The 57,671-nt window shown below is 61.0% G+C and carries 45 protein-coding genes and 1 pseudogene (1 of these 46 running past the window's edge); 16 read left to right on the top strand and 30 right to left on the bottom strand.

Annotated features, from left to right (window positions below):
• Positions 1–1,184 carry the 3' portion of an S-methyl thiohydantoin desulfurase domain-containing protein gene (locus ACTJLB_RS16195; RefSeq protein ID WP_440783844.1) on the top strand. Its footprint begins 34 nt before the window's first position, so only the last 1,184 of its 1,218 coding nucleotides appear in the window; its start codon lies off the left edge, out of view; its stop codon occupies positions 1,182–1,184.
• Entirely contained in the window at positions 1,181–1,906 is a 726-nt protein-coding gene (locus tag ACTJLB_RS16190; RefSeq protein WP_088174053.1) for an aspartate/glutamate racemase family protein, read from the top strand. The genes ACTJLB_RS16195 and ACTJLB_RS16190 overlap by 4 nt, the downstream gene beginning before the upstream one ends.
• A gap of 1,069 nt (positions 1,907–2,975) precedes the next feature.
• Here ACTJLB_RS16190 and ACTJLB_RS16185 read toward each other — a convergent pair.
• Positions 2,976–4,184 carry an MFS transporter gene (locus tag ACTJLB_RS16185; RefSeq protein ID WP_440783843.1) on the bottom strand — a complete coding sequence of 403 codons (1,209 nt, stop codon included), beginning with the start codon at positions 4,182–4,184 and terminating at the stop codon, positions 2,976–2,978.
• Between the two features lie 61 nt (positions 4,185–4,245).
• Positions 4,246–4,641, bottom strand: coding sequence for a hypothetical protein (locus tag ACTJLB_RS16180; protein WP_087752055.1), 396 nt, complete (start codon positions 4,639–4,641; stop codon positions 4,246–4,248).
• Positions 4,642–4,861: 220 nt separating this feature from the next.
• On the opposite strand from ACTJLB_RS16180, the gene ACTJLB_RS16175 reads away from it, so the two are divergent.
• From ACTJLB_RS16175 to ACTJLB_RS16160, 4 genes are all read left to right on the top strand, one after another.
• Entirely contained in the window at positions 4,862–5,038 is a 177-nt protein-coding gene (locus tag ACTJLB_RS16175) for a hypothetical protein (protein WP_164701842.1), read from the top strand.
• A gap of 5 nt (positions 5,039–5,043) precedes the next feature.
• Positions 5,044–5,280: a hypothetical protein gene (locus tag ACTJLB_RS16170; RefSeq protein ID WP_440783842.1), complete on the top strand. Its 237-nt coding sequence runs from the start codon at positions 5,044–5,046 to the stop codon at positions 5,278–5,280.
• A gap of 83 nt (positions 5,281–5,363) precedes the next feature.
• Entirely contained in the window at positions 5,364–5,567 is a 204-nt protein-coding gene (locus ACTJLB_RS16165) for a CsbD family protein (RefSeq protein ID WP_020066882.1), read from the top strand.
• A 156-nt stretch (positions 5,568–5,723) separates the two neighbouring features.
• Positions 5,724–6,047, top strand: coding sequence for a hypothetical protein (locus tag ACTJLB_RS16160; RefSeq protein ID WP_088174049.1), 324 nt, complete (start codon positions 5,724–5,726; stop codon positions 6,045–6,047).
• A gap of 83 nt (positions 6,048–6,130) precedes the next feature.
• Here the strand turns inward: ACTJLB_RS16160 and ACTJLB_RS16155 are convergent, their stop codons facing one another.
• The 3 genes from ACTJLB_RS16155 to ACTJLB_RS16145 form a co-directional block, all read right to left on the bottom strand.
• Positions 6,131–7,066: a DUF2950 domain-containing protein gene (locus tag ACTJLB_RS16155; protein ID WP_440783841.1), complete on the bottom strand. Its 936-nt coding sequence runs from the start codon at positions 7,064–7,066 to the stop codon at positions 6,131–6,133.
• Between the two features lie 144 nt (positions 7,067–7,210).
• Positions 7,211–8,206, bottom strand: coding sequence for a 2-hydroxyacid dehydrogenase (locus ACTJLB_RS16150; RefSeq protein ID WP_020066885.1), 996 nt, complete (start codon positions 8,204–8,206; stop codon positions 7,211–7,213).
• Between the two features lie 63 nt (positions 8,207–8,269).
• A complete protein-coding gene (locus tag ACTJLB_RS16145; protein WP_204522025.1) occupies positions 8,270–9,862 on the bottom strand; it encodes an aspartate:alanine exchanger family transporter in 1,593 nt (530 codons plus the stop codon).
• Between the two features lie 433 nt (positions 9,863–10,295).
• Between ACTJLB_RS16145 and ptsP the strand changes: the two genes are divergently transcribed.
• Together ptsP and ptsG are read left to right on the top strand one after the other, a co-directional pair.
• Positions 10,296–12,851: a phosphoenolpyruvate--protein phosphotransferase gene (ptsP, locus tag ACTJLB_RS16140; protein ID WP_440783840.1), complete on the top strand. Its 2,556-nt coding sequence runs from the start codon at positions 10,296–10,298 to the stop codon at positions 12,849–12,851.
• Between the two features lie 22 nt (positions 12,852–12,873).
• Entirely contained in the window at positions 12,874–14,664 is a 1,791-nt protein-coding gene (gene ptsG, locus ACTJLB_RS16135; protein WP_440783839.1) for a PTS glucose transporter subunit IIBC, read from the top strand.
• 102 nt (positions 14,665–14,766) lie between these two features.
• On the opposite strand, the gene glgX is transcribed toward ptsG, so the two are convergent.
• The 3 genes from glgX to ACTJLB_RS16120 form a co-directional block, all read right to left on the bottom strand.
• Entirely contained in the window at positions 14,767–16,857 is a 2,091-nt protein-coding gene (gene glgX / locus ACTJLB_RS16130) for a glycogen debranching protein GlgX (protein ID WP_440783838.1), read from the bottom strand.
• Positions 16,844–19,285 carry a glycogen/starch/alpha-glucan phosphorylase gene (locus ACTJLB_RS16125; protein ID WP_440784010.1) on the bottom strand — a complete coding sequence of 814 codons (2,442 nt, stop codon included), beginning with the start codon at positions 19,283–19,285 and terminating at the stop codon, positions 16,844–16,846. Before ACTJLB_RS16125 ends, glgX begins: the two co-directional genes overlap by 14 nt.
• A gap of 189 nt (positions 19,286–19,474) precedes the next feature.
• Positions 19,475–21,871, bottom strand: coding sequence for a phosphoketolase family protein (locus tag ACTJLB_RS16120; RefSeq protein WP_440783837.1), 2,397 nt, complete (start codon positions 21,869–21,871; stop codon positions 19,475–19,477).
• A 719-nt stretch (positions 21,872–22,590) separates the two neighbouring features.
• On the opposite strand from ACTJLB_RS16120, the gene ACTJLB_RS16115 reads away from it, so the two are divergent.
• The 4 genes from ACTJLB_RS16115 to ACTJLB_RS16100 all read left to right on the top strand — a co-directional run bounded on the left by ACTJLB_RS16115 (position 22,591) and on the right by ACTJLB_RS16100 (position 25,446).
• Positions 22,591–22,806, top strand: coding sequence for a hypothetical protein (locus ACTJLB_RS16115; protein WP_374710001.1), 216 nt, complete (start codon positions 22,591–22,593; stop codon positions 22,804–22,806).
• A 286-nt stretch (positions 22,807–23,092) separates the two neighbouring features.
• Positions 23,093–23,401: a hypothetical protein gene (locus ACTJLB_RS16110; RefSeq protein WP_087752064.1), complete on the top strand. Its 309-nt coding sequence runs from the start codon at positions 23,093–23,095 to the stop codon at positions 23,399–23,401.
• 128 nt (positions 23,402–23,529) lie between these two features.
• Complete coding sequence (locus tag ACTJLB_RS16105) at positions 23,530–24,891, top strand: DUF3300 domain-containing protein (RefSeq protein WP_440783836.1); 1,362 nt, start codon at positions 23,530–23,532, stop codon at positions 24,889–24,891.
• A gap of 297 nt (positions 24,892–25,188) precedes the next feature.
• Positions 25,189–25,446, top strand: coding sequence for an RNA recognition motif domain-containing protein (locus ACTJLB_RS16100; protein ID WP_027804449.1), 258 nt, complete (start codon positions 25,189–25,191; stop codon positions 25,444–25,446).
• 123 nt (positions 25,447–25,569) lie between these two features.
• Here ACTJLB_RS16100 and ACTJLB_RS16095 read toward each other — a convergent pair whose 3' ends face one another.
• From ACTJLB_RS16095 to ACTJLB_RS16060, 8 genes are all read right to left on the bottom strand, one after another.
• Positions 25,570–25,947: a BON domain-containing protein gene (locus ACTJLB_RS16095; protein ID WP_020066896.1), complete on the bottom strand. Its 378-nt coding sequence runs from the start codon at positions 25,945–25,947 to the stop codon at positions 25,570–25,572.
• A 30-nt stretch (positions 25,948–25,977) separates the two neighbouring features.
• A complete protein-coding gene (locus ACTJLB_RS16090) occupies positions 25,978–27,123 on the bottom strand; it encodes a porin (protein ID WP_020066897.1) in 1,146 nt (381 codons plus the stop codon).
• A gap of 83 nt (positions 27,124–27,206) precedes the next feature.
• Positions 27,207–28,835 (bottom strand): 3-(methylthio)propionyl-CoA ligase, encoded by a 1,629-nt coding sequence (locus tag ACTJLB_RS16085; protein ID WP_440783835.1) that lies wholly within the window; start codon positions 28,833–28,835, stop codon positions 27,207–27,209.
• A gap of 86 nt (positions 28,836–28,921) precedes the next feature.
• Entirely contained in the window at positions 28,922–29,656 is a 735-nt protein-coding gene (locus tag ACTJLB_RS16080; RefSeq protein ID WP_440783834.1) for a DsbA family oxidoreductase, read from the bottom strand.
• Complete coding sequence (locus ACTJLB_RS16075; RefSeq protein WP_440783833.1) at positions 29,643–30,203, bottom strand: RBBP9/YdeN family alpha/beta hydrolase; 561 nt, start codon at positions 30,201–30,203, stop codon at positions 29,643–29,645. Before ACTJLB_RS16075 ends, ACTJLB_RS16080 begins: the two co-directional genes overlap by 14 nt.
• A 19-nt stretch (positions 30,204–30,222) precedes the next feature.
• Complete coding sequence (locus ACTJLB_RS16070) at positions 30,223–31,071, bottom strand: TauD/TfdA dioxygenase family protein (protein ID WP_088174036.1); 849 nt, start codon at positions 31,069–31,071, stop codon at positions 30,223–30,225.
• Between the two features lie 10 nt (positions 31,072–31,081).
• The gene (locus ACTJLB_RS16065; RefSeq protein WP_408172899.1) at positions 31,082–32,062 is read right to left on the bottom strand and encodes a quinone oxidoreductase family protein; all 981 of its coding nucleotides are present in this window, start codon (positions 32,060–32,062) and stop codon (positions 31,082–31,084) included.
• Positions 32,063–32,129: 67 nt separating this feature from the next.
• Positions 32,130–33,452 carry an MFS transporter gene (locus tag ACTJLB_RS16060; RefSeq protein ID WP_020066903.1) on the bottom strand — a complete coding sequence of 441 codons (1,323 nt, stop codon included), beginning with the start codon at positions 33,450–33,452 and terminating at the stop codon, positions 32,130–32,132.
• A 386-nt stretch (positions 33,453–33,838) separates the two neighbouring features.
• Between ACTJLB_RS16060 and ACTJLB_RS16055 the strand changes: the two genes are divergently transcribed.
• Positions 33,839–34,840, top strand: coding sequence for an AraC family transcriptional regulator (locus ACTJLB_RS16055; RefSeq protein ID WP_020066904.1), 1,002 nt, complete (start codon positions 33,839–33,841; stop codon positions 34,838–34,840).
• 114 nt (positions 34,841–34,954) lie between these two features.
• Here ACTJLB_RS16055 and ACTJLB_RS16050 read toward each other — a convergent pair whose 3' ends face one another.
• From ACTJLB_RS16050 to ACTJLB_RS15990, 13 genes are all read right to left on the bottom strand, one after another.
• The gene (locus tag ACTJLB_RS16050) at positions 34,955–36,013 is read right to left on the bottom strand and encodes a 3-keto-5-aminohexanoate cleavage protein (protein WP_310351945.1); all 1,059 of its coding nucleotides are present in this window, start codon (positions 36,011–36,013) and stop codon (positions 34,955–34,957) included.
• 244 nt (positions 36,014–36,257) lie between these two features.
• Positions 36,258–37,361, bottom strand: coding sequence for an AI-2E family transporter (locus tag ACTJLB_RS16045; RefSeq protein WP_440783832.1), 1,104 nt, complete (start codon positions 37,359–37,361; stop codon positions 36,258–36,260).
• 111 nt (positions 37,362–37,472) lie between these two features.
• A complete protein-coding gene (locus ACTJLB_RS16040; protein ID WP_440783831.1) occupies positions 37,473–37,616 on the bottom strand; it encodes a hypothetical protein in 144 nt (47 codons plus the stop codon).
• Between the two features lie 488 nt (positions 37,617–38,104).
• The gene (locus ACTJLB_RS16035; RefSeq protein ID WP_020066908.1) at positions 38,105–38,692 is read right to left on the bottom strand and encodes a PqiC family protein; all 588 of its coding nucleotides are present in this window, start codon (positions 38,690–38,692) and stop codon (positions 38,105–38,107) included.
• Positions 38,689–40,308, bottom strand: coding sequence for a PqiB family protein (locus ACTJLB_RS16030; RefSeq protein ID WP_440783830.1), 1,620 nt, complete (start codon positions 40,306–40,308; stop codon positions 38,689–38,691). The genes ACTJLB_RS16035 and ACTJLB_RS16030 overlap by 4 nt, the downstream gene beginning before the upstream one ends.
• Positions 40,283–41,572 carry a paraquat-inducible protein A gene (locus tag ACTJLB_RS16025; RefSeq protein WP_440783829.1) on the bottom strand — a complete coding sequence of 430 codons (1,290 nt, stop codon included), beginning with the start codon at positions 41,570–41,572 and terminating at the stop codon, positions 40,283–40,285. The genes ACTJLB_RS16030 and ACTJLB_RS16025 overlap by 26 nt, the downstream gene beginning before the upstream one ends.
• Positions 41,569–43,053: an efflux transporter outer membrane subunit gene (locus ACTJLB_RS16020; RefSeq protein ID WP_131320996.1), complete on the bottom strand. Its 1,485-nt coding sequence runs from the start codon at positions 43,051–43,053 to the stop codon at positions 41,569–41,571. The genes ACTJLB_RS16025 and ACTJLB_RS16020 overlap by 4 nt, the downstream gene beginning before the upstream one ends.
• A gap of 1 nt (position 43,054) precedes the next feature.
• On the bottom strand, positions 43,055–46,282 hold the full coding sequence (locus ACTJLB_RS16015; protein WP_020066912.1) for an efflux RND transporter permease subunit: 3,228 nt from the start codon (positions 46,280–46,282) through the stop codon (positions 43,055–43,057).
• 12 nt (positions 46,283–46,294) lie between these two features.
• Positions 46,295–47,728, bottom strand: a complete 1,434-nt coding sequence (locus tag ACTJLB_RS16010; RefSeq protein ID WP_440783828.1) for an efflux RND transporter periplasmic adaptor subunit — start codon at positions 47,726–47,728, stop codon at positions 46,295–46,297.
• 142 nt (positions 47,729–47,870) lie between these two features.
• Complete coding sequence (locus ACTJLB_RS16005) at positions 47,871–48,257, bottom strand: response regulator transcription factor (RefSeq protein WP_087752077.1); 387 nt, start codon at positions 48,255–48,257, stop codon at positions 47,871–47,873.
• A gap of 263 nt (positions 48,258–48,520) precedes the next feature.
• Positions 48,521–49,159 (bottom strand): response regulator transcription factor, encoded by a 639-nt coding sequence (locus ACTJLB_RS16000; protein WP_440783827.1) that lies wholly within the window; start codon positions 49,157–49,159, stop codon positions 48,521–48,523.
• A 17-nt stretch (positions 49,160–49,176) separates the two neighbouring features.
• On the bottom strand, positions 49,177–50,637 hold the full coding sequence (locus ACTJLB_RS15995) for a sensor histidine kinase (protein WP_440783826.1): 1,461 nt from the start codon (positions 50,635–50,637) through the stop codon (positions 49,177–49,179).
• A gap of 960 nt (positions 50,638–51,597) precedes the next feature.
• Entirely contained in the window at positions 51,598–52,185 is a 588-nt protein-coding gene (locus ACTJLB_RS15990; RefSeq protein WP_027804453.1) for a BPSL1445 family SYLF domain-containing lipoprotein, read from the bottom strand.
• 800 nt (positions 52,186–52,985) lie between these two features.
• Here ACTJLB_RS15990 and ACTJLB_RS15985 point away from each other — a divergent pair.
• Positions 52,986–53,219, top strand: coding sequence for a ribbon-helix-helix domain-containing protein (locus ACTJLB_RS15985; RefSeq protein ID WP_440783825.1), 234 nt, complete (start codon positions 52,986–52,988; stop codon positions 53,217–53,219).
• Positions 53,216–56,392, top strand: coding sequence for a CheR family methyltransferase (locus tag ACTJLB_RS15980; protein ID WP_440783824.1), 3,177 nt, complete (start codon positions 53,216–53,218; stop codon positions 56,390–56,392). Before ACTJLB_RS15985 ends, ACTJLB_RS15980 begins: the two co-directional genes overlap by 4 nt.
• A gap of 33 nt (positions 56,393–56,425) precedes the next feature.
• On the opposite strand, the gene ACTJLB_RS15975 is transcribed toward ACTJLB_RS15980, so the two are convergent.
• Complete coding sequence (locus tag ACTJLB_RS15975; RefSeq protein ID WP_087752083.1) at positions 56,426–57,322, bottom strand: LysR family transcriptional regulator; 897 nt, start codon at positions 57,320–57,322, stop codon at positions 56,426–56,428.
• A 217-nt stretch (positions 57,323–57,539) separates the two neighbouring features.
• Here ACTJLB_RS15975 and ACTJLB_RS15970 point away from each other — a divergent pair.
• A pseudogene (locus ACTJLB_RS15970) lies at positions 57,540–57,671 on the top strand (succinate dehydrogenase, cytochrome b556 subunit); the annotation flags it as partial.

Genomic DNA, 57,671 nt, shown 5'->3' with positions numbered 1-57,671 from the left:
CGCTGCTACTGGGCGCAGCTTTCTTCGGCAGCGGCGGAGGCGGCACCATCGAATCCGCACGGCATCTGGCCGCGCACTTCGTAGCCGGCGACTACTATCCCACCGACACCGTCAAGGTCGCTTCCGTCGATGAAGCGACCGAGGGCGCGGCCGTCATGGTCGCCTATCTCGGCGCGCCCGAAGCGATCAACTCGGCGACCTACCCGCTCGGCCCCGTGACGGCGGTGCAGAACGTTCAGGCTCGGCTCGCCTCGCAATCCAAGAAACTCGCCTATGTGATGCCGCCAGAAAGCGGTGCGCTGGGCTTCACGGTGGCAGCACTCGTGGCGGCGAAACTGGGCCTTGCGGTCATCGACGCCGACGGCGCCGGGCGCGCGGTGCCCTCGTTGCCGATGCTGACGTTCGCCGCTGCGGAAATCGATCCGCGGCCCGCGTTCCTCGTAAGCCAGGGTGGCCTTTGCGTCGAACTGAACGTGACGCCGCGCGGCGGCAGCGAAGGCGCGCCGACTCATCAGCGGGACGTGTCGGCGATCGTCGAACAGATGATGCGCCCGGTCGTGGCCGATCCGGAGTTCGGCCAGTTCGGCGGACTCGCGATGTGGGTGATGACGCCGGCCGATATCGGCCGCGCGACACCGATTCGCGGCACACTGACACGCGCACTGAAACTCGGGCGTGCGTTGCAGAGCGGAGAGATCGGCAGCGACCGGCAGATGACCGCTTATCTCGTCGAACGTTGCGGACTTGCGGCACGCGCAGTTTCCGAACCGGGCGAACTGGTGTCGGCCGAAGTCGATACGAGCGGCGGCTTCGACGTCGGCAAGATTCGCATTCAGGCTGGGCAGCATACCTATACGGTGATGTATCAGAACGAGTCGCTACTCGCATGGGACAGCACGTGTGCACAGCCGATCGTGCTCGCGCCCGACAGCGTCGCCTACTTCGTCGGCGGCGAGGGCCAGGCAGTCTTTAGCAATGGCGACCTTGTCAACGGCGACGGTTCGCTGAATCCGGCAATCGGCAAACGCCCCGTGACGCTAATTGCCTGGCGCGCCGAACCCGAGTTGCGCAAACCGGGCCTCATTCTCGACAACTTCATGCAGTTGCTGAACTCGCTCGGCTACCTCGGCCCTTACGTGCCGCTCGAATCGCTGCAGGCCGCACGCAAGGGAGATGCATCTTGAACTCGCCCATTCGTATCTGCGTGCTCGTGCCCGTTGCCACGTCTCAATACAACGACCGCATCATGAAGGCGATTGCGCCTGTCGTGCCGCCCGACGTCCAGGTGGAGATTCGCAACATCACCGAGGGTCATCCCGACATCGAGAACCGCACGAACTGGCTGCAGAACGGCATGCCGGTGGTCGAGCTCGCGCAGTCCATCGCCAACGACGGCTTCGACGGCATCTGGCTGACCGACTTCGACATGTGCGGCGTCGAAGCCGCGCGCGAAGTGATCGACATTCCGATCATCGGCGGCTTTCCGGCGTCGGCGTTTACGGCCCTCGCGCTCAGCCAGCGCTTCTCAATCATCACGATCCTGCAAAGCACGCTCGCGATGCAGCGCGGTCATCCGCAAACTTACGGCATAGAAGACACCTTCGCGTCGATTCGCGCGATCGACTGCCCTGTCGCGCAGCTCGAGAACATCGACGTCGTGGTTGTCCGCACCTTCGAAGCGGCGTTGAAGGCGATCAAGGACGACGGCGCGCAGGCGATTCTGCTCGGCTGTACGGGATTCGTGGACGTGGCGAGCCGGGTTTCGACGCTGCTCGGCGAGGCGCTCGGCGCTTACGTGCCCGTAATCGATCCCAATCAGGCGGGGTTCAGCTTCCTCGTGTCGCTGGTGCGTATGCGCGTGCGCCCGAGCAGGCTCACGTACAGCAAGGTCAGCTTGCAGGCGTAAGCAAGGCCGCTTCTGTCCGCCTCATCCCAGTCCGCTCTCATCTGTTTTTATCTGCTTTCGTCCGGCTGCGGCATGCATCGCCGCGCCGGACTTTCCTCTGCGCCGTTCATGACGCCCGCAATCCTCCCTCACGCCGTCGAGTGCCGCCCGCTGCGGACGAAATCGCCCTATTACGCGCGTCGCATGCCCATGTGGACGAAAACGACCAACTTTGACCACCAACCTGGACGAGATCGGCCAACACCGGCAGACCAGATTCGCCGACGCGCCCGAGCCTAAGCCATCTCAACATATGGCACGACCATTGCTTATACAAAGGCAGGTGGCCGGAAAGCTTCGACGAAATTGTCCGAATGACCGGGGAGCCGGAGAGACCAAAACAAGATCGCGCGCTGCAATGCGTTCGACGTTCTGTTGCCGCGTTGTTGCGTCCGTTGCGGGACGGCTGACACCGCGGATCGAGTAATCTCGATTCATTATGGCAAGCAGTCGTTTAGTTAAACGAACTAATACGTGCAACGCCGATCAATGCCAACGGTAGCCAGCCGTTGGTAGCAGACTGAGAGAGGGCTGTGCTGTTGTAGCGGTGACGCGTAGAAAGATGGCGACCATGCTTCCGCAGAGAAGCAGTTCGCATTGCGCGGCACTAAAGAGCGGAAAATCTTGGGCTATGCACCGAAGATCCGCCGCGGGATGGGTCCGGCCGTCGTTGCCTTCCCTTCGGGAAAGGGCCGCGACGGCTAACCTTGTTGTAACGAGTCGCGGAAAACAAGCTGCTTGAGCAGCCTTACGCAGCGCCAGATTTCAACGGCGCCGTGACGAGAGAAGACTGGCCATCCACGGGGGTTCAAAGATGCACCACCACATTTTCGAAAGCGAGCTTGTTCATCTCGAGCGCGTGATCGCATGGGCGTCCCAGGAGCCTTTTTCACCGACCTATTGGCGCGACCGCGTCGAGCATTTGAAGACGAGTCCGCAAGCACCCATGTACCGGAACCGCATCGCCCGCCTGGCGCGCCTCCTCGCGGAACTCAAAGGATAGCTGCGGTCTTTGCAAACTGTTTGTTTGTCAGTGCGACGTTGCGCGGGTGTCGGGCGCCTTGCCGGCAACCAGGAGCGCGATTGTCGCCACGCAGAAAACAGCGCCTGCATAAAAGGTAGCCGTAGCCCCGATCTTGTCCCACAGCTCACCGGCAATGACGCTCGAAAGCAGCGTGACGACACCGCCCAGCAGGTTGAAAAAGCCAAACGCAGTGCCGCGTAATTGCGCCGGCGCGGTGTGAGAAACCATGGTCGCGAGCAGCCCCTGCGTCATGCCCATGTGCAAGCCCCACAATGCGACACCGAGCAGCACGATGCTCCAGTGGCTGCCGTGTGCAAGCACGAGGTCCGAGGCGATCAGCACGACGACGCCCGCGATCAGCAGCTGCTTGTGACTCATCGTGTCCGCAAGTTTGCCGAACGGATACGCCGACAGCGAATACACGATATTCATGGTCACCATGACGAGCGGAACCAGAGCGATGGGTACGCCACTGCCCATTGCACGCAAAACGAGGAATGCTTCGCTGAAGCGGGCGAGCGCAAACACAGCGCCAATGGCGACGACCCACCAGTAGCGCGCGCCCAGCTTCTTCAGATTCTCCAGCCGCACAGGATTGACGCGCTTCGCGCCCGCTTCACGCGCCGGCTCGTGGATGCCGACCATCAACAGTGCGACCGCCAGCACACCAGGAATGACGGCAAGCCAGAAGGCTAGCCGGAAGTTATCGGCCCACACCGACATGATGATCACCGCGAACAACGGGCCCAGCACCGCGCCAATGGTATCGAGCGACTGACGCAAGCCGAACGCGGCGCCTCTGAGGTGGACAGGTGTGACGTCCGCCACGAGCGCGTCGCGCGGCGCGCCGCGAATCCCCTTGCCGACTCTGTCGATGACGCGCGCGCTCACCACCACGCCGACGGTCGGCGCGATCGCAAAGAGCGGCTTGCTCAACGCGCCCAATGCATAACCGGCCACCGCGAGCCACTTACGGTTCCCGAGGTAGTCGCTCAGCGCGCCCGAAAACACCTTCACTATCGGCGCGGTCGCTTCGGCAATGCCTTCTATCAAGCCGATGGTCGCGGCGCTCGCACCGAGGCTCACTGTCAGGAACATCGGCAAAAGGCTATGGACGATCTCCGACGAGATATCCATGCAAAGGCTCACACAGCCGAGTACCCAGACGCTTCGTGGAATGCTCGAGAGGACGCTGATCCGGATTCTGGCTTGCATGGACGGGTTACCTTTGCAATTGCTCTCAGGACAGCGCACGAAGCCGGCCGGGCCAGAACATTTACTCCTGACACTGCACGTCTTTTCTCGGCACGGCGATAAGTACCGGATACGTGCCGTGATCCAGCTCGACGCGCGCGACCACGGTGATCATCGTGCTGTCGATCTGATCGTACACGCTGACCTGTTCGCGCTTAAGCGTGGTGATGCCGGTACATGCGGACGCCCGGCCCTCGTCGGAAATGCGGCATTGAATCGGGTTGTCGGCAATGTAGCGATATTTGTCCCGATCGGGCGTCGCGAGATATTCACGAACGCTCTGTTCCGACCCGCCCACGCCGGTCACTTTTCCGATCGCACATTGCAGTGCGCCCGTCTCGCCGTTCGCGGCTGTTTGAGCGTTCACGGCAGTACTCGCAACGGCCGCAGCAAGGATCAATGCAAAGTGGTATCTCATCGCGCATTCACGTTTGTCGGATCGAAGTGTTGAATTGTAAAGGTACCTGGGGCCGGACTGCCGGGAAGCCTGCGGCTGTGCATTCAGCGTGCAGCAATGCGGGAAGCTGCTCGGCCACACGATGCTGGACGGGCGTGCGCAACGCTCGCGACTCGTTGGCACACAGGATGCTGCGAACACGATACTCGATCCACCGAAAGCAACGCAGAAGGAGCCGCCCATGACCGAAACACCCACGCCCCAAAAACCCGATCCGCAACAGTCCGAAATTGGCCGCGGCACGCCGCCCGCGCGCACACCGGAGGCGCTTCCCGAAACCGACGTCCAGCCGGATCAGCAGCCCGTGCGAGACATACCGGGCGTCGGTGTGCCCGGTAGCCAGTCACCTGCTCCGTGAACCCGGTGTACATGGTCTATTGGTCGGAAGCGATAGACGACGCCATCGTGCCGCGCGCCGTATCCTTTGCCGCCGGCGCGATGGCTGAGGCGCTGTCATTTACCGAGACGTTGCGGCGCCGTCAGTCCTGCGGCGAGCCGGTGTGTTTCGTTACCCTTTGCTCGGAAAACCCGAACTCGGTGGGTCGGCCGGGCGTCGCCGATCCGCCCGCCGACTATGCGTGGAAGAAGCGCCGTCCGTAAGCGCCTCGGCATGCGATTGCGCAGTCGCAACACGCACGCGATGGCGGCATCGCGCGAAAACCCGCTTAACTCTGGAGGCACTCATGGCAAACGACAAGACCGAAGGCATCAAGGAAGAACTGAAAGGCATGATCAACAAGGGCATCGGCTCTATCACCGGCAACGAAGACAGGAAGCTCAAAGGTGAAGCGCAAATCACCGAAGGCGAAAACCGCAAGGATCTCGGCGATCAGCGTGAAAACGCCGAAAAAGGCAAGACGGATCCGGGCAACCCGTCGAATCTCTGACTGCATTGACGCGCTTCGGCGGCGGGCGATCCGAACCGGCCTGCGAGCGTAACCGGGGAACGTACATACCAGCATAATCGCTTGCCTAGTTGCGCTCGTGCGCAATCGCTACGATGGGCGGACCGTCAAAACGGATAACCATCGCGGGAGCCCATCATGAAGCGTTTTCACATCGCACTCGCTGTTGCGAGCCTCGACGAATCGATTGTCGACTACAGCCGCCGGCTCGGACAATCGCCCGATGCCGTCGTGCCCGGCAAATACGCGATGTGGCGAACCGATCTGCTCAACTTCTCGATCAACGAGAAACCGGAGCAAGCGGGTCAACTGCGGCACGTCGGATTCGAAGACGATACCGCCAACGCGTATTCAAGCAGCGTCGATGTGAACGGATTGGAGTGGGAGCTGTTTTCCGCCGCTGAGCAGGATGCGCGGATCGTCAGCACATATGGGGTGGCTGTGCGCTCAACGCAAGCGTAGGCGAACCTGGCATCAGCCTATAAAAAGCGCGCGGCAGTCATCGACTACTTAACCATGGTGCCGCTACGCGCACAGCACCATGGTCAAGGTAGGCCGCTATCCCGAGCGCTCACCTTCTTCCAGCCTGGACCCGGATCGAACGACTTCGTTGCCTCGGCTTTCGCGGCGGTCTGCGGGCCAAGATCACGCTCATAGATCTGCCCGGCATGACTCACCATGAAAGTCTTGATACCCGTATCTCCGTAACGCACCGGCCAGGCGATGATGGCGAAACCGCCGAACAGCTTGCCGTCGACAACGTAGTCATAGGCGCCGCCAGGCGCATGCGGTCCCTGTGAATAGAGCAGCTTGTAGTGATACCCGTGATAACCGGCGTTCTGGGTGTTGCGCGCGCTTGCATTAACGAACGCATCGCCGAGTGGACTTGGTGGGTCGTCCGGTCCCGTCGGCCAGTACAGACCGTCGTGTTTGCCTGGCGAGCTCACCATCTTCGACGCGTAGGCGAGCACGCCCTCGCCGTCGTGATTAGTCTGCGCGTATTCGCGTTGTGCATCGTAGATTGCGAGCATCGTCTGAATGACTGCCAGTTCGTTGCGGCCGATGCGTCGTTCCCGCATCTCTTCGGCGCCAGCGCGCGTGTCGAAGTGCCATCCCCGGTCGGTCTTCACGAGTGGGATCGGGAGCGTCCAGCCATCGTCGCCTACCGCGATCTCGGCGTGCCGCTTATCGATCGGCTTGATCGCATGCGACTTCGACCACATCGTGAGAAACGCATCCCGCACCTGCGCGCCAACGGGCGGAATCAGATTACGAAAGTCCTTGCCCAAGATGGTGCGCAATGCGTCCTCGCGGTCTTTAACAATTGCGTCACCAAAGGCATTCATTGCGGCCTCCGGAGTAGCGAAGTTCTGCTGCGCATGAGCCGCAGGCGAGATTGCCAACGCAAAAATCGCCGTGATTGCAAGGTTGGTAAAGATGGCAGTCAGCCACTTCCGGAGAACGTGTGAATAGAGTTTCATGGTTCCTGCTCCTCAGCGCCGCCCGCCGCGCATGCCTGATGTCGAAACTACTTTGGCCACATCTATGGCGAAACGATGAAAGTACCGGCTAACAGAACACGCTTACGAACTCGCACGGACTGACCGCTGCGCAGCGCGCTGCGTTCAACTCGCGCTGATTTCGTTTGAAAGCGGCTTGCCCGTCTCGAACTCCGTGACGCTTTGCAGGGTCGTCTCGCAGATGGTTGTCACCGCTTCGCGCGTGAGAAACGCCTGATGGCCCGTGACGATCACGTTCGGGAAGGTGACGAGCCGCTGGAGCACGTCGTCGGTGATGATGGTGCCCGACAGGTCACGGAAGAAAAGGTCCGCCTCCTGCTCGTACACGTCGATCGCGAGACCGCCCAGTTGCCCGCTCTTCAGCGCATCGATGACCGCTTCGGTGTCGATAAGCGCGCCTCGGCTCGTGTTGATCAGAAGCGCGCCTCGCTTCGCGCGCGCGAGCGTGCTGGCGTCGATGATGTGGTACGTCTCCGGAGTGAGCGGACAATGCAGCGAAATGATGTCCGCACTCTCGCCGATTTCCTTTGGCCGCGCATAGCGCGCGCCCAGCGCCTCGAATTCCGCCGATGGGAACTTGTCGTAGCCGATCACGCTGCAGCCGAAGCCCAGCATGATCTTCGTGAACACGCGCCCGATCTTGCCGGTACCGATCACGGCCACCACCTTGCCGTTCAGGTCGAAGCCCATCAGGCCGTCGAGAGAAAAGTTGAAGTCGCGCGTGCGGTTATAGGCACGCTGGATCTTGCGGTTGATCGCCATCAGCAACGCGACCGCATGCTCAGCGACCGCGTTCGGCGAATAGTTCACTACTCGCACTACCTTGATCCCGAGGTCCTGCGCTGCTTTCAGGTCGACGTTGTTAAAGCCGGTGCAGCGCAGCGCGACGAGCTTCGTGCCGCCGTGCACGAGCGCCTGCAGCACGGCGGCATCCGCATGATCGTTGACGAAGATACACACGGCGCCATGGTTCGCGGCGAGGCTGACCGTCTCGATGTCGAGCGGGACATCGAAATACTGGAGACGATGATGATGCCCCGCGTTCGCGGCATTCAGATACTCGCGGTCGTAAGGCTTGGCGCTGAAGACGGCTATGTCCATGATGATCTCCGTGGCAAATTGAATCAGGAGTGCCGGGTGCGATCGTTACGGCTGGTGATCGCGCTATCCACTGGCGAGCGCCGCGGCAACCTGCACGAACAGAATCTTTGCGATGGTCATCGACGGGAAAATCATCGCGTAGCCGACGTCCGGGCGGTCGGTCGGCGCAATGCGATTCGCAAAGGCGAGGATCGCGGGATTGCCCGTCGCGCCGCATAAGACGCCCACCGTCATGTCGAATGGCAGCCTGAAGATCCACAGGCAGACCGCCGCCGTCACGACGACGAGCGCGAGCAGGATGGTCACGCCATAGAGCAGAAACGACACGCCGGTTACGCCGATGGTCGCGAAGAATTTCGGCCCCGAAGCGATGCCTACCTGCGCGAGAAAGATGGTCAGGCCAAGGTTGCGCAGCACGAGATTGGCCGAGAGCGGCATCGTCCAGACGAAAGGTCCGAAGCGCCGCACCCTGCCGAGCACGAGTGCCACCAGCAGCACTGCCGCCAGCCCGAGCGCGAGCTTGCCGATGCCTGGAATGGATAGTGGAATCGCACCCGCCAGCAGGCCGAGCGCCGCACCGGCACCGATCGAGATGAAGCTCAGTTCGGCAGTACCCTTGATGGAGTCGCCGAAGAACGCACGAACCGCCTTGATCTGGGCGCGATCGAGCAGCAGACCGACGCGGTCGCCATATTCGAGGATGAGGTCCGGGTTCGGCATCAGGTCGGCGTCGCCCCGGCGCACGTGCGCAATAGTGCAGACGACGCCCTCGGGAAAGCGGATGTCGCGCAGCATGCGCCCGACCACGAGCCGGCTCGACGCGAACACACGCGCGTAGTCTAGGTCTTCGCGGTGACTCGTCATACGGCCCGGCTGCAGTTCGCCGAAAAGTGTCGTGGCCTCATGCAGCACGGCCGGGTCGGTGGAGGTCGCGAGCAGCACGTCGTCGGCACGCAGAACGAGGTCGTCGGCGGCCGGGCGGTTGCGGTGCTCGCGACGCACGGCCGCGATCGCCAGCCCGGTCGGCATACGCGCCACCAGCTGCGCCATGTTCAACCCGATAAATGCAGGATTGCGCAGAGCGATCTCGGCAGTTTCGATGAGCGGGGGCGGCGGGCGCACGATGTTCGGTTTAAGCAATGCACTAAGGGCATACAGGAAGAGAATCGGCCCGGCAACACCGAACGGATACGCGACGCTGTAGCCCACTGCCGGCCCGTCGCTTTTCACAGCGGCGATCGCGGCCTGCAGGCTCGCCGTGCTGGTGCCGGCACCGGCGAACATGCCGAGCGATTCGTCGAGTTTCACGCCGAAGAGCGGTACGAACGCTACCGCGACCAGTCCCGAGACGATCACGCCGAGCGCGGCGGCGGCGTTGGCCTTGAGGCCGTCCGGACTCGTCAGTCCCTTGAAGAACTGATCGCCATACTGGATACCAATACCGTAGAGGAACAGCAGAAGCCCGAATGTGCCGAGCAACGCGGGCGGTGCGGACTTCGGTGCGAAGCCGCCGATCGCCAGGCCGACGAACAGCACTGCGCCCGAGCCGAGCGACACTCCTTTAATGCTGATCTCACCGACCACGTATCCCAAAGCGACCGTGAGAAACAGCACGAAGAGCGGCTGCGTTTCGAGCAACGTCCTGACCGTATCCATGGCGTTTCCTTTTTGCCTTGGAGCGAAGACGCAGCAGCGAATGAGCCCCGCGCCTCCGGGACACGATCCCGCCACCAGCCTCGCGCTCGTCGGGGCATTCCGGCTGCGATCGAAGGCTTTTCGATTGTTGGAATGTGCAGCCCGAAGGCGCATCTACAAATTTATGTTCAATCCAATCGTGAAGACAATAGGACCATCGACCGATGTCGCGCACGCAGCGGCACCTGTAGGCTAGCTGTGGCAGTGTCACAATCCTGATATCGCTCACGGCTTGACGTCAGCGCCGCTGGACGCCGCAACGGCGCCCGGTACGCAGGTCCGCGGCGGAATACCCTACGGCCCAGGTCATCGGGGCAGTTCACGGCGCTCTCCAGACGAGTTCGCGCCGCTCGAAGCAGCACGTTTCAGCCGGGCGTCAAACGGAGTCGCGCCGATGAAAGCTCTTCAGCGTCCACTACGCATCGAGTTGGTCGCGCCTCTTTCGGGCGTCATGGTGCCGCTCGAAACCGTGCCCGATCCGGTCTTCGCACAGAAGATGGTCGGCGACGGCATATCGATCGATCCGACGTCGCAGGAATTGCTATCGCCGCTTCCCGGCAAGGTCACGCAACTGCATAGTTCCAGCCATGCCGTCACGATTACGGGCGCGAGCGGACTTGAAGTGCTGCTTCACATCGGGCTCGACACTGTATTGCTGCGCGGCGAAGGTTTCACCCCGCTCGTCAAGGAAGGCGACACGGTCGCGACGGGCCAGCCGCTGATCCGGTTCGATCCGGTCTACGTCGGCGCCAAAGCGGCCAGCCTGCTGACCCAGATGGTGATCGCAAACGGCGACCGCGTGACGCGCTACGTGCCCGCGAAAGGCCTCGTTACCGCAGCCGGCGACGTCGCACTGACAGTAGAGCTCGCCGACGATACAGCCAAAGATCAGACCGCCCGCACGACCGGCGCGATCGTCTCCGACGAGGTCACGCTGCCGAATCCCGCGGGCATGCACGCGAGACCCGCCGCGGTCTTCGTCGGCGCGGCGAAGAAGTACGAGTCCGAGATCCGCCTGCTGCACGGTAGCAACAGCGCGAACGCCAAGTCGATCGTGTCCGTCATGGGGCTCGCGACAAAGTTCGGCGACAGGGTACGCATCCAGGCCACCGGTCCTGACGCGGGAGAAGCCGCTAGCGTGCTTGCGCGTCTGCTCGCCGAAGGTTCGGGCGAAAAACCCGCCGACGCACCCGCCTTTCCTCCAACGAGTCTCGCGCCCACGAGTGGATCGTCTGGCGAGCCGGCTGTCGTCAAACGCGCGCAGCCTGCCGATGTCAACGAACTCACTGGCGTATCGGCTTCCCCCGGCCTCGCAGTCGGCAAAATCGTGCAGTTCCGCCAGCAGGTCATCGACGTCAAGGAAACCGGCGAATCGCCGCAGCGCGAACGCGTGCGGCTCGAAGCAGCCCACCACGAAGCGCGTCAGAACATCGAGGCGCTTAAAGCGAAACTCACCGATCCGTCGAAGGCGCAGATTCTCGACGCGCACCTGGAATTACTCGAAGACCCCGATCTCAACGGCATGGCGATCGGCAGCATCAGCGAAGGCAAAAGCGCGGGCTTCGCGTGGCGCGCCGCCTTCGAGCAGCAGGCAGCGACACTCGAAAAGCTCGACAATCCGCTGCTACGCGAGCGCGCGGGCGACGTCCGCGATGTCGGCCGGCGTGTGCTTGCGCTGCTGGCAGGCATGCAGCAGGCGCAGATCGACGTACCCGCCGACTCGATCCTGATCGCCGAGGAACTCTCACCGTCCGACACCGCTTCACTCGATCGAACCAAAGTACTCGGTTTCTGCACGACGACGGGCGGCGCCACGAGCCACGTCGCGATTCTCGCGCGCTCGCTCGGCATTCCAGCGATCTGCGGCATCGACGAAGATGCGCTGCAACTCGCCGACGGTACGCTCGTGGTGCTGGACGGTTCGCATGGCAGCTTGAGGCGCAACCCGAGCGCCGGCGAAGTCGAAAAGGCACGTGAGCGCATTAGCCGTCAGGCCGAAAAACGCGAAGAAGAGAAGCTCGCTGCGAGCAAGCTCGCCATGACGGCCGACGGTCACCGCGTCGAAGTCGTCGCGAACATCCGCAACGCAAAGGAAGCGCGCGATGCGGTTGCGGCCGGTGCCGAAGGTGTGGGCCTGTTGCGCTCGGAATTCCTGTTCGACGATCGCGACACCGCACCGTCCGAAGATGAACAGGCCAGCGAGTACTGCGCCGTTGCCGAAGCGCTCGGCCGCGAACGTCCGCTCGTGATTCGCACGCTCGACGCGGGTGGAGACAAGCCGCTCTCCTACATGCCGCTGCCGAAGGAGGACAACCCGTTCCTCGGCCTGCGTGGCGTGCGTGTGAGCCTCGATCGCCCAGACATTTTTCGCACGCAGTTGCGAGCGATTCTGCGCGCCTCTCCAATCGGCAATCTGCATGTGATGTTCCCGATGGTTGCCGCGATCGAGGAAGTGCTCGCAGCAAAAAAGATCCTGCTGGAAGAAGCCGGCGACCGCGCGAACAGCATCAAGGTCGGCGTGATGATCGAAGTGCCGGCCGCCGCGTTGATCGCCGAGCCGCTCGCGCGCGAAGTCGACTTCTTCTCGATCGGCACGAACGATCTGACGCAATACACGCTCGCGATGGACCGCGGGCATCCAAAGCTCGCCAGGCAGGCCGATGCGCTTCACCCGGCGGTATTGCGCCTGATCGGCATGACGGTCGAAGGCGCGCATAAGCACGGCAAATGGGTCGGCGTGTGCGGCGGCATCGCATCGGATGCGATCGCTGTGCCGGTGCTCGTAGGTCTCGGTGTCGACGAGCTTTCGGTCAGCGTTCCCGCCGTCGGTTCAATCAAGGCACAGCTCGCCCGGCTGACGATGGCCCAGGCGCGTCAGCTCGCCGCAGAAGTAGTGCGACTCGGCACCGCCGCGGAGGTCCGCGCCCTCCTCGCTCCGTTCGCCGAATAAGCAGTTCAACAGGAGACCGGCCGTGTTCAAACATGCGTTCGGAGTGTTGCAGAAAGTCGGCAAGTCATTGATGCTGCCGGTCGCCGTGCTCCCCGTGGCCGGCCTGTTGCTCGGCCTCGGCGCGACCGATTTCCACGGTTACGTGCCGGCCATCGTGCTCGCTCTGATGAAGAACGCGGGCGACGTGATTTTTGCCAATCTGCCGCTGATCTTCGCAATCGGCGTGGCGCTAGGCTTTACCGAAAACGACGGCGTCTCGGGCATCGCCGCAACGATCGGGTATCTCGTCATGACGGCTACGCTCGGCGTGATCGCCAAGGTGGAAGGCATCGAGCCCGACATGATCATGGGCATTCCGTCGATTCAGACCGGTGTGTTCGGCGGCATCCTCGCAGGCGGCCTCGCGGCCTGGATGTTCAACCGCTACTACAGAATCGCGCTCCCGGCCTACCTGGGATTTTTCGCCGGCAAGCGCTTCGTGCCTATCGTGACCGCAATCGGTTCGATCGTGCTCGGTGCAATCCTGTCCGTCGTGTGGCCGCCTATCGGCAGCGCGATCAAGGCCTTTTCACAATGGGCGGCGGTGTCCGACCCGCGCACTGCGGCAACCGTCTACGGCTTTGTCGAGCGTCTGCTGATTCCGTTCGGCCTGCATCACATCTGGAACGTGCCGTTCTTCTTCGAGGCAGGCAGCTTCCTCGATCCCACGACCGGCAAGGTGGTTCACGGAGACATCACCCGGTTCTTTGCGGGCGATCGCACTGCGGGCATCCTGGCGGGCGCGTTCCTGTTCAAGATGTTCGGCCTGCCGGCCGCGGCGATCGCAATCTGGCACTGCGCCAAGCCGGAGAATAAGGTCGCCGTTGGCGGCATGATGGTCTCGGCCGCATTGACCTCGTTCCTCACCGGCATCACCGAGCCAATCGAGTTCGCGTTTTTGTTCGTCGCCCCGGTGCTCTACCTTATCCATGCATGTCTCGCGGCCTCGGCGCAGTTCGTGGCCAACACGCTCGGCATGCGCATGGGCTTCACCTTTTCGCAGGGCGGCATCGACTTTCTGATGTTCAACCTGATCGGCAACAAGTCGACTCACGCGTGGTACGTCTTTATTCTCGGGCCGATCTACGCGGTGATCTACTACGGCGTTTTTCGTTTCGTGATTACCCGCTTCGATCTCAAGACGCCAGGCCGCGAGGACGACACCGTCGAAACCGCGAAGGTAAGCACCGCTGGCGTCGGCGGGCGTTCGCGCGAGCTGGTGCTCGCCTTCGGCGGCCGTTCCAACATCGACAGCCTGGACGCCTGCATCACGCGTCTGCGCATCTCGGTGAAGAACCCCGCGCTCGTCAATGAAGGCAAACTCAAGGCGCTCGGCGCCGCGGGCGTCGTGCGGGTCGGCAACGGGGTTCAGGCGATCTTCGGGCCATTGTCCGAAAACATGAAGACCGACATGCACGAATACCTGAAGACAGCCGGCAGCGAGGCCGATCTCGCAGCAGACGGAACGGCTGTCGCGGAGGCCGCCGCGCCGACTGCGACCGCGATCGGGAGCGCCCAGGCTTCGGCGCACAGCACGACGCAACAGGCGGAGCGTGTTGAAAAAATCCGCGCAGCGTTGGGTGGCGTCGCCAATATCCGGAAACTCGACGCGCTGGCGGCAACGCGGCTGCGTGTCGGGTTGCGCGACGCCTCACAACTCGACACCGCCGCACTGAAAGCGGCCGGCGTTCCCGCGACGCAAACGCTGACCAACGGCGAGTTCGATCTGATTGTCGGCCTCGACGCGCCAAACCTGGCAGGCGCGATGCGATAAAGCTCGCGAGCAACGGATAGCATGTGGTCGCCCGCATCGGTTTTATGCCGTCTCGGAGAGATCAGCCTTCGCGGGTCGACACAGTGGCGACATTAAATCCGCTCAGATCGCTTCGAGCACCACGACGCTGCGTGCGTCGACGCAACACGTTTCCGACTCGATAGCGGCGTGTTGCAGGGTGGAGACGATGTCGTTCGGACTCTCCTGTGCCGTATCGATGATCCGGCACCAGCGTCGCCCGTCAAGCACAGGAAGGTCAAACCGGCGCGCGCAGTCGCCCATGTTCAGCATGACGTGCAACGCGGACTCCCCGGACGCTTCGCCGCCCAGAGTGAAGGCCAGCAACCGGACTCCCGGATCATGCCAGTGTGGCTCGTTAAGGCGTTCGCCGTGCCAGGCAACGTCAGGGTCGGCGTGGCCGGACGACGGTCTGCCAGTGATAAAGCGCCGGCGGCGCAGACTCGCGTGGCGCTTGCGCAGCGCAATCAGTTCACGCACGAAGCGCAGCATGCCCGACTCGGCTTCTATCGAGCGCCAGTCGATCCAGGAAAGCACATTGTTCTGGCTATAGCCGTTGTTGTTGCCGCGCTGGCTGCGCAGAAGTTCGTCGCCTGCGAGGATCATGGGCACGCCCTGGCTCAGAAACAGAATGGCCATCAGGTTACGCGCCTGCTGGCTACGCAGGCGACGAACGCCAGCGTCGTCCGTCTCGCCTTCAGCACCGCAGTTCCACGACAGATTGTCATTGCTACCGTCGCGGTTTTCCTCGCCGTTGACCTCGTTGTGCTTCGCGTTGTAGCTCACGAGATCGTTGAGCGTGAAGCCGTCGTGGCAAGTAATGAAATTGATGCTGTTCGCGGGCAGTCTGCCATCGTCGGCATACAGATCGGCACTTCCTGCGATGCACGTGGCAACCTCGCCGCACATGCCAGGATCGCCGCGCACGAAACGGCGGATCACATCCCGATAACGCCCGTTCCATTCCGCCCACGCCATGCCGGGGAATGCGCCGACCTGATAGAGACCGCCGGCGTCCCACGCTTCGGCGATCAGCGGCACGCGCGAAAGTATCCGGGAAGACTCGATCGCCCAGGGCAATGGCGGGTCGCTAAGGAGATCGCCATGCTGATCACGTGCGAACACGCTCGCCAGATCGAACCGGAAGCCGTCCACGCCGAGCTCCTGCACCCAGTATTCGAGGCATCGAACAATGAACGCAGTTACCAAAGGATGGTTGCAATTGACGGTGTTCCCGCAGCCGGTGTAGTCCCGGTAGCGGCGCCGGTCGCCGGCGTCCAGGTGATAGAAAATGTCGTTGGCAAGGCCTTTGAAATTGATGACGGGCCCGGATGCGCCCGCCTCCGCCGTATGGTTGAAGACCACGTCGAGCAACACGCCAATACCGGCGGCGTGCATCGCGTCCGTGAGCGCGCGGAACTCCTGCGGAGCGCTTGCGGGATCGACGCAATAGCGCGGATGCGGGCTGTAGAAGCTATGCGTACTGTAGCCCCAGTAGTTGCAGAGCCCTCTGGCTGCGGCCGCCGGCGGAACGTCCTGCGCGTCGAAGGCCATGACCGGGAGAAGCTCGACATGGGTCACGCCCAGCTGCGTAAGGTAAGGTATTTTTTCGATCAACCCGGCAAAGGTTCCGGGATGCGTCACATTGCTCGACGGATGGCTGGTGAAGCCACCAACGTGCAACTCATAAATGACAGCGCCGTCCAGCCCGGAGGCGACTGGCGTAGCGTCAGCGGGTACAGGCTGGGTCACGATGGCGCGGTACGAAGCGTGGCCTGTCTCGAGTATCGCCGAGGCGCTCGTTCGCTTCCACAAGTCATCGCTTACGGCACGGGCGTGAGGATCGAGAAGTTCCGTGTGTGGGTAGAAAGCCCTGCCCGTGTGTTCCGTGTCCTGCACCCCGTCAACACGCCATGTGTAGCAGGTGCGTATCGGCAGGTCCAACACCAGAACGTGCCAGTAGAAAAAAGTGCGATTGCGCTCGGACGAGAGCGTGATGACCTGAAAGGGTTCAGGGCTGTCCGGGGCCGCGTACAGCAGAAGTTCGACTTGCGTGGCATGACGGCCGAAAATACAAAAGTTGACGCCTTCGGGCACCACTGTCGCCCCTGGCGGGAATCGCGATCCTGGTCCTACCGGATAGCCCGGCGCCGGGCCACGCTCAGCGTTGCTCAAGGTCGATTCTCACCGGACGGATGTTCCAGATCTGACTACAGTACTCACTGATCGCACGATCCGACGAGAACTTGCCGGCGCGTGCGGTGTTGAGGATCGACATGTGGGTCCAGTGCCGCACGTCCTGCCAGGCGGCGCTCACGCGCTCCTGGCACGCAACGTAGTCGGCGTAGTCGGCTAGCACGAGGAACGGATCGAATTGCAGCAGACTCTCGACCAGCGGCCGGAACATCTCGCGATCACCGCGCGAGAATTGCCCGTCGGCGATCAGCTTCAGCACTTCCCGCAGTTCGGCGTTGCCGTTCGCATAGTCGCCAGGGCGATAGCCGTCGCGCTTGACCTGCTCGACCTGATCCGCGCTCAAACCGAAAAGAAAAAAGTTTTCCTCGCCGACCTGTTCGCGGATCTCGACGTTGGCGCCATCCAGCGTTCCAATTGTCAACGCGCCGTTCATCATGAACTTCATGTTGCCGGTGCCCGACGCCTCCTTGCCGGCCGTCGAAATCTGCTCGGACAGGTCCGCTGCCGGGTAGATGAAATGTGCGTTCTTCACGTTGAAGTCGGGAAAGAACACGACTTTCAATCGATCGTTCACGAGCGGGTCGTTGTTGACCACTTCTGCCACGCCATTGATCAGGCGGATGATCAGCTTGGCCATCGCATAGCCCGGCGCAGCCTTTCCGCCAAACACAAAGCAGCGTGGTGCAAGCGTCAATTGAGGATTGTTACGAAGGCGTTGATAAAGCCCGATGATGAATAGCGCATTCAGATGCTGGCGCTTGTATTCATGGATCCGCTTGACCTGAATGTCGAACAACGCGCCTGGGTCGACCACGATGCCCGTCGCGCTGTGGATTCGCGCGGTGAGAGCTTCTTTGTTCGATAGTTTGACGCGGCGCCACCGCTCCTGGAACGCAGCATCGTCGGCATGCGCTTCGAGGCCGCGAAGTTGAGTGGGGTCGGTGATCCAGTCCTTCCCCACTGTTTCATCCAGCAGCCGCGCAAGCTGCGGATTGCACAGCAGCATGAAGCGGCGTGGCGTGACGCCGTTCGTGACATTGAAAAAACGTTCGGGCCACATCTCGGCAAAACCCCGCATCACGGTCTGCTTCAGGAGCGCGGAATGCAGCGCGGCGACTCCGTTCACGGCATGACTGCCCACAGTCGCCAGGTGCGCCATGCGCACCCGCTTGTCGCCCCGCTCGTCGATCAGCGACATGCGCGCCACGCGCGCCTCGTCGCCGCCATAGCGTTGCCGGACTTCGTCGATAAAACGGCGGTTGATTTCGTAGATGATTTCCAGCAGCCGCGGCAACAGGTTTCGAAACAGCGGCAGGCCCCAGGTCTCGAGTGCCTCCGGCAGCAGCGTATGGTTGGTATAGGCCAGCGAGCGCCGGGTGATGTCCCAGGCCTCGTCCCAAGGCACTTGCCGTTCGTCGACCAGCAGACGCATCAACTCGGCAACAGCAATGGACGGATGCGTGTCGTTGAGTTGCGCCACGAACATGTCGGCGAAGCGCTCTGTCGGCTCGCCCTTGAGATCGAGCAGCCGCAGCATGTCCTGTAGCGAGCACGAAACGAAGAAATACTGTTGTGCGAGGCGCAACCGCTTGCCGGCTTCCGGCTCGTCGTTTGGATAAAGCACCTTCGAGAGCGTCTCGGAGATCACCTTGTCCTGCACGGCCTGGTAATAGTCTCCGGCGTTGAAGTCCTGAAGATCGAACGACTCCACCGCCTCGCTTTTCCAAAGCCTCAACGTGTTGCATGTGTTGACGTGGAAGCCTGCCACCGGAATATCGTAGGCCACGCCCTTGACCTTGTTCGCCGCGACCCAGCGAACTTGAAGCCGGCCCTGCGCGTCAGTCGTGCTCTCGGTGTGGCCGCCGAAGGCCACATAAAATGCCACGTCCGGACGCACGACCTCCCACGGATTGCCCATTTGCAGCCACTTGTCGGTCACTTCCACCTGCCAGGCATCGCGGATCTCCTGATCGAAGATGCCGAACTCATAGCGGATGCCGTACCCGATCGCGGGGATTTCAAGCGCGGCGAGCGAGTCCAGGTAACAGGCTGCGAGCCGGCCGAGTCCGCCGTTGCCGAGCCCCGGTTCTTCCTCCTGCGCGAGTATCGAGTCGAAGTCCTGACCAAGCGCCTGCATGGCGGCGCGCGCGTTGGCCTCGATGCCGAGGCTGACCAGGTTATTGCCGAGTTGCGGCCCGATCAGAAATTCGGCGGACAGATAGCAGGCGAGCCTTACCTCACGCGCGGCATGAGTTTGCACAGTCGCCACCCAGCGTTCCAGCATACGGTCTCGCACGCTGTACGCCAGTGCCATGTACCAGTCGTGCGGGGTCGCAATGGCCGGATAACGTGCCTGCAGACAGATGAGGTTGTCGACGATGTCGCGTTGCAGCGCGTTGGCATCCATTCCTGATCGTGCCGGTCCGGCACTGTGGAACGTGCTGGCGGTCGCGTTGGTGCCCGAGTCGGTGCTCGGGGCGGCGGTCGAGTCGGCGGTCATGGTCTTTCCCTTTTCCAATGCCCATTTCTGTGTGGCACGCTCGTATCGCGAAGTCGAACGGCACGGCTTTGCGCGGCGCTCGCGCTGCGGGGACACTCAGTCAGGCCAGACCCAGTCGGTAATCTCGGGGCGGTCGATGCCATGCGTGTGCGCATAGTTCAGGTTGCTGATAATCGCGTTCTTCATGTCTTCCCTGAGATGCGCCGTCCTACCCTGCAATCGCGGCACGCGGTCGAGAACATCGATGACAAGATTGAACCGGTCCACCTGATTGAGGATCGCGAGTTCGAGAGGCGTGTTGATGTTGCCCTTCTCCTTGTAACCGCGAACGTGCAGATTCTCGTGGTTGCGGAAACGATAGGCGAGCTTGTGGATCAGCCACGGGTAGCCGTGAAAGTTGAAGATGACGGGCCTGTTCACCGTAAACAGGCTGTCGAACTCGCGCGCGGTCGAGCCATGCGGGTGTTCGCTCGCCGGCTGCATCCTGAACAGGTCCACCACGTTCACAAAGCGCAGCTTGAGCTCGGGCAATCGCTCACGCAAAATTGCCGTTGCCGCCAGCGATTCCTGAGTGGCGACATCGCCACACGAGGCCATGACGACGTCCGGCTCCTCGCCCTCGTCATTGCTTGCGCGCCGCCAGACACCCAGGCCCTTCGCGCAATGCACTATCGCTTCGTCGATCGTGGTGAACTGCAAGTGCTTCTGCTTGTCCGCCACGATGACGTTGATGCAGTCGGTCGAGCGCAAACATCGGTCGGCTACCACGAGCAGCGTATTCGCGTCCGGAGGCAGGTAAACCCGTGTGACGGAAGGCGCCTTGTTGGTCACGAGGTCGATGAAACCGGGGTCCTGATGCGAGAAACCGTTGTGGTCCTGCCGCCAAACAGTCGACGACAACAGAATGTTCTGCGACGACACCGACGCTCGCCACGGCACATGGTTCTTGCAGATGTCCAGCCATTTGGCATGCTGGTTGAACATCGAATCGATCACATGCGCGAATGCCTCGTACGTATGGAAGAAACCGTGCCGCCCTGAAAGCAGGTAACCCTCGAGCCATCCCACCAGCGTGTGCTCCGAGAGCATTTCCATCACGCGGCCGTCTCGCGTCAATTCGCCGCCGTCCTCGTCCTCCGGGAGCAGATCGGCCATCCAGATCTTCTTGCTGGCTTCGTAGATGGATTGGAGCCGGTTAGAAGCCGTCTCGTCAGGGCCGAACACGCGGAAGGTGGTCATGTTCTTGCGCATCGTGTCGCGCAGGAATTCTCCGAGCGGCCGGGTGTTCTCATACAGCACCTTGCCTGCGCGGCTGACGTCCACCGCATAGGCACGGAAGTCGGGCAGCTTCAGCTCCCTGCGCAATACTCCGCCGTTCGCATGCGGATTCGCGCTGATGCGCCGTGGTCCCACGGGCGCGAGGTCTCGCAGTTGAGGAATCAGCCGGCCGTCGGAATCGAACAGTTCCTCGGCCTTATAACTGCGCAGCCAGTTTTCCAGAAGCGCAAGATTCGCGGGATTGCTACGTACCTCGGAGAATGGCACCTGATGCGATCGCCACGAGCCCTCCGCTTTGTGCCCGTTGACCTCTTTGGGTCCGGTCCACCCTTTCGGCGAACGCAGCACGATCATCGGCCAGCGGGGCCGCTCGACCTGCGAGCCTGAGCGCGCCCTGTCATGGATAGCGCGAATCTCCGCAACCACGGCGTCGAGCGTGCTGGCCATCTTCTGATGCATCTCTGCATGGTCCGAGCCTTCGACAAAAAACGGCTTGTAGCCATAGCCTACGAACAGCGCCTCGAGTTCCTCGTGGCTGACGCGCGCGAGGACAGTCGGATTGGCAATCTTGTAGCCATTCAGATTGAGAATCGGCAAGACGGTGCCGTCGCGAGCGGGATTGACGAACTTGTTGGAATGCCAGGCCGTTGCTAACGGGCCGGTTTCCGCTTCGCCATCGCCGACCACGCAGGCAACGATGAGATCCGGGTTATCGAATGCGGCGCCGTATGCATGCGACAGGCTGTAGCCCAGTTCGCCGCCTTCATGGATCGAGCCGGGCGTTTCGGGTGTGACATGAGAGCCGATGTGGCCCGGAAACGAGAATTGCTTGAAGAACTTCTGCATACCCTCCGCGTCTTCGCTCTTGTCCGGATACACCTCGGAATAGGTGCCCTCCAGATAGGCGGGGCCGAGCACGCCAGGCGCACCATGCCCGGGGCCGGCCATGAAGATCACGTCGAGGTCATCGCGCTTGATCACCCGGTTCAAATGCGCCCAGACAAACGAAAGCGCCGGACTCGCGCCCCAATGCCCCAGTAGCCGCTGCTTCACGTGTTCGGCCTTCAACGGCTCTCTCAGCAACGGGTTGTCTATCAGATAGATCATTCCGACCGAGAGGTAATTGCATGCCCGCCACCAGGCATTGATCAGTCGAAGTTCATCGGCATTGAGGGCAGCCGTTTGCGAAGCGCCCGCGGCGTATTGCTCGCTCATAACGTAGTCTCCTGAACAGCAGGTCTCATCCAGACGCGTGCAAATGCGAATGGGGCACAGCATCTACGCGTCTTGTTGATTTTTCGCGCCGCCCTGCACCGATAGCAGTCTCTAGCGCTATCTTTTGTGAAGTACTTAACGTCTTCACAGTGCTTTATGACGTCCTGTTGAGAGTGCGGAAGGGAATGCGGCGAACCAGTTCCGATCGTGTGACAAAGCGCTACGCAACGGTGCGGCGCACAACCGGCGCATAGCATACGAAGCCTGCACCTGTGCGACGCTTCGCATCTCAGGGAGATGACGCAGCGACGATCTCAAAACGAGCCTACTAGCCTCGCGTGGCAACTTAAATAGGCCTTTGGTCCAACAAGCGCGTGGGAGACGTGCAGTGCTCGCGCTGCACGCATCGGTAGGACCAAGGTCCGATGTTCGCGGCCCATCGCACTGATAAGCTGCACATACTGCGTATGCACGCCTCGCGCATATCGGGAAGCGGTCGACCGTTGTTGCGCGATACGGCGGATAGCCCAGGCAATGTCGCCTGAAGCTGGCGAGGACTCGATGTTAGCCGTGCAATGACGTCAAGCCTCGGGTGACCAGATACGCTGATTGAATCGCCGCCAAAATAGTTGTGAACAGATGCAGGCTTCAGGATATCGCCCATTGGAGATGACACCATGCCCGCATGGAACCGCCTGCCGATCACTGCACTAGCGGCGATGATTCTGGTGACCTTGCCGGCGTCGTCGGGGGCCACGGAGCAAGCGCAACAGCGTCGCGCGGGGCGGGACGTCCGTCAGGACACTCGCCAGGGTTCGCGACATACCAAGCAGGAGTGCCGTGCCACAGATCAAAAGAGCAATTCCCAATGCCGGCAGGATAAGCGGCAAACCAAGCAGCACGGACGTCAGACCGCGCGCGATATTAAGTATTGAGTAGCGAAGACCCTCCGTGAAAACCCCGCTATTGTTTGCCAGCAGATCCATGCAGTAACTGCTTGCCGGAACGACGCCGCAAAGGATGAGGGCGCCGCCATCCGCCGCAGGCCTCTTGAAGGGATAACAAGTTATGCGTTCCGGGGCATCGTGATTAACCGGGGGAACAACGATGATTTCATCGTGTGAGGGTCGCTCTCACGAGCGCGGAGACGAGGCCAGTCGAGTCGGTTCCGTGAAAAGCACCGCTGTGTACTTCAGGCGCTTTGTACTCTTCAGCGTCTGCATGTTGGTGCTGCCGTTGACCGGCTGCCCGTATTACGCGCCGCCGCCCGGCACCGTTGTCACCGTCCCGGCCAGCTTCGACCGCTCGTTCTCTGCGGCAGCGGGCGCAATGCGCGACGAAGGTCTGGTAATCAGCGTCCAGGACCCCGGCACCGGCACCGTCGTCGGCGAACTGGACGGCAGCACGGTGACGGCGAGCGTGCGCCAGCAACCCGATGGCAGCGTCGTCGTGCAGTTCAATTCGCCCACGCGCAACCCTACGCTGCTCGATCGCATTTCGCGCGGCTACGACCGGCGAATGGGGCGGTGATCGCGCTCAAATGAAGTGTCCCGCCGATGAATGTCGCCGGGAAGGGAAGCAAAGTAACCGTTGTACATTTCGCAAGTTGTCGGTTCGTCGTCGTTTTCAGTAGGCCTTACCAGTTTCAAGGAGCAGCCATGTCTTCGTGGAACCATCGATGGGCCACAGCGCCGTGGCTGTGGCTGCTCGTCGCGCTGACCCTGGCAGCGGGGGTCGCACATGCCCAGACCGACCAGGCGCCGCCGCGCGAGCCCTTCAAGCCGGAAGAGATCGAAGCGCTGGTCGCGCCGATCGCCCTTTACCCGGACTCCGTTTTGTCGCAAGTACTGATGGCGTCGACCTACCCGCTGGAAATCGTGCATGCGGCGCGCTGGGTCAAGAGCAATCCGAAAATCACGGGCGACGCCGCCGTGAAGGCAGTCGCGAACGAGCCGTGGGACGTCAGCGTGAAATCGATGGTGGCCTTCCCACAGATTCTCGAACCCATGAACGACAAGCTGGACTGGACCCAGAAGCTCGGCGACGCGTTCCTCGCGCAGCAGAAAGACGTGCTCGCCGCTGTGCAGCGTCTGCGCGCCCGCGCGAAGGAGTCGGGCAACCTCAAGTCGAACGAACAGCAGAACGTGATAGTCGAAGCGGCGCCCGCTGGCGGGCAGACCATCGTGAAGATCGAGCCTGCCAATCCGCAGGTCATCTACGTGCCCGCCTACAACCCGACGGCCGTGTATGGTTCGTGGAGTTACCCGGCCTACCCGCCCACCTACTGGCCGCCTTACCCGGCCTACTATCCGGGTGCGGCGCTGGCAACGGGTTTTGCCTGGGGCGTCGGGCTCGCCGCCGCCGGTGCCATCTTCGGCAATGCCAACTGGGGCGGCGGCGACGTCAATATCAATGTCAACAAGGCGGCGAACATCGATCGCAACTTCGACCGCACGAAGGTCGAAGGCGGACGCTGGCAACACGACGGCAGCCATCGTCAAGGCGTCGCCTATCGCGACAACGCGACCCGTGACAAGTACTCGCGCAACGTCGGCGGCGCGGAGGGCCGCAATGATTTCCGTGGACGCGATACGACGGGCGGCGGCCGCGCCAACACGGCGGACCGAGGCCAGCGCACCGACCGTTCGGGCGCAGGCGATAGTGCTGGAACGGCAGATCGGTCGAATGCGAATAACCGAGGGCCAGCGGACCGATCGAACGCAAACGCGGGAAATCGCGCGGGAAGCGCGGACCGGTCCGCGGCCGGCGAGCGCGGCGGCGTCTCGAACCGCGCTGGCGCGGGCGACCTGTCACGCACCAGCGACCGTGCGGGCGGCGCCGGTGGCGGCTTCAGCGGCGGGGGTCGCGACAACGCCTTTCAGGGCGTCGGCGCAGGCGGCGCGACGCAGCGCAGCGCCGACCGTGGACGCTCCAGCATGCAAGGCTCGGGCTTCAGCCGACCTAGCGGCGGCGGCGGCGGTATGCGGGCCGGCGGCGGCGGACGCGGTGGCAGACGCTAGAGAGCGTCGAACCGTGACATCACCACGGCGATTTCGTCGGCATGTAGTCATGGGTGCACCACCTACCGTCGCGCTCGCGTGCGAGCTGAGCGCCTGATCATCGCGCGGATAGTCGCACTACCGGCGACATCATTCCGACGGCCTTGGATGTGTAGGACTTTGGTCCAATTGCCGCGGTATGCGGCGGCCTTCACGATTCAAGCGACGACGTAAAGCCGGATGGCAAGTCGCGCGCCTTCAAATATCGACGTCCATCGTGGCCTGAGCGGTAAATTCGGGAAATTGGAGCGAGGCATCATGGCAGACATATGGATAGGCAATGTGCAAGACGACACATCGGACGACGAAATAAGGGAATTTCTGATCAAGTACGGATTCCCGTCATTCGACGAAATCAAGCGTGTCGAGGGAACCGGCACGCGGCCCGCCGTTGTGGTGACTTTTCACGACACGTCTCCGGACGCTTTACGGAATTTGCAATCGCGGATCCACAACATGTTCTGGAAGAACCGGACCATCGTCGTGCAGGTCATGCCAGAGCGCGACGACAGCTAAGCGAAAAAATATCTCAGTGCGTGGCTCAGGCCGCCGTGCGGCTTGCCCGCATGCCAAAACGGCATTTGAGTCGCGCCTGCTTCGGCCTGCTCCAATGCATCATTGCGTGCGGGCTATCGTCGCCTACATGCCGCCAAATGGCTTCTTCACAGCCAGCTTGTTAGTCACGGACGTGACCCCGTCAACCGCTTTTGCGATATCTGCGACCTGGCCGATCTGCGCCGCATCCGTGACCGTGCCGTTCAATGTCACCGCACCGTCTTTTGCGATGACGCTGATATCTCCGGCGCGGATCTCCTTGTGCTTGACGATCGCGGCATAGACCTTCCTGCGTAGCGCGCGATCCGCTTTTCTGCCCGTGACCGGTGCTGCGCTGCCCGAGGCTGCACTCGCCGATCCCCCAGGTGCGCTAGCCATCTCGCTTGCCTGTGACCATGCGTTGGTGGAAAGCGGAACGATCAACGTGGCCACGGCCATTACGAGAACGCGAATAGATTTCATGGATTACTCCGGTCGATAAGAATAAAGCAATCAGAACGTATGGCGGATGCCGACCATCGCCGCCGTTGTAGACACCCCCGGTGCGACCGGAGCTCCATAGATGATCGTCTGGTTCATGGTCCCTTTGTTGTCGACGTAGCCGACCTGTGCGTAGGCCTTGGTCCGAGCGGACACGTTGTACTCCGCCCCCAAAGAGAATTCGCTCGAATGATTTGCTGAATGGTTTCGATCCTTCAGATAGTAGAAACCGGAAGTGACCTTGAATCGCGGGCTGAATTGATAACCTAGCCCGGCCGACGCCATTTCGAAATTCACGGTGTCACTTCTGGCCGGATTCTTACCCACGCCGTACGAGCCTGAAATCGAAAATCCTGCGATCGAGTACAGCGCGCCAAAGTAGTAAAAGCGGTTGTTCGCCTGTCCCGTAGGCACCGCCGCCGGAGTTGCCGGATAAGTAATCGGATACGGATTGGTATCGTGTCCGTTGTAGTACACGGCGGATAGATTCAGACCGTAATTCGAGTACTTGAGCACGGCCGACTCGCGTGTGCCACCCTGGAACTGGCCCGCGACGCCTCCCGGTGCGTACTCGAGTGCGAGCGACGCTCCATAGAATTTCGGCGACGTGTAGACCAACGCGTTACTGTCATACAGCGCGCCGATCGGTGCGTTCGTGCTCGTGCCAGGCCAGCCCGCCGCCTGATTCACACCGAGCCACGCGGTCAGGATACTTCCGAAATACTGTGCGCCGCGAACGTCGGTTTCAGCCATTGCGTAGATCATCGGAATGATCTGGCGGCCGGCATCGAATGAGCCGAATGGCCCGGACGCGCCAATCATCGCGTACTGATTGAAGATCGCGGTGGTGCCCGGCGTGTCAGGCAGCCCCATCCTGCCGTTCGAGCTGTTGAACGAGCCCTGCAGCCTGAAGTTGATCTTGTATCCGCCACCAATGTCTTCGCTTCCCTTCAAGCCCCAGAAGCTCGCGTAGATGCCGCCATCCTTCAGTTGATAGACATGCCCCTGATTGCGCGCGGTCGGCAGGAACGTTGCCGCCGAAGTGCTCTGATAGAGCAGGCCACTATCGAGTACGCCGTAGAGCGTAACCGTCGATTGCGCATGGGCGGCAACCGCGAACAATAACAGCGCCGCGGCGCCGCTCAACTTCAATTTCATTCTGTGTCTCCAATGTGGTGCCGGACATGACCGGCTTTTTTTTTGCTGTTGCTCGAACGAAGCTGCCTTGATAACCCGGCGTGTCAGTTCGGTAAAAAATAGTCCGCGAATTGCTCCCGCAACCGGTGCTTGAGCACTTTGCCGGTCGCGCCGTATGGAACCGAGTCAACGAATACCACCGCGTCGGGCGTCCACCACTTCGCTACCCGCCCGTCAAAGAACGCCAGTAGTTCGTCCTGGGTGAGCGCGCTGTCCGGCTTTTTAACGACCACCAGCAGCGGCCGCTCGTCCCACTTCGAATGTCGCGCGCCGATGCAGACCGCAGCCGTCACTTTGGGATGCAGGTAGGCGACGTTTTCGATTTCGACGGAGCTAATCCATTCGCCGCCCGATTTGATGACGTCTTTGCTGCGGTCCGTGATCTGCATGAAACCGTCGCGATCGATCTTCGCCACATCGCCGGTCGGGAACCATCCGTCGCGCAGCGGCGACTCAGCGTCGCAACCGAAGTACTGCCTCGTGACCCACGGACCTCGTACCAGCAGGTCGCCAGTCGCGTTGCCGTCCCACGGTAACTCTTCGCCGTCGGGGCCGGCGATTTTCATGTCGATACCGAACACCGCACGTCCCTGCTTTGCCTGGACCGCGTAACGATCCGCCTGCGGCAGCGTGAGCTGATGCGCCTTGAGACTGCATACCGTGCCGACCGGACTCAACTCCGTCATGCCCCACGCGTGCAATACGTCGACACCATGGCGCTCCTGGAATGCTGCGGCCATAACGGTGGGACAGGGTGCGCCGCCGATCACCGTGCGCCGCATCGACGAGAACGTTCGCCCCAGCGCGTCGACGTGAGCGAGCAATCCTTGCCAGACCGTCGGCACGCCAGCAGATAGCGTCACCTGCTCGGTCTCGATCAGTTCATAAAGCGATTCGCCATCGAGCGCGGGTCCCGGAAACACCAGCTTCGCGCCCACCATGCAGGCGATGTACGGGAGCCCCCACGCATTCACATGGAACATCGGCACGACCGGCAGGATGGAGTCGCGCGCCGAGCAGTTGAGCGAATCGGGCAACGCGGCCGCGTAGGTATGCAATACGGTCGAGCGGTGGCTGTACAGCACACCTTTTGGATTGCCCGTGGTGCCTGACGTGTAGCACAGCGACGACGCACTGTTCTCGTCGAGCAGCGGCCAGTCGAAAACGTCGCTATTGGCGTCGATCAGATCCTCATAGCACAGCAGCTTCGTGGACAGACTGTGCGTCTCCGGCATATTCGCGCGATCGGTCAAGGCTACGAAGACCTTTGCGCTTTTGACGCGTGACGCGACGTTTTCGATCAGCGGCAGAAACGTCAGATCGAAGAACACGACGCGATCTTCCGCATGATCGATGATGTAAGCCAGTTGCTCGACGTGCAGCCGGGGATTGAGCGTGTGCAACACCGCCCCCGAGCCCGACGCTGCAAAGTACATCTCCATGTGCCGGTAACCGTTCCACGCAAGAGTCGCGACGCGCTCGCCTGGCTGCACACCGAGACCTGCCAGCGCGTTGGCCATGCGGCGCGCGCGTTGCGCGAGATCGCGGTACTGGTACCGGTGAATGTCCCCTTCTACTCGCCGCGACACAATTTCCTGTGCGCCGTGATGGCGTTCAGCATGCACGAGCAGCGAAGCGACCAGCAGCGGTTGCTCCATCATCAAGCCTTGCATTCTTTGTTCTCCTGAGTGACTGCAGTAGCACGCGCGCCGGTTCCTCTGCCACACAACCGGCATACGTCGTGACAACTTCAGTTCTTTCAATTTCGGGTGGCCGAAACCATGAGCGCAGCAATGACCTCAGGCGAATGAACGCCCGAGAACGTGTATCCCGTGCTGAACACGAAGTGCGGCACGCCCCTTACTCGTGACTGGTGGCGCGACACGCGTCGGCCGATTCCATCGACGCGGCGCACCCATTGCGTCAGATACGTCCTGAGACTCTCGCCATCCAGACCGCAGTCCTGCCCGAGACGCTCGAGAACCTCGCGGTCTCCAATGTCCTCGCCTTCCAGAAAGTAGGCGACCAGGACGCGGTCGACCAGTGTTGCGCGTTGCGCTTCGCCGAGACGATTCGCAGCAAAGGCGACCAGTTCATGCGCGGCGGCGGTGTTAGGCAACACACTGATCCGATCGAATGCAAAGTCGATACCGGCTTCTCTTCCAGCTCGCTGCACTTCTGCGCGCCTTGCGATCACGGCTTCCGGACCGCCGAGGCGCTCGCGACAGAAATCCTGGTACGGCAGGCCATTGAGTGGCGTGTAAGGAAGGAGTTGATGGGACCGCCATCGCACCTTCACCTGTGCGTCGGGGCGCAGTCCGCCAAAGACGGCTATGGCCTTCTCCAGATTGCGTTTTCCAATCAGACACCATGGGCAGATGAAATCGAAAAAGGCGTCAATTGTCAGACTGCGCTTCGAATCGACTTGCCGACCCACTTTGTTTTCAACGTGCCGTTCCGCCTGGACGATCCAGTTCTGATCACACAAGTTCATCGATCAGTGTCTCCGCCATCGCCCACACACCAAAACCCGCCGCGGGATTGAGGTGCCCCACTTCGCCGAGATCGACGAGGCGACTGCCCCAGTCGGTCGCCATTGCAGATACGCGATCGAACTGCGCAAGCGGATCGTTGCGGCTCGCCCCGGCGATGCTCGGAAACGGCAAGCGTTTGCGCGGTGTCGGATGCCAGCCGTTTTCGGCCAGTGCATCGATAGTCGGATAACCGGCCGGCAGCGGCGTATCGAGATCGGCCGGCGTGGCGAGCAATGCACCGCGAATCTCGCGGTTATGCTGCTGTGCCCAGTGAACCGTAATCATCACGCCCGCGCTGTGCGCGACCAGGATTACCGGGCCGTCGATCTTCGCGAGCGCTGCGTCAAGCGCGGCAACGCGTGCCGCGCAACTGAGCTTGTCGTGTTCGAGCGGGGGCACCGAGACCGCATTGGGCAACTTGTGCTGCAACAGAGTTTGCCAGTGGTCTGAAACGTGGTCGCGCAAACCCGGGACCATCAGAATGGTCGGTTGTGTATCGGTAGTCATGAAGCGGTCTTCTTTGCGGTTAATACGGCTTGTCGCCGATGATTCCCGCTCGTTCCATCTTGCGGTGACATGGCGGATAGTCCATCACCGCATAATGCTGCGTGCTGCGGTTGTCCCAGATGGCGACGCTGTTCTTTTGCCAGCGCCAGCGCACCTGGTATTCCGGGATGTAGGCCTGACTGATCAGATAGCGCAGCAGATCGCCCGAACCCGGGTTAGCGTCCTGCCCGAAGCGCACGCGATCCGGCGTGTGGTAGTTGGTGAAATGCGTGGTGAAAGCACTCACGAACAGAATCTTCTCGCCAGTCTCGGGATGCGTGCGCACGACCGGATGTTCGGCGTCCGGAAACTGCGCCTTGAGTGCGTGCCGCTTTTCAATCGGCATCGCGGCACCAAAGCTCGCTTCGATGCTGTGTCGCGCGCGCAGGTCGGCAATCTGCGTCTTGATGTGCTCCGGCAGATTCTCGTAAGCGAGTGCCATATTCGCCCACATCGTGTCGCCTCCAACCGGCGGACACTCGACGCACCGAAGGACCGCGCCGAACTGCGGCGCTTCGCGCCAAGTCGCGTCCGCGTGCCATGCGTTTTCGTAGCGGTCGTTAGGTTGATCCGGAGTCTTGTAAATGCGCACGAGACCGGGGTACTCGGGGTCGCTACCTGCGACCGGGTGATCTTCCAGGTCGCCAAAGCGTCGGGCGAACGCTACATGCTCGGCGCGTGAGATGTCCTGTCCGCGCAGGAACAGCACGCGATGTTTCAACAGCGCCGCCCGGATCTCACCAAACAGGCCGTTGTCGTGAATGGCGTCGGCGAGATTGACGCCGACTAGTTCTGCGCCGATTGCGCATGTCAATGGTTCGACGTGCATCGCTGGCTCCCTAGATGACGAAGACGGATGAACCCGTCGTCTTGCGCGACTCAAGGTCCCGATGCGCCTGCACCGCGTCCTCCAATGCGTAACGCTGGTTCAGCTCGATCCTGATACGGCCGGCAGCGACATGCCCGAATATTTCAGCGGCGAGCTCATTCTTTTCTGCAGGGTCGGCAATGTAGTCTGCCAGCGCCGGACGAGTCAGGAAAAGCGATCCCTTCATTGCAAGGATCTGCGGATTGAACGGCGGGATCGGACCCGACGCCGTGCCGACGCACACCATCAGCCCCCGACGCTTGAGCGAGTCGAGTGATGACTCAAAGGTGTCCTTGCCGACGCTGTCGAACACCACATTCACGCCGACGCCGTCGGTCAGTTCGCGCACCCGTTTCGCGACGTCTTCCCGGCTGTAATTAATGACGTGATCGCAACCATGCGCGCGTGCCACTTCACCCTTGGCTTCGGTCGACACGGTGCCGATCACGTTGAGCCCAAGCAGCTTCGCCCATTGCGACACGATCAGACCGACGCCACCGGCAGCGGCGTGCAGCAAGATGGTGTCGCCCTTCCTGAAGTCATGAATGCGGCGCATCAGGTAGGCACACGTCAGGCCGCGCATGGTCATGCCGGCGGCCGTTTCGCACGAGATCGTTTCGGGCAGCTTGATGAGAGGCGCAGCCGGGATCAGCCGTTCGGTACTGTAGGCGCCCAGCGTATTGACGAAGCCCGTGTAAGTCACGCGGTCGCCTGGCGCGACGTTCGTGACGCCGGCGCCAACGGCCTCGACGACCCCTGCGGCCTCGACGCCCATACCCGCAGGCATCGGCACCGGATACAAACCGCTGCGGAAGTAGGTGTCGGCGAAATTAAGGCCAATCGCCTCGTGGCGCAAACGGACCTGCCCGGCTCCGGGATTGCCCACTTCGACCTCTTCATAACGCAAGACTTCGGGACCACCGGTCTCATGGAAGCGGATCGCTCTAGCCATGTTCAATCTCCTATCCAATACTCAAACTGCAAAATGAAATGCGCGCGCCGAAGCTCAGGACCTCTGCTCAGCGTACGGCCCGCTCGCGCAGGGCATCCAGACGATCAAGATCACCGGCGTAGTTCCGCTTGCCGATGAAAAATGCAATAGCCGCGACGAGAGGCGCAAACGGCACTAGCTGCAGCGCGCCGAGCAGGCCGATCCGGTCGGCGATGAATCCCGTCAGAATGGCGGCGGGCGCCAGACCCAGCAGATTGTTCGCCAGTGTCAGCGTGGCAAACGCCGACGCGTGAATAGACGGCGGCGTGAGGTTAGCCACCATCGCCCCGGAAGGCCCGCTTGCACCAGCGCTGAAAAACATGCCGAGGCCGATCACCGCGAGTTGCAGCGGACCCGCAGGCATGCGCAAACCGATGATCAGTAAAGCGAAGCAAATGAGGCAGAATGCGATCGCAGCCATCCATTTTCTTTCGCGTGCGCGCTTGCTGAGCCGGTCGGCCAGATTCCCACACACCACCATGCCAAGCCCGGTAATCAGCACGAATACCGCAGCACTCATCGCGGCCTTACTGACGGGCATGCCGTAGTAGCGATTCAGGAAGCTCGGCATCCAGGCCCACATTGCGGCGGGAACCAGCAGATGGATGCCACTGCCGATATACGCGCACACTACCGATCGAGTGGAGAAAAGCCCTTTCATCAGCGTGCGCAGACTCATGCGCACGCCCAGACCTTGTACGTGTCTGCCTACGTTTGCCGGCTGAAGCAGCGCAAGCCGCTTCTCGGTGACGATGAACCGATAGACGATTACCAGTACGAGACCCAAGGCCGCCATCGTGCCGAACGCCGAGCGCCAGCCCAGATGAGCCGCCACTGTGCCGCCCAGGGCCATGCCCAGAACCGAACCGAATGCGCCACCAGCCATGAATGTGCCGGTGAGCGTGGAGCGCAGCCGCGCCGGAAATATGCTCAACACGACCGCAATGCCGACACTGCCGTACGCGGCCTCACCGATACCGACGAAAGCGCGCGCAATCAGCATTTCGCCGTGGTTCGTCGCGAGCGCGCAGCCTAGTGTTGCGAGACTCCACATTGCCGCCATCAGCACGATGCTCTTCACGCGTCCCCAGCGGTCCGCGAGTACCGACAACGGGAAGGTGAGCACACCGACCATCAACGCAACCACGCTGCTCAGCGAACCGAGTTGGGTGTCGGACAAAGCCCAGCTTGCCTTGAGCAGCGGAAAGACGGCATTCAGTACCTGCCGTGACATGTAATCGGAAAGCAGCAATCCTACGGTCAACGCAAAAACCACCCACGCATAGGCGCGGACGTCCGCTTCTTTTACCGGGACATCGCCTGTTGTGTGTTCTACATGCTGCATCAGCATAGTTGTCTCCTCCGCGTCTGGCTCGTAGCGGTCGTCTTCAGATGACAGCGCAAAGGCTCATTCACCATGACTGCTTCGCCCTGCCCTGCGCCTGTCAAAAATCAGCACCTTCAAAAGCCCGGCACGCTTCACACATCAGCGCGGCGCCTTCGTCTCACCGCACGAGGCGGCAACTTTCGACACTCGCAAGTCCGGGTCGGAATCGACCGAGGCATAGGGGATGTCGTGATTGCAAGATACGGGAATCGCGCAATACAATTTAATGATTGCGCGCCATTCTTTTACGAATTGACGCCGCTTAGTGAAAACACCGATGCCCGGCGCAATCGCCGATCAGCAGTACGTGAGCGGACAGCAAAGCGCTCGCTGCCACGAGGGGAAACGCAATGGAGACGATGCTGCGGTCGGTTGCGATGAGCGGTTATTTCGACGTAACGCGGCGGCTCGGACTCAACCCCGTGGAGCTCGCGCAACAGGTCGGGGTAGATCCGGCTGCGCTTGCAAATCCGGACAGTCGCGTTGCGGTAGCCCCGTGCTGCCGGCTGCTGGAACTCACCGCCAGGATGGCGTCGTCACCAACATTTGCTCTGCAAATGGCCGAAACGCGTCATCAGTTCGGGACAGGTGTGGTCAATGTTCTGCTCGCGCACAAACGCACGTTACGCGACGTGCTGCTAGCCACAGCCGAGTACCGCCATCTGCTCAACGAAGCACTTGCAGTTTATGTCGAAGACGCCGGTGCAACGGTCACCATTCGCGAAGAACTCGTCGTTGATGCCGGTACTCCGACGAATCAGGCGATCGAACTCGCACTCGGAGTTCTCGCTCGCCATTCCAGTGCTCTGCTCGGCGTCCACTGGAAACCGCGCAGCGTTCACTTCACGCACGCCGGTCCCGCCGATCTGACGTTTCACCGACGTTTCTTTGGCTGCCCGATGCAGTTCGGCAGCGACTTCAACGGCTTCGTGTGCGCTGCCGCCGATCTCGACTATCCCAATCCGGCTGCGGACCCGGAACTCGTCCGCTACGCCGAAAGCCTCGCCGCACCACTGAAGCAAGCCGGGACGGATTCGACGGCTCTGGAAGTTCGCAAGGCAATCTACCTGCTGCTGCCTCTGGAGCAAGGTACTGTCGAGCCGGTTGCCCGCCATCTGGGTCTGAGCGTCCGCACGATGCAGCGCCAGTTGGAATTGGTCGAGACCAGTTTCTCAGACCTGGTCGACGAAGTACGGCGAGAACTTGCCGTTCGCTACATGAGCAACTCGCGCTATCCGATAGGACGTGTGGCGGCGCTGCTCGGTTATAGCCAGCAGGGTTCATTCACAAACTGGTTCAGGTCGCGTTTCGGCATGGCGCCGCGCGACTGGAGAAACAGGCAGGCAAAATGAGCGGCACTGGCGGCCTGCATCAGAACTAGCCCGGCGTTGCTTCTGTATGGACGCAACGCACGACGTGGTCGGGCAGGCGCAGTTGAGTACATCTTGCGCGCTGCCCCACCGCGTTCAGACGGCCTTGCGCAGGAAGCCTTGAGTGCCACCTTTGCGGTTAGGCGCGAAACCGTTGGCCAGCAGCGTTTCTTCCACGGTATCGTAGAACACGCCGATCTTGCTTATATCGCGCGCCTCCTCGGCGGTGGCGATATTGCGGCCGAACTCGCGTGAAATGCGCACCAGTTGCTCGATCTGCTCGACGGAGCTCATCCTCCGCGTGCGCGACTGATTCCACAGGTTGTCTTCGATGCCGCAGCGCACGTGCAGGCCCATCGCGATACCCATCATGTTGACCGGCAACACATTGCGCATCGAGCTTTCCACTGTCAGTACCGCGCCATCGGGCGTAGCGCGCAAGAAGTTGGCAAGGTTATAGATATTCGGCGCGTCCATGCCGCCGCCGATGGCCACCCAGTTCATCACCAGCGGACCCTTGTAGACGCCGCGCCGGATCAACCGCTCGACCGACTCGAAGCTGTTGATGTTGTAGCACTGAAAAGCGCTCTGGATCCCGGCTGCGTTCAAGCGGCGGATGTGCTCTTCTGCCCAGCCTGGCTGGGCGGGCACTGTCATCTCTTTGTACGCATTGTAGACATTGGGATCCTCCATCGAGGTTCCCTTGACGTCGTCATCTTCCCAATGTTCAACGACGTTCATTTGCGAAGTATTGATCGTCACCGTCACCTGATCGGGTTTTGGATCGAGCTCGGCCAGCATGTGACGCGTGTCGTCGCTCAGCCATTTGGCCGCGGCACCTTCGGTCTCCGGAGCAAAGCTGATCGAGCCGCCGACCTGGATAATCATCTCCGGCACTGCGTTGCGCACGCCAGCAATCAGTTCGTTGAACTTCGACAATCGCTTGCTGCCTTTGCCGTCAAGTTCGCGGACGTGCAGATGCAATACGGTGGCGCCGGCGTTGTAGCAATCCACTGCCTTCTGGATTTGCTGGTCAATGGTGACGGGGATATCTTCGGGGAAGTCGGAAGGCACCCAGGCCGGCGCATACGGCGCCGCTGTAATGATCAGCGGTTGCTGGTTTTCAGTGTAAAGGGAACCGTCGAGGAAGTTCATGGCAGGGTCTCAAAAGGCAGGCTACGGAGGCGGAAAGAGATTGGGCTGCTGAGTGCCTGTCGTTGACAAGGTTCTCGCCTAGCACCGGCATCTCTCCTTTCCGCGAAAACTATGGGACGTTCGCCTTCGCGTCAGACGCGGCAAAAACGAACTCGTCCGACGAAGATACCGTGACCTCAAAACGCGATTTACCTTTGGGCGCCATATATTTGTGATTGGATGCCATTACGTGTTTACGCCAACTTCAAGACCGTTCCTGCTGCTCAACGCGCTCGAGCTCCGGCTGTTCTTTAACCCATCGCCAGAAGAGCTTGTAACCGACCGCAAGCATCACGGGACCAATGAACAGGCCGATTACCCCGGCTGTCACCATGCCGCCAAGCGCTCCAATCAGCACGACCGGCATTGGCACTGCAACGCCGCGTCCAAGCAGTAAAGGCTTCAGCACGTTGTCGGCGAGTCCTGCCACCAGGATATAAACAGAGAAGATAATCGTCGATGCATTCGCCCCTTGCGTGAGTATCACGAAGACGATCACAGAGGCAGTGATCAGCGTGGCGGGCAACTGCATGACGCCGACCAGCAACACCGCGAGCGCGAGCAGACCCGCGCCGGGTATCCCCATGACGACGAACGCGACACCAATGAGCAGCATCTGGATGAACGCAATGCCGACCACGCCTTGGGCGACTGCGCGAACCGTGGTCGTGCACAGGCTGGTTATTTCCAACGCGTTTTCAGGACCTGAGATGCGCGACGCGATCAACACCGCGCTGCGATGGCCCTTCTCCCCGTGCGCCATGAAGATACCCGCGATGATCAACGCGAAGAAGAAGATCAGGAGGCCCGCGCCGAGGCCAGTGAGCGTACCGAGCACGGCAAGACCAGCGTCCTTGACTTGCGGCGCAAACCGTTGAGCGAGACCGGTCAGGTTAGTCGAGGCTTGCAACCACAATTCATGCACACGTGGGCCCACTAGCGGCCAACTCGCGACCGATTCGGCAGGCGGCGGGATCGCGAAGCTACCGCTTCTGAGTACTGCGATCATGTGGTCGATCGAATCGGCGATGGCCACGCCCAATAGATAGGTCGGTACCAGAATAACGCCAAACGCGACCAGGATAATCATCGTGGCGACCAGACCATCTCTTCTCGCAAAATGTCGTCGAAGCCTGAGTTGCAGCGGATAGAGAGTAATGGCGAGAATCAACGCCCAGACCATCAGGTTCAGAAACGGGACGAAGATCCGGAAACAGAAAACAGCGAGCACCGCCACGAGTCCGGCGCGGATCAATACGTCAAGCAGCTCTCTCGATAGGCTCCGGGAGCCGGTCGGCGAGATCAGCATCGGAATCTCCTCGCAGAGTGTCGCGACGATTCATCTAACGACAAGCCAGACCGACCAGTGACGGAGCATGAACGCGGACACGCACGCTACTTTGGTATGGCGGCAAGCCGCTTACTCGCTCGTGCCGCTGTGCGCGGCAGCAACCGCCGCGTCGCGCTTCTTGTTAGCGGCCGCCTTCTTCTGGTCATAGACCTTCTTTGCAGCCGCGACTTCCCGGTTGTACTCGCGATTGGCTGCTGCAACCTGTTGATGCATTTTCACTATCTCATCCGGATGGTCCGCGGCTGCGGCTGCGGGCGCCGCAGAATTATCTTGCGCCGACGCGAACACAGGCGGTAGTAGTGCGAGAGATACGGTCATCACTGTTGCAATCGCTTTTTTCATAACGGGCCCCCAATGTGATCTGCTGGTGAGTTTGTCAGTGACAGGCATGCAAGCTTCCAGCGTATATTCGTTGAAGCACGTTTTGTATTGGACTTTGGTCGTACGCGGCGTACTCTTCTCGCGCTTCGATGTTGGCATCACAACGGGCGCGAGATGTTCTAACAACGTATTGGGTAGGAGTAGCGACAGCCACGCGTATAACTCTCATGCTCTCCAATTTCTGGTCGGTCGCAACGCACCCTGATTAGTTCGGATATCTATCAAAATCATGGAAGAGCAACCATGTCCAGATGGAATCATTCGGCGCCGAACTACGTCGTGCCGGCCGCGTCGGCATAAACCGTCGCGGCCGCGTTTCATTAAGGCGCGCCTGCGTGAATCACTCCAGCTATATCGCGGCTCACTGCCCCAAGAGCGCGATCCGCGGCTGACACCAACGCGTCGTAACCGTGTCCGTCAATGGGTTGCCGAACCAGCGACTTACCTGCAACCGGCAGCGGTTTGCCAGGGGGAAACACGGCCCAGAGCGCTTCGATGGTTATGGCCTCGCCGGGCGTCGCGTCAAAGCGCATGACGTCCACGCGAACTCGCCACGTACCCGCCGCATCAACGCCCATATTGAAGACCGACACGTGATCCGATGCCAGCAGCGTGGCGAGATCACCTGCGATCGTACGTGCAATGTCCGCCTTCAACGGTTCACCCCATCGAGCGAACTCGTTGAGCACTACCTGGTTGTTGCCCATGCGCGTGACGATCTGTGGCCGATCGACCACATCGGGAACAGTGACTGGGTTTACCACGACATGAACCGGCATCGTGGAGGTCATCGGCGTGAGTGTCGTATCGACCGTCAGCGTATAGAAACTGGCGGTCGGCGAACTGCCGCAGGCACCCAGCAAGCCGCAAAAAAATACCCCGGCAACGACAGAAGAGATTCGCGTCACGGTTTGTTCTCCGGCTTGCCGCGTACCAGTGCCTCGGGATGCCGTTCGAGATAGTCGGCCAGCGTGCGGACTGCGGCGGCCGTCTGTGCCAACTGGTTCATGGCGTCGGACACCTTCTGCTGTAGCGCGGAGTCCGGCTGCAGCGCCCCATTGGCAGAAGTCATCACTCCATGCGCGGCATTCAGTGTGTTTTTCGCTTCTGGAACGACATCGGTGTCGAGGTGGGCAAGTAGCGAATTCGCGTTCTGAAGGGTCATCTGCGCGTTCTTGCCGATTGCTTCGAACGGTATCGTATTCAACTTGGCGACCAGACGCGTGACGGAGTCCTGAAGCGATTGAAGCGAGCCCGGAACAGTCGGATATTGGGGCGGATTTTTACTCCAGTCGATCTTCGCTTTCGGGGCGTCAGGGAAGAAGTCGACGGCAAGATAACGCTGGCCGGTCAGCAGGTTGCCCGTCCTCAATTGCAGGCGCAAGCCCCGTGCAACCAGATAATCCGCGAATTCGCGGGTGTCCTTGACGACTGGGCTGCCAGTCGGACCGCTTTCATAGCGGTTCGTAAACCGCTCGGGATAGTAGGCTACTTCCACCACGATACTTAGCTTCCTGCTCTCGCGGTCGAATCGGGTATAGATGCCACTCACCTCGCCAATCGTAATGCCGCGAAAATCGAGCGGCGCGCCGACAGTCAACCCGCGTACTGAATCGTCGAATTCGGCGACGAACCGGGTGACGATCCGGTCATGACGCTTCATGGCCTCACCGAAGTTCTCGAACAGCGTGAAGGTCGTCTGTGCGGCCGCTTGAGGTTGATCGAGCGAGTGCTCCGGCGTATCGAACGCCACCCCGCCAATGATGATCGACACGAGCGATTGCGCATTGAGCCGTACCCCGTTGCTGTCGAGAGCGACGTCCACCCCGCTGGCATGCCAGAAGCGCGTGTCGGGTCTGACGAACTTGTCGTAGGGCGCATTGATGAATACGTGCAACGTTACGCCCCTGCCGTCAGGATCGAGAGCATAGGAGGTGATCTGTCCGACCTGCAGCCGCCGATAAAAGATCGGTGTGCCGGCATCTAGTGAACCCATGTTCTGGCTTCGCAGCACAAACTCGCGACCGGGCACGTCGCTCGAAATCACAGGCGGAACTTCGAGACCGGTGAAGGTCTGGCGCGGCTTGGCGGAGCCGCCCGCGTCCATGCCGACGAACGACCCCGACAGCAGAGTGCCGAGTCCGGACACGGTGCCGCCCGAGATTCGTGGGCGCACGACCCAGAAACGCGTGTCGTCGACGAGCAGGTCCGATGCATCCTTCACCACCTCCGCAGTTGCAATCACGTGCTTGTGATCTCTCGAAAGGCTGACTCCCTTGATAACGCCGATATCGACTTCCCTGAACTTGATTTTTGTCTTGCCGGCTTCGAGTCCGTCGCCTGTGTTGAACATGATGGTGATCTGCGGCCCCTGATCGAGTACCGCCTTGACGGCTAGCCAACCGCCGATCAGCACGGCGATGATCGGCACCAGCCATACGACCTGGGGCCGCCAACGTGCGCGGGGCGCGACGATGGCTACAGGGACGTCAGGCGGCTCAGGCGTGTTTAGGTTGTCCGGCATGATCCGGCCCGTGCGCGTCCCAGATCAGACGCGAGTCGAACGACATGGCGGCGAACATGGTCAATACGACGACCGCGCCGAACGCGACCGCGGCCAGGCCCGCCTGGATAGTAGCCAGCGCCTTGAACTGCACCAGGGCCACCAGCATGGTGATGACATAAATATCGAGCATCGACCAGCGCCCGACCAGTTCAACCACTCTGTAGATGCGCGTACGTTGTTCGGGATTCCAGCGCGAGTGAACCTGAGTGGAGATAGACAGAAAGGCAATGGCGATAATTTTCAGCATCGGCACTGCGACGCTCGCGACGAACACCACGAGGGCGAGCAACCACGAGCCGGACGTCCAGAGATAAACGACACCGCTCATGATCGTGTCCTTCTCCGCGCCGAACAGCGAGCTGGTGTACATCACCGGCAACACGTTGGCGGGGATATACAGCACCATCGCCGCGAGCAGAAATGCCCACGTGCGCGCCAGGCTGTCCGGCTTGCGAAAATGCACCGACGCGCCGCAGCGCGAACAGCACAGACCCTGTGCGTGGGCGGGTGCCTTCACCAGTAAGCCGCAGTCATGACACTGCATCAGACCGCACTGCGCGGCGCTCAGCCAGCCGCACGGTAGAGACAGCGAGCCACCCGTCTGCCCGCCAGGGTTCTGAAGTGCAGTGATTCTCGCCCACAGGTCACGCGAATCGAACGCGGCGCTCGCAGCGGCGAGGACCAGCATCAATATGCCAAACGACCACAGTCCAACGTCTACAACGACGCTCGCGATGTGGGCGAGTTTGACGAGCGCCACCAGCAAACCGATGATCAGCACTTCGGTCATGCCCCATGGCTGAGCAAGGCGAGCCAGCCGGAAGACCGTGGCTGCCCCCCACGGCACGCGGTTGAAGCGCAACGGTATGAGCATCCATAGCATCGAGGCGACTTGCACAGCAGGAATGGCAACAGTGGTCAAAAAGACCAGCAGCGCGATCGGCCACATCCCGTCGATGTACAGAACATCCACTGCGCCGATCAGCGTCGTTTCGACCAACGTGCCGTTTACCGACAGTCCGACAATCGGATAGGAGTTGGCGATCGCGAGCAGCACCGCCGCCCCGAGCGACAGGGCCAATGCATTTCCGAGCGAATTTGCCCTGTTCCGGTAAAGCTCGCCATGACAACGCCGGCAACGCAACACGCCGCCGTCGGGAAGGTCTGCATCGACCTGAAGCAGGTCGCATTCATGGCATGCGAGGAGCCTCGCGTGCGTCATCGCGGCGCCTCGCCAGCCGGCACGCCAGCCATAGGCTGCGGGGCAGGCGGTTGAGTCATCTCCTCCGCCTTGACGACCCAGCCGCCGCCCATCGCCTTGTAAAGACGCACGAACGACGTCAATTCGGCGCCCTGGGTCTGTGTATAGCTCAGTTGCGCGTTGAACAGACTGCGCTCGGCGTCGAGCACCTCGATGTAACTCGTGTAGCCGCCTTCGTAGCGCAGCCGCGCAAGGTGCGAGTAGCTGGACAGCGCGGTAACCTGATCCTGCTGGATTCCCAATTGCTCGCGGGATTTCTGCAGCGCGATGAGCGCGTCCGCGACTTCCTGAAACGCAACCTGAATCGCCTTCTGATACGCAAACAGCGCTTCCTGTTGACGTGCCTCCGCCTGATGAACCTGCCCTTCGATGTTGCCGGCAGTGAAGATAGGCAACGATACGGCGCCAGCGAAAGACCATACGCGCGCCGGCCCGGTGAACAGGTTCGAGAATTGGGTGCTGACGGAACCGAACAGCCCCGTTAGCGAGATCGACGGAAAATACAGTGCACGCGCCGCGCCGATCAATGCATTTTGCGCCACCAGGTTCTGCTCGGCCTGGAGCACATCCGGTCGGCGTTCGAGCAGTTCGGACGGCAGACTGGACGGAATCGCGGGCGCGGTCAGCGCGTCCAGATCGTGTCCGCGCAAAATCGGCTCGGGATTGCGTCCGAGCAGCACGGCAAGCGCGTCTTCCTGCACTCCGATCTGGGTTTCCAACTCCGGAATAGTGGCTAATGCCGCCTGATACTCAGACTGGCTTTGCGCCAATTCCATCTGCGACACCTCGCCGCCCGCGAAACGCAGCGTGAATACCTTGACCGATTCGGCCCGGCTCTCCACCGTAGCCTTCGCGATGTCCAGCTGCCGGTCGAGGCTGCGCAGATTGATATACGACGAAGCAACCGACGCTACCAGCGAGAGAATCGTGCCGCGGCGACCCTCCTCGCTCGCGAGCAGATTCGCACGAGCGGCTTCGGTCTCGCGCCTCGTTTTGCCGAACAGGTCGATTTCCCAAGCCGCCGATACGCTCGCGTCGAACTGGTTGTAGACCGGGTTCACATTCGCCGGCAGCGGCACTCCGCCGCTCAGCGTTGCGCGCTGGCGTGACGCATTGAAGTTCGCCCCCACCTGCGGGAAAAGTCCTGAGCGGGTTGTCACGAACTGCCCGCGGAACTCTTCTACGCGCGCGGCGGCGATCTTGACGTCGAGGTTATCCGCGAGCGCGGCAGCGATCAGATCGTTGAGAACAGGGTCTCCAAACTGTTCCCACCAGGCCGTGTTCGCGGTGTCGGCCGTCTCCTGGATGCTGAAACGGAAGGTAGCGGGCACATCGACTTTGGGCCGCGCGTAGTCCGGTCCAAGCAGACAGCCAGTCAGCGACAGCGAGGCGAGTCCCGTCAGAAGCACAACGCCAACGCTCGCAAAGTGCGTGGTGCGCATGTCAGTCACCCTCGCGCTGTGCGGACGGCGTGACCTTCGGCGTGCCCGGACCGCCCGCTACAGGCGCCGAACCTCCCGGGGTGCTTGGGTCTGCTCCCGGCTTCTCCTTGGGCCCGCTTTTACGCGACGACCAGGTTTCGAGCAGGTAATAGAACATCGGAATGAAAAATACCGCGATGACTGTCGCGCCCAGCATCCCGCCGATCACACCGGTGCCGATCGAATGCCGGCTGTTTGCCGACGCGCCCACTGCGATAGCAAGCGGCACACAGCCGAGAATAAAGGCAAGCGACGTCATCACGATCGGACGCAACCGCTCTTCGGACGCTCGCAAGGTAGCATCGAGCACCGACGCGCCTCCTTCCCGGTTGATCACCGCGAACTCGAAGATCAGAATCGCATTCTTCGCCGCGAGCGCGACCAGCATCGTGAGGCCGATCTGGAAATAGATATCGTTTTCGAGGCCTCGCATCAGGATAGCGAGGAGCGCGCCGAACAGCGCGAACGGCACGGCCATCAGCACGCCGACCGGCAACGACCATTTCTCGTACTGGCCGGCGAGGATCAGGAACACCATCACGAGCCCGAAGATGAAAACGATGCCCGACGTTCCCCCGGATTTACGCGCCTCATAAGCCTCACCGCTCCAGGCGACGCCGTAGCCGGCCGGCATTTCGGTGGCAACCTGTTCGAGTGCAGCGATCACCTGGCCCGAACTGAAATCCGGCGCGGCATTCGCCGTCACGAGCACGGCCGGGAAGTTGTTGAAGCGCGTGAGCAGATCGGGACCCGTGACATACCGGTAGGTCGCGACCGCTCTTAGCGGCACCATCGTACCGGTCTTGCTGCGAACAAATATCTGGTCGAGGTCCTGTGGTCTGAGCCGATAAACCGGATCGGCTTGCAGGATGACTTGCCATAGCCGGCTCGACCGGTTGAACTGGGACACGTAAAGGGAACCAAACATCGTCTGCATCGAGCTATATACGTCTTCGATCGGCACGCCGAGTGTCTGGGCTCTTTCCCTGTCCACCTCGACCAGCAACTGTTGTGACGACGCATTGAAGGTCGTCGTGACGCGTGCAAGCTCAGGCCGTTTTCTGGCCCGCTCGATAAACTGCTGCACGACCCCGGCAAGCTGCGCGATCGACGCGTCGCCCTTGCTCTGAATCCATACTTCGGTGCCGCCGGTCGTGCCGAGCCCCGGAATAGACGGTGGATTAACCGGAATCACGACGCCCGCCGTTATCTTCGACAAGGTCTGATACGCATCGACCAGCACGGCCCTCGCATTCTGGGTTTCGCGATTGGCGTGCGTGTAGCGCTCGTCGAAACCTTTCAGGCCGATGAAAAAGGTACTCGCATTGTTTTTGTTCTGCACGTCGAGCAGACTGTATCCATCGACCGTCGTGATACTGCCGACCGCGTCCTGTTTCATGAAGTATTCAGTCACCCGGTCAGACACCGCCCCGGTCCGATCCAGGCTCGCCGCATCCGGCATCTGGATTGCGCCGAGAAGATAGCCTTGATCTTCCGGCGGAAGAAATGCGCTCGGAACGGATTTGACCATCACGACGGTCAGCGCGATCATCGCGCCAAACACCAGCAACGCGAGAACGAAGCGCTTGATGACGAACTGAATCGCGCGGGAGTAGCTTGCGGTCATCCGTGCGAACGCGTTGTCGAACCAGCGGAAAAAGCCTTTCTTTTCCTTGTGAGTACTTTTGAGCAATAGCGCGGCGAGTGCGGGCGACAGGGTCAGCGCGACGATGCCCGAGATCACCACCGAAATCGCAATCGTAATCGCGAACTGCTTGTACAACTGGCCAGTAATGCCACTCACGAACGCCACCGGCACGAACACCGCGCACAGCACAAGCACGATCGCGATCACCGGACCCGCCACTTCGTCCATCGCGAGCTTGGCCGCGTCTTTCGGATTGAGCTTGTGAACGGTCATGTTGCGTTCGACGTTCTCGATCACCACGATCGCGTCGTCGACCACGATACCGATGGCAAGCACCATCCCGAAGAGGGTCAGCATGTTGATCGAAAATCCGAGCAAGGCCATTCCCATGCAGGTGCCGACAATCGAAATCGGCACTGCCAGCACTGGAATCAACGTCGCCCTGAGGCTTTGCAGGAAAACGAACACCACGATCACCACCAGCACCAGTGCTTCGAAAAACGTGTGGATCACATCGGAAATGGACGCGCGCGTGAATTCCGTGGTGTCCATTGCAATGTCGTACTGGATGCCCTCGGGAAACGACTGCTTGAGTTGGGCAAGCGTGGCGCGGACCTGCTTCGACACATCGAGCGCATTCGCGCCCGGTTGCTGATAGACGGCGATGATCGTGGCCGGTTTGCCCTGAAAGCGACTGCGAATGGAGTAGTCCTTCTGTCCCAGTTCGGCATGTCCGACGTCCTTCAGCCGCACGATAGCCGAGCCTTCGCTAGCGGCACGCAGGATAATGTTCTCGAACTCCGCCGGTTCGGCGAGGCGACCCGTGGTCGTGACCGCAAACGACTGTTCAACCGGAGTGCCGGTCGGCGACTGTCCAATGCGCCCTACAGCGAATTGCTGGTTCTGGGCCTGGACAGCGTTCTGCACGTCGGTCGCGGTGATGCCCAGTTGCGCCATACGATCGGGCTTGAGCCAGACACGCATCGCATAGTCCGGAGTGCCGAAGATGCTCGACTGGTTCGCGCCCGGAATCCGCTTGAGCGCATCGAGCACGTAGATGTTCGCGAAGTTCGCAATGTACGTGCTGGTGAAGCGCTGGTCCGGCGAGTAGATCGCGATGACCATCATGAACGCCGACGACTTCTTCTGCACCTGTACACCCTGCGCCTGAACTGATTGCGGCAGCTGCGGCAACGCGAGGTTCACGCGATTCTGCACGTCGACCTGCGCGAGCTGCGGGTTGGTGCCGATTTCAAAGAAGGCGTTGATCGTCAGATTTCCCGTCGAAGAACTCGACGAGTTCATGTAGATCATGTTGTCGGCGCCGTTCACCTGCTGTTCGATTGGCGCGGCCACGTTATTCGCGACGACGTCTGCACTCGCCCCAGGATAGGTCGCGGAGATCGTGATCTGCGGCGGCGTGATGTCCGGATATTGGGCGACGGGCAGCGCGAACATCGTCAACGCACCGCCGAGCGTAATCACAATCGAGATTACAGACGCAAAAATCGGCCGGTCGATGCAGTAGTGGGAAATGCTCATCGTCGCCGTCCTTTACTGGGACGCGCTGGTGCCGGAGACCGGCTCCGTCGCGGCTGTTTTGGGTCCACTAGCCTGGCCGCCTGGTTCCTGCTGTCCGCTGTCCGCAACGGGCGGCCGGTCAACGATCTTGAGCGGCGCCCCGGCCGTTACGCGGATTGCACCGTCAACTACGACACGCTCACCGGGCTTCAGTCCGTCGGTGATGAACCAGTCGTCGCCTTGCCATTCCCCGACTTCCACCACGCGCTGACGGCCTTTAGATTCGGCGTCCACCACCCAGAGAAAATGGCTTTTCGAGCCCTGCAAAACTGCCCGCTGAGGAACCAGGATTGCATTCGGCCGGATCGCTCCGGCCACGCGCGCCCGCACGAACTGCCCAGGTCGCAGCACAGCTTTCGGATTGTCGAAGACGGCCCGTACCAGGAACGTGCCCGTTTCAGTGCTGAATGCGGGATTGGCGAAATCGATCGAGCCATGTTCTGCATAAACAGAACCGTCGGCGAGAACGAGAGACACCGTGAAGTTGTTTTCGGGCGGAAAGCGCAGATGTCCTGTCGCAATCTGGTCGCGGTACCTCAGCATTTCATTCTCGGACACACTGAAGTTCACCCAGATCGGATTGAGTTGATACACAGTGGTGAGCAACCCCGACTGAGTCGCCGTCACATAGCTGCCGTCCTGCTGTTTGGCGAAGCTCGACAGCCCCGTTAGCGGCGATTTGATCGTCGTGTAGCTGAGGTTCAGCAGAGCCGTATCCACTTCGCCTTTGGCCGCAATAACGGCTGCGGCGGCTTGTGCCTCGCCGCCAACGGCATCGTCGAGATCCTTCTTGCTCAATGCGTTCTGCGCAACCAGCGGTTGCACGCGGGCCAGGTTGGCTTTCGCGACCTGGTACCTCGCCTGCTGCTGCGACAACTGGCCTTTGGCCGTTTGCAGCGCGGCCTCGAATGGCTTCCGGTCCATCAGAAACATCGTCTCCCCGGACTTCACCAACGACCCTTCCACATAGGTGCGACGATCGAGAAAGCCGTCTACGCGAGCGCGGATCTGCACTTCGCGTGAGCTCTCGGTCTGCGCGGTGAACTCGAACACGACCGGCGTATCGCGAGGCGTGATCGTCATCACCGTGACCTCGGGCGCACTTGCCGCCGGCAATGCCTCCTTCTTGCCGCATCCGGCGACGAATGCAAGCAACGCGAGCAACGTAACCAGCAGTGTGAGCGTGGGGCGGACCGGCGCGACGCTTGCCTTACTAGTGGCGTCAACAGCGTGACTATGGAACGCAAGCAACCGTGTGCTTTGCGCAGCGAGACGGCGGGCATGCGTCGGGCGACCGGGCACGGTCACATGCGAGGCGGTGACGAGCGCGCGCGACAAGCGCAAAGCGCGGGCAACAGAGGCCATATTCATCGGGGCGATCCCACTGATTGCGTCCGGGCTTTTCATATCCGCGTTCTCCGGATGACGTCAGCGCGGCTGACGGCTGCACAGATTGCAGTGTGGTTATCCGACAATGTCCGGACAATCGGACTTTGGTCTCATACGATCCGTACGAAGACTGCACTGCTACGCTCAAGGCAGAGCGGCCTCAGGGCGCGGGCGGGAAACCCGTCGCCGCCTGAACGGCGCGGATGAGCGCGGCACCGTCGAACGGTTTGCGCAGATAGTCGATGGCGCCTGCGGCGAGCACTTGCGCGCGAACCGACGGGTCGTCGTGGGCGGTGATGATGATGACCGGCATCCCCGAACCGGACAGTTGGCGCTGCACTTCGACGCCGCCAACGCCGGGCATCAGGACATCGAGGATCACGCAGTCGGGCCGGTACGATGCATCGGTCGACAGCCTGTTCAGAAATGCCTCGCCGCTCGAGAACGCCTCCGCGTCGATGCCAGCAGATCTCAACAGGCGCTTGATCGCCCGTCCGACCGATTCTTCATCGTCGACAACCGCTGCGGTCGGAGTGAGATTGGCCATGTGGTACGTTCGGGCTCGTTAGGCGATGTCGCAACGCGATCATGCAGTCCGAGCCTAACGAATTCACTTGAGATATGAAATAGGACTTTGGTCTACCAAGACCAATCAGGTGTGCCGGATTACGACTGGTGGTTACGCGTCAGCGGCACTGCGCGCGATGTGTGAATGCCAGCAGCGCTGGCATACAGGACGTCTGAAATTTTGATTCGCACCAGTACCCGACGAGGCGCGACCTCATCTGCATGGCGCCTGCTCGAACGCAGTCAGCGATATGAGGCGGTCGTGTCCGTCGCGGTCGCGGATTCAGCTTTTTCGGCGAGGCGGACGAGTTCTGCAAGCGAGCCGGCTTTCATTTTTTCCATCACACGCGCACGGTGAATCTTGATGGTCTTTTCTGCTGCGCCCAACTCGCTCGCGACCTGCTTGTTCAGGTAACCGGCCACGACGAGCGTCATCACCTCGCGCTCGCGCGGCGTAAGCTGCTTGACCCGGCTCTGAATTTCCTGCAGTTCGCTGCGCCAACCGAATAGCCGTCGCGCGCGTTCGAGCGCGCGTTCGATTGCGTCGAGCAAGACGCTGTCGGTCACCGGTTTTGGCAGGAAGTCTGTCGCTCCTCCTTTCATTGCGTCGACGGCGGAACTCATATTGCCGTGCCCAGACATGAAAATGATCGGTAGCCACTCATGTAACTGATGCTGCAACGCTAATCCGCTGAGTCCCGGTAATTGCAGGTCGAGCAGCAGGCAGGCAGGACCGCCCTTCGGGTCGAAACGTTCGATAAATGTCTCCGCGCTCTCGAAGGTCTGCACGCAATAACCGGACAGCCGGATCAGTCGCGCCAGAGCAGATCTGACGTGTTCGTCATCGTCGACGACGAATACCATCGGAGTGACTTCAGTCATGGTGTTTGAACAGGTTGTCATATGTCAGCCTCCCCCGCGGATGGCAGCACGAGCCGGAACGTCGCGCCCCGCTCGCCATTGCTTTCCGCCCATAGCCGTCCGCCGTGCATCGAGATGATCGAGATACTGATCGACAGGCCGAGCCCGAGACCTTGCGGCTTCGAGGTAGGAAACGGCGAGAACATCTCGCCGAGTTGCTCCGCCTTCAGACCGGGGCCGCGGTCGCTCACGGAAATACTGACCCCTTCTCCTTGCGCTGCAGTATCGACTTTCACCGACACGACGCGGTGTTCCGCACAACACCCCTCTACCGCGTCGAACGCGTTTTGCAGCAGATTGATCATGACCTGCTGCAACTGAATGCTATCGCCCCGGACCAGCGGCACGCGCCTCCCGATATCGAGCGTCACGCTGACCCCGCGCACCACCGCATCGCGACGCATGAGGTGCATCGCTCCGCTGACCAGACTTCCAATATCGATCGACCGTGTCTCGGGTGCGGCCCGACGGACGAACTGCCGCAGCTTGCGAACGATCTCAGTGGCACGAAAACTATCCGCCACGATGTCCGCAAACGCCTCCCGCAAATCAGTTGAACCGCTTCTGGTCAGATGCAGGAATCGCTGTACCGCCTGTGCGTTACTCAGGATCGCGGTGAGCGGCTGATTGATTTCGTGAGCAAGAACGGCCGCCATTTCCGCCAGTTCGAAAACGCGCGCAAGATGCGCGTGCTGCGACTCGTCGCTGACCATCTCTGCGTGAGCTTGCACATCGTCGGCAGTGACGACCCATACGAATGCGCCAGCCGGTCTGTAGTGCGTACACTTCACGCTGACCGGCCGTTCGCTGCCGTCCTTACATCGTGCAACGGCTGTTCGTCGCGCGCTGGAAGCTGAAAAGTCTTCTGGTGCGCCGCTTGATGATGGATGTCCTCGCCGTGCCACCGCGTCGTTATCCATGCGAGGAAACAACTGCGCGAAAGAGAGGCCGCTCATTTCGTCCGCTGTATAGGAGAAAAGCGTTGCGGCAAGCTGGTTGGCCTGTACTACCTTATTAGCGTCATCGACCACGATCATCGCCGCAGGCATCATTTCCAGCAGTGGCTTCAGCGCTTCTCTTGCGCGATTAAGCCTCGTGTCTTCAGCGCGACCCGTCGGCCATGACAGATATCTGACCAGCGCACTCTTTAACTGCCCCATACGGTCGGAGCGCGCAGTGGATGGTCGTCTGTATGCCCGGGGGTGCAACTGCTTTCGAACGAAATTGTCCTGTCCGCTCCCCGCTTTGCGAGGTGCCACGTCAGGTATGTCGACCCGCGGCCTGTCATGCGCTCGATTTGCCGTAACCATCCTGGCAGGTCTGCCTGACGGCGTCGGGCTCTGTCTCCTTGCGCTGGCTCCCCATGAATGTTTAAGCCGCTCAAGGGCTGACGCAATCCCCGCCATCATCGTGCGGGGGTCGCGTGTGGGCATATTCATGACTGGACTCTCCGTATTGGCCCTACGGTATCGAGCAGCAACGTGCGCCTCTTCGCGGGAATGTGCTCGAACATGCCACGTTACCCGCTCAACAGATCGACAGATGAGCGAACTCTTCGGTCAATCAGCAAAATGAGATCTAGTAGGTTATTGGTCGGCTCACCTAATCGCACGAAAGCCGTATTTGTTTGGTACCTTTGAGTACCATAGACGGGAAGATAGCCGGATGAAAGGTAGCAACCTGTTTTTTTCAGAATTTTTTTCGAGCGAGCTTGAGCATCGGCAAAAATGGCGCAACGCGCGTTCGACTTGGCGTTCAATAGCCTGTTAATAACATCGTTGCAAGTCGACGATGGAATTGGGAAGTACCCTATGGACACATTTCAGCCTAAAGGCTCTTTGTGTCCGCTCGTCACCCGTAGGTGAAATGAGAACGGCGAAGACTACCGGGCTACGGCTTTCTCTGCTGCATCGCTTGCATTCCGCTTCAAGCTCACCTATGCAAGAAGCAATCGAGTTCGCTTATAGCGTACAGGCAGTGAGAATTCAAAACGTTTCCGGTTAGGAATCGCGTTACGCGCTCTACTTCGGCGCGATTATGCTAACTGCGACCAAATAGCATAATTCCGCGCACTGTCTAAAGCTGAGTCAGATAGCGATAAGTGCGTGAATGAGATGGTTCGCGATCGGAGTCAATCAGGCGACATTGCAGCATGAACGGGCTGAAGCATTCCTGACCAAGTTCGGATTCCTGACGTTCGACGACATCCAGACTCTATTTCCGAGCGAGTATGCGTCCCGCGCGTCGTGCCGACCTTTAACGACACGACGCCGGATGCGCTGCGTGGATCGCCGACATGTCCCGAAGCGATTGAACCATCGTCGTCCAGGTCACGCCGGAGCGCGACGACGTTAAGATCGAGCAAACGCCCGATACATTGCTATCACATGCTTCAGGGCCTAAAGGTTGAGCTTCGTCACCTTCGCACCGTTAACCGAAGCGTCGGCCATCAGTCCGACATTGGTGAGCACGAGGGCGACTACCTGCGAGGTTGCCGATGTCGTATCGATTGCGCCATTCGCACCTACCTTCACGACCGATACGCCAACATCACCCCCGGCCGACCAGCCAGACGAACTTTGAAATTTGGCGAGCGCGTCGCTTGTCATGAACATGAAAATGACAGCGGTGGATTGTGCCCCCGCCTGAAATCCAAATGACGCCGCCGCCGTGCTGTAATAGCCAGCCGTAGTGCCGCCCACACGCAATGCGCCTTCGCCATACTGGGCGCCCACAATGAACGCAGCCTTCTTCACGTCGGGAAACACCAGAATCCCTTGTGCCTTCGACGCAAGTTCCCGTGAGCCTTGCACCGTTGAGAACAGCCGGCTCAATGTACCGTTCACGCTCGCATCAATGGCCTGGCGCTTGGACGCGTCGGTCTCAGCGCTTTTGCCGCCGCCTGACGTCATGGTGCAACCGGCAACCGCCAGAGTGGAAGCAGCCATCGCAGCCGCAGTTCTTAACACGAAGTTCCGTCTGTTCATTGTTGGCCTCCGTTAGCGCTCCGGCCGAAGGACCGGTACGCGGGTAAACACATCGTTCTTAAATCGTTGAATCGTTGCGGCAGCAATCACATCACTCGGTCGGCCGCAGTCACATGACGCGGTCAGATGAGTACTCAGGTAGTAACGTTAAGGGCTCGTCCCGGCTTGACCATTTCTGTGATGTCATGGCGACGAGAGGAATGAGACTCTCGCCTTAAAGCTCGCCGCTATCTGCGGGCCAAGGTAGACTTCCGGCCACCGTTGCGTCACGCGGCCATGAAGCACTTCGCATCCAGCGGAATAACACGCACGCCGTCTTGCTCAGTGGCGGCATCCAATAACGCGTTCCGCCTGACTCCAATCTGCAGCGGCCTGCCGATTGTTGCGAGCCCGCGCTCCGCAAACCATCGTGCCGCCAACCGCGCCGATTGCAGCGCCGATTTCAGCGCCCTCGCCGGCTTGGCTAGACCGCAACGCTCAGGAACACACCGCTCAACGCGACGTCGCAAAAGCAGTGTTTCCTGTAAACATCCACAACAGCTCCAGGGTGTTCCCGACGACGCGTAAGCTCGCGTGGTGAGTACATGATTGCGCTGCGTATCTGTTGAGGACAATCGGACCAAGGTCGTATGCGATCACTGCGGCCGATGCCGCATTGCGAACATCGGTGAATGGGCATGCGCAGTGAGCATGCTCTTCTGTCTCGCGATTCTGTCTTTTGAGCCCGCCATGGGTTGTCGAAGTGCCCGGTTCCAAAGGCGTAATATAAAATCATACCCATCCATTTTCGCGAGTCGCCCATGCCGAGCAAGCACGCGCTATGCGTTAGTCTGACGCAGCGACTGGCGTCGTTCATAAAGGCAGAAATTGTCGTAGGCCGCTACAGCACCGCAAGCGAGGTCGTCCGTGCCGGACCGCGGCGGCTGCAGGAGCAGTCGATGCCGTCGCTGGGCAGTGATGCGGACGGTGCGCCCCTGAAGCGGCAGGTCCATCCCGACGGTGGCAAAGGCGCGGCAATGCGGGACAAACGATGACGCGACCCACCCATTTCCCGATTGTCGGCATAGGCGCGTCCGCTGGCGCCGTCGAAGCGCTTGAGGGCTTCTTCCGCGGCATGCCGCGAAACCCCGGCCTCGCGTGCGTGATCGTCACGCATCTGAGTCCCGATCGCGACAGCATGCTGCCGGAAATCGTCGCCCGTTTTACCGACATGCCGGTGCACGCCATTGCAGACGGCACATCCATCGAACCCAACAATGTGTACCTGTTGCCCACCGACGCCGTCGTGAGTGTCAAGGACCGCACACTCCACGTGCAGTCTCAGGACAAGCTCCGGCGCGAGCGCAAACCGATTGATGTTTTCTTCAGCACGCTCGCGGCCGACGTCGGCGAACTGTCAGCCGGCGTGATTCTCTCGGGCGCCGATTCCGACGGCACGCTAGGCATCAAGGCAATCAAGGAGCGCGGCGGGTTGACACTCGCGCAGGCCGGCGACGGCTTTGGCCCGCATCATCCGAACATGCCGAGAAGCGCGATTGCAACGGGCCTCGTCGATTTCGTGGTGCCCGCCGAGGCAATGGGCCAGAAGCTCGCGAGCTTCGCCGCGGGCGTCTTCATGCTCGACGGCTTTGCCGGGAAATCTGGAGCGCAAACCAATGCAAGCGAGTTCGACGAAGCGCGCACTGCAATCTACGCGATCCTGCGCAGTCAGGTCGGCCATGATTTCAGCGGTTACAAGGTGAACACGTTTGTGCGCCGCGTGCAGCGGCGCATGCAGGTCCTTGAAATCCACACGCCGGAGGCATACGTTGCGCGTCTGTCGAAAGAGCCGGAAGAAGTCGCCGCTCTGTTTCGAGACCTGCTGATCAACGTGACCAGTTTCTTTCGCGATGCGCAGGCGTTCGAAGCGCTCGCGGAGATCGTGATTCCCCAGTTGCTGGAGGGACGCGGCGCCGACGACACAATTCGCGTGTGGGTGCCCGGTTGCGCAACCGGTGAAGAAGTCTATTCGATTGCGATGCTGCTGCGCGAGCAGATGGATGGCCGCCAGCCGGCGCCGCGCGTACAGATTTTCGCCACCGACATCGACGACGGCGCGCTCGCCGTCGCACGCGCGGCACGCTACCCGCTAGCGATGCTCGACGGTGTATCCGACGAACGGCGGGAGCGCTTCTTCATTCAGGACGGCAGCAGCTATGTGCTCACGAAGGAAGTGCGCGACTTCTGCATCTTCTCGCCGCATAGTGTGATTCGCGATCCGCCTTTTTCGCGCATCGACCTCGTCTCCTGCCGCAACCTGCTGATTTACTTCGGTACCGAAATCCAGAATCAGGCGATCCCGACGTTTCACTATGCGCTGCGACCGGACGGGTATCTCTTCCTCGGTACATCGGAGAACGTCAGCCAGTTTGACGAACTGTTTCTGCCCGTCGAGAAGAAGCACCGCATCTTCCGGCGCAGAGCTGATGTTTCGCCGCAGATCCGTGTGCCGCTGTCAGTCTCTTCGTTGAAGATCGGGCAACCGGGAGGACTGACGCCAAGCCGCCCTGCGCTCGGCGGCGCAGCGCTGCGGCATGTGGTGGATAACCATATGCTGGAGCGCTTCACACCGCCGCATGTGCTCGTCACGCGCGACGGCGATGTCGTCTACTACTCGGGCCGCACCGGCAAATACCTGGAGGCCGCGCCCGGCGTGCCGACGCGTCAACTGTTTGCGCTCGCACGCAAGGGACTCGGCCTCGATCTGCGGTCGGTGTTTCGCGAAGCGGTCGAGTCGGGCCGCACGGTCACGCGCGAAGGCGTCGTCGTGGAGGGCGAAGACGGCCGTGTGCAGCTCATCAGCCTGACAGTGGAACCGCTAACTGGTCAGCCGCAGGACGAGCATATGTATCTCGTCATCTTCGAGGACGAAGGTCCGCTAGCGGCCCGCGAGGAAGCGCTTGCGCGCGCGCAGTCCATGCACGACGGCACCGCGGCGCAGATCGAAAAGGAGTTGCGCGAGACGCGCGAGCGTTTGCAGTCCATGATCGAAGAGTACGAGACGGCGCTGGAGGAACTGAAGTCCTCCAATGAGGAACTGGTCTCGGTCAACGAAGAACTGCAGTCGTCGAATGAAGAGCTGGAGGCGTCGAAGGAAGAACTCGTTTCGCTCAACGAGGAACTGCAAACCGTCAACATGGAATTGAGCGGAAAGATCGACGCGCTCGACCGCTCGAACAGCGACTTGCGAAACCTGTTCGAGAGCACTTCGGTGGCAACGGTGTTTCTCGACCGCAACCTGGTGATCCGTTCGTTCACGCCGGCAATGGACAGCATCTTCCATATCCGTGCTATCGACCGCGGCCGTCCCATCACGGAGCTCGTCAGCCACCTTGAGTTGCACGGTCTCGAGCACGATATCGAGACCGTCTTCAAAACGAACCAGCCGCGGGAGCGCCACGTCAGCGGCAGGGATGGGCTTGCGCATTTCCTGGTGCGCCTTGCGCCGTACCGCAACGGCGACAGGCAGATCGACGGTGTGGTGATTGCTTTCGTCGACGTCACGGACATGGTCCACGCCGAAGACAGGCAGAACGTGCTGATCGGCGAGTTGCAGCATCGCACGCGCAATCTGCTGGCGGTGATTCAATCTATTGCTGAACAGACGCTCACCGCCGATCAAAAGCTGGAAACGTTCACGAGCCGCCTCGCGGCGCTAGGACGCCTGCAGGGACTGGTCGGGGAAGCGGACGGCAATCTGATCAACCTGAGCGATATCGTGCGGCTCGAGTTCGATGCGCTCGGCGTTGCAAACGGCGAACGGGTCAAGATCAATGGCCCGGTCGTGCCGCTCGGATTCCGGAACATACAGATCATCGCGCTCGTCCTGCACGAGTTGGCGACCAATGCGCTCAAATATGGCGCGCTGAAGGAGGAGCAGGCACGACTCGACGTGCGCTGGCGCGTCGAGGCGGGCACCGCCGAGGCTGCATTGCTCGTATTCGAGTGGGTGGAAAGCGGGGTTCGCGCCAGACCGGATAGCAGCCGGACCGGCTTCGGCCGGCAACTGATCGAGAAGGCGCTGAAGTTCACGCTGCAGGCACGCACCGAACTCACGTTCAACGCAGACGGCATCTCGTGTCACATCGAGATACCGTTACCTGCAGCCGGTTCGGCGGGCGGCAATGCGTCGAATGCCACACCATCGCAGCAACTGCGAACGCGTTGAACGGTCAACGCATCATGGTGTTGGTCGACTGCCTCACGTAACCGACGACGCCAACGCAACCGCCTTCTGCAGGAAGTTTGCTGTCTTTGCGGGCGCGGCCTCGATGCGCGAGGCCAGCACGAGCCGGATCGAGATGGCGTTGCCGAGCACGTCGGTATAAGCGACGCCTTCGACCTGTATCTGACATACCGAAGCCGGCACCAGTGAGACGCCGAACTCGGCAGCGACCAGATTCACCACGGACGAAAGCTGCGGCGCCTGCTGTCCCGCGATCGGCTCGAAGCCGGCTTCCCTGCATGCTCCGACAATGACGTCATGCAGCGTGGGACTCGCTTCTCGCGGAAGCATCACGAACGGATCTTCTGCCAATGCGGACAGCGCGATCTTGCGTTTCTTCGCGAGACGATGCGTTGCCGGCAATACGACCCGCATCGGCTCGATTGCGATGTGATGGAACTGCACGCCCGCTGGCGACTGACTGCCGAGGCGCACGAAGGCGACGTCCACACGGCCGTCGCCGAGATAGGCGAGCAGTTGTGCGGTGTTGCCTTCGGCAAGCGTGAGAGTGACGTTCGGGTAGTCCTGCCGATAATCGCGAATCAGCTTGGATACGACAGGATTGAACGCTGCGGACCCCGTAAAGCCGATGTTGAGCTGCCCGATTTCGCCGCGACCCGCGCTCTGCGCTTTTTCGACCGCCAGCCGCGTGTCGTGCAGGATGCGCTTGGCGTCGGCGGCGAAGGCCTCGCCGGCCTCCGTCAGCACCACGCCGTGGCCGGTGCGGCGAAACAGCCGCACGCCCATTTCGTCTTCTAGCGCGTGGATCTGCTGGCTGAGCGGCGGCTGACCGATGCCGAGTCTTTCGGCCGCGCGAGTGACGTTGCGCTCTTCGGCGACAGCAAGAAAGTAGCGAATATGACGCAGTTCCATCTGATATCTGAAAAAACTATTTCAGTAAGACGCGATAGATATTGGACAGTATATCAGCGGTGCGACAAAATATCGCTATCGCGCGGTCCGTCCTAAATATCTTCCCGCAATACAACGCCGTTCGATCAAAGGATGAGGTGGGACGATTCGCGCCTATATCGGAGCGAGCGGCGGAGTGCGCCGTTGTGTTTATCTAAAGAGGCAAAGGGGGTCTACTGTGGCTGACACATTAAAAAAACCGAGGCCGGAATTCCGGAACATCGGTATCGGGCAGATATTGACGGCGTATCGCCTGCCGCTTGCAGGGCGCGTGTCGATTCTTCATCGCTTGAGCGGTGGTCTGCTGTTT

Source organism: Paraburkholderia sp. 22098 (assembly GCF_052045935.1).
GTDB lineage: Bacteria > Pseudomonadota > Gammaproteobacteria > Burkholderiales > Burkholderiaceae > Paraburkholderia > Paraburkholderia caledonica.
Note: the sequence above shows the minus strand (reverse complement) of the source record. Positions and strands in the feature narration are given on the sequence as shown.

Excerpts from the sequence above, each read along its gene's own strand:
- ACTJLB_RS16185 (WP_440783843.1), bottom strand. The coding sequence starts at position 4,184 with ATGCAAGCCAGAATCCGGATCAGCGTCCTCTCGAGCATTCCACGAAGC.
- ACTJLB_RS16180 (WP_087752055.1), bottom strand. The coding sequence starts at position 4,641 with ATGAGATACCACTTTGCATTGATCCTTGCTGCGGCCGTTGCGAGTACT.
- ACTJLB_RS16175 (WP_164701842.1), top strand. The coding sequence starts at position 4,862 with ATGACCGAAACACCCACGCCCCAAAAACCCGATCCGCAACAGTCCGAA.
- ACTJLB_RS16165 (WP_020066882.1), top strand. The coding sequence starts at position 5,364 with ATGGCAAACGACAAGACCGAAGGCATCAAGGAAGAACTGAAAGGCATG.
- ACTJLB_RS16160 (WP_088174049.1), top strand. The coding sequence starts at position 5,724 with ATGAAGCGTTTTCACATCGCACTCGCTGTTGCGAGCCTCGACGAATCG.
- ACTJLB_RS16155 (WP_440783841.1), bottom strand. The coding sequence starts at position 7,066 with ATGAAACTCTATTCACACGTTCTCCGGAAGTGGCTGACTGCCATCTTT.
- ACTJLB_RS16150 (WP_020066885.1), bottom strand. The coding sequence starts at position 8,206 with ATGGACATAGCCGTCTTCAGCGCCAAGCCTTACGACCGCGAGTATCTG.
- ACTJLB_RS16145 (WP_204522025.1), bottom strand. The coding sequence starts at position 9,862 with ATGGATACGGTCAGGACGTTGCTCGAAACGCAGCCGCTCTTCGTGCTG.
- ptsP (WP_440783840.1), top strand. The coding sequence starts at position 10,296 with ATGAAAGCTCTTCAGCGTCCACTACGCATCGAGTTGGTCGCGCCTCTT.
- ACTJLB_RS16125 (WP_440784010.1), bottom strand. The coding sequence starts at position 19,285 with ATGGATGCCAACGCGCTGCAACGCGACATCGTCGACAACCTCATCTGT.
- ACTJLB_RS16120 (WP_440783837.1), bottom strand. The coding sequence starts at position 21,871 with ATGAGCGAGCAATACGCCGCGGGCGCTTCGCAAACGGCTGCCCTCAAT.
- ACTJLB_RS16115 (WP_374710001.1), top strand. The coding sequence starts at position 22,591 with ATGATTCTGGTGACCTTGCCGGCGTCGTCGGGGGCCACGGAGCAAGCG.
- ACTJLB_RS16110 (WP_087752064.1), top strand. The coding sequence starts at position 23,093 with ATGTTGGTGCTGCCGTTGACCGGCTGCCCGTATTACGCGCCGCCGCCC.
- ACTJLB_RS16105 (WP_440783836.1), top strand. The coding sequence starts at position 23,530 with ATGTCTTCGTGGAACCATCGATGGGCCACAGCGCCGTGGCTGTGGCTG.
- ACTJLB_RS16100 (WP_027804449.1), top strand. The coding sequence starts at position 25,189 with ATGGCAGACATATGGATAGGCAATGTGCAAGACGACACATCGGACGAC.
- ACTJLB_RS16095 (WP_020066896.1), bottom strand. The coding sequence starts at position 25,947 with ATGAAATCTATTCGCGTTCTCGTAATGGCCGTGGCCACGTTGATCGTT.
- ACTJLB_RS16090 (WP_020066897.1), bottom strand. The coding sequence starts at position 27,123 with ATGAAATTGAAGTTGAGCGGCGCCGCGGCGCTGTTATTGTTCGCGGTT.
- ACTJLB_RS16085 (WP_440783835.1), bottom strand. The coding sequence starts at position 28,835 with ATGCAAGGCTTGATGATGGAGCAACCGCTGCTGGTCGCTTCGCTGCTC.
- ACTJLB_RS16080 (WP_440783834.1), bottom strand. The coding sequence starts at position 29,656 with ATGAACTTGTGTGATCAGAACTGGATCGTCCAGGCGGAACGGCACGTT.
- ACTJLB_RS16075 (WP_440783833.1), bottom strand. The coding sequence starts at position 30,203 with ATGACTACCGATACACAACCGACCATTCTGATGGTCCCGGGTTTGCGC.
- ACTJLB_RS16070 (WP_088174036.1), bottom strand. The coding sequence starts at position 31,071 with ATGCACGTCGAACCATTGACATGCGCAATCGGCGCAGAACTAGTCGGC.
- ACTJLB_RS16065 (WP_408172899.1), bottom strand. The coding sequence starts at position 32,062 with ATGGCTAGAGCGATCCGCTTCCATGAGACCGGTGGTCCCGAAGTCTTG.
- ACTJLB_RS16060 (WP_020066903.1), bottom strand. The coding sequence starts at position 33,452 with ATGCTGATGCAGCATGTAGAACACACAACAGGCGATGTCCCGGTAAAA.
- ACTJLB_RS16055 (WP_020066904.1), top strand. The coding sequence starts at position 33,839 with ATGGAGACGATGCTGCGGTCGGTTGCGATGAGCGGTTATTTCGACGTA.
- ACTJLB_RS16050 (WP_310351945.1), bottom strand. The coding sequence starts at position 36,013 with ATGAACTTCCTCGACGGTTCCCTTTACACTGAAAACCAGCAACCGCTG.
- ACTJLB_RS16045 (WP_440783832.1), bottom strand. The coding sequence starts at position 37,361 with ATGCTGATCTCGCCGACCGGCTCCCGGAGCCTATCGAGAGAGCTGCTT.
- ACTJLB_RS16040 (WP_440783831.1), bottom strand. The coding sequence starts at position 37,616 with ATGCATCAACAGGTTGCAGCAGCCAATCGCGAGTACAACCGGGAAGTC.
- ACTJLB_RS16030 (WP_440783830.1), bottom strand. The coding sequence starts at position 40,308 with ATGCCGGACAACCTAAACACGCCTGAGCCGCCTGACGTCCCTGTAGCC.
- ACTJLB_RS16025 (WP_440783829.1), bottom strand. The coding sequence starts at position 41,572 with ATGACGCACGCGAGGCTCCTCGCATGCCATGAATGCGACCTGCTTCAG.
- ACTJLB_RS16020 (WP_131320996.1), bottom strand. The coding sequence starts at position 43,053 with ATGCGCACCACGCACTTTGCGAGCGTTGGCGTTGTGCTTCTGACGGGA.
- ACTJLB_RS16015 (WP_020066912.1), bottom strand. The coding sequence starts at position 46,282 with ATGAGCATTTCCCACTACTGCATCGACCGGCCGATTTTTGCGTCTGTA.
- ACTJLB_RS16010 (WP_440783828.1), bottom strand. The coding sequence starts at position 47,728 with ATGAAAAGCCCGGACGCAATCAGTGGGATCGCCCCGATGAATATGGCC.
- ACTJLB_RS16005 (WP_087752077.1), bottom strand. The coding sequence starts at position 48,257 with ATGGCCAATCTCACTCCGACCGCAGCGGTTGTCGACGATGAAGAATCG.
- ACTJLB_RS16000 (WP_440783827.1), bottom strand. The coding sequence starts at position 49,159 with ATGACTGAAGTCACTCCGATGGTATTCGTCGTCGACGATGACGAACAC.
- ACTJLB_RS15995 (WP_440783826.1), bottom strand. The coding sequence starts at position 50,637 with ATGAATATGCCCACACGCGACCCCCGCACGATGATGGCGGGGATTGCG.
- ACTJLB_RS15990 (WP_027804453.1), bottom strand. The coding sequence starts at position 52,185 with ATGAACAGACGGAACTTCGTGTTAAGAACTGCGGCTGCGATGGCTGCT.
- ACTJLB_RS15985 (WP_440783825.1), top strand. The coding sequence starts at position 52,986 with ATGCCGAGCAAGCACGCGCTATGCGTTAGTCTGACGCAGCGACTGGCG.
- ACTJLB_RS15980 (WP_440783824.1), top strand. The coding sequence starts at position 53,216 with ATGACGCGACCCACCCATTTCCCGATTGTCGGCATAGGCGCGTCCGCT.
- ACTJLB_RS15975 (WP_087752083.1), bottom strand. The coding sequence starts at position 57,322 with ATGGAACTGCGTCATATTCGCTACTTTCTTGCTGTCGCCGAAGAGCGC.